Origin of the sequence: Burkholderia paludis, assembly GCF_000732615.1 — a bacterium.
In the GTDB taxonomy this organism is placed as follows: Bacteria; Pseudomonadota; Gammaproteobacteria; order Burkholderiales; family Burkholderiaceae; genus Burkholderia; species Burkholderia paludis.
This window is the reverse complement of the sequence record NZ_JPGL01000018.1, coordinates 55344-113014: the sequence shown is the minus strand read 5'-3', so window position 1 is coordinate 113014 and position 57671 is coordinate 55344. Positions and strand designations below refer to the sequence as shown.

General features: G+C 67.2%; 44 protein-coding genes (3 of these 44 running past the window's edge). 24 read left to right on the top strand and 20 right to left on the bottom strand.

The window, feature by feature from the left end; translation table 11 throughout:
• A protein-coding gene (locus tag GQ56_RS0113585) for a glutathione S-transferase family protein (RefSeq protein WP_031399180.1) crosses the window boundary here: on the top strand, positions 1–390 show its 3' portion. The gene continues 264 nt to the left of window position 1, outside the view; 390 of the gene's 654 nt are visible here — the last part of the coding sequence; the start codon falls outside the window, past its left edge; its stop codon occupies positions 388–390.
• A gap of 203 nt (positions 391–593) precedes the next feature.
• Positions 594–2111 carry a purine-cytosine permease family protein gene (locus GQ56_RS0113580; protein ID WP_031399179.1) on the top strand — a complete coding sequence of 506 codons (1518 nt, stop codon included), beginning with the start codon at positions 594–596 and terminating at the stop codon, positions 2109–2111.
• An 8-nt stretch (positions 2112–2119) separates the two neighbouring features.
• Here GQ56_RS0113580 and GQ56_RS0113575 read toward each other — a convergent pair whose 3' ends face one another.
• The gene (locus GQ56_RS0113575; RefSeq protein WP_031399178.1) at positions 2120–3037 is read right to left on the bottom strand and encodes a LysR family transcriptional regulator; all 918 of its coding nucleotides are present in this window, start codon (positions 3035–3037) and stop codon (positions 2120–2122) included.
• A 329-nt stretch (positions 3038–3366) separates the two neighbouring features.
• Here GQ56_RS0113575 and GQ56_RS0113570 point away from each other — a divergent pair, with 329 nt between their 5' ends.
• The 4 genes from GQ56_RS0113570 to GQ56_RS0113555 all read left to right on the top strand — a co-directional run bounded on the left by GQ56_RS0113570 (position 3367) and on the right by GQ56_RS0113555 (position 7845).
• Complete coding sequence (locus tag GQ56_RS0113570; RefSeq protein ID WP_031399177.1) at positions 3367–4683, top strand: MFS transporter; 1317 nt, start codon at positions 3367–3369, stop codon at positions 4681–4683.
• 148 nt (positions 4684–4831) lie between these two features.
• Complete coding sequence (locus tag GQ56_RS0113565) at positions 4832–5656, top strand: hypothetical protein (protein WP_043301369.1); 825 nt, start codon at positions 4832–4834, stop codon at positions 5654–5656.
• Positions 5657–5799: 143 nt separating this feature from the next.
• Positions 5800–7050 carry an MFS transporter gene (locus GQ56_RS0113560; protein ID WP_031399175.1) on the top strand — a complete coding sequence of 417 codons (1251 nt, stop codon included), beginning with the start codon at positions 5800–5802 and terminating at the stop codon, positions 7048–7050.
• A gap of 183 nt (positions 7051–7233) precedes the next feature.
• Complete coding sequence (locus GQ56_RS0113555; protein WP_031399174.1) at positions 7234–7845, top strand: cysteine hydrolase family protein; 612 nt, start codon at positions 7234–7236, stop codon at positions 7843–7845.
• Between the two features lie 19 nt (positions 7846–7864).
• On the opposite strand, the gene GQ56_RS0113550 is transcribed toward GQ56_RS0113555, so the two are convergent.
• The 3 genes from GQ56_RS0113550 to GQ56_RS0113540 form a co-directional block, all read right to left on the bottom strand.
• Positions 7865–9490 carry an amidohydrolase gene (locus tag GQ56_RS0113550; protein WP_031399173.1) on the bottom strand — a complete coding sequence of 542 codons (1626 nt, stop codon included), beginning with the start codon at positions 9488–9490 and terminating at the stop codon, positions 7865–7867.
• Between the two features lie 406 nt (positions 9491–9896).
• Positions 9897–10712, bottom strand: coding sequence for a helix-turn-helix transcriptional regulator (locus GQ56_RS0113545; protein WP_031399172.1), 816 nt, complete (start codon positions 10710–10712; stop codon positions 9897–9899).
• Between the two features lie 226 nt (positions 10713–10938).
• On the bottom strand, positions 10939–11415 hold the full coding sequence (locus GQ56_RS0113540; protein WP_031399171.1) for a nuclear transport factor 2 family protein: 477 nt from the start codon (positions 11413–11415) through the stop codon (positions 10939–10941).
• Between the two features lie 319 nt (positions 11416–11734).
• Between GQ56_RS0113540 and GQ56_RS0113535 the strand changes: the two genes are divergently transcribed.
• Positions 11735–12121, top strand: a complete 387-nt coding sequence (locus GQ56_RS0113535) for a winged helix-turn-helix transcriptional regulator (protein ID WP_031399170.1) — start codon at positions 11735–11737, stop codon at positions 12119–12121.
• A gap of 483 nt (positions 12122–12604) precedes the next feature.
• On the opposite strand, the gene GQ56_RS0113530 is transcribed toward GQ56_RS0113535, so the two are convergent.
• Positions 12605–12976 (bottom strand): YXWGXW repeat-containing protein, encoded by a 372-nt coding sequence (locus tag GQ56_RS0113530; RefSeq protein WP_031399169.1) that lies wholly within the window; start codon positions 12974–12976, stop codon positions 12605–12607.
• A 608-nt stretch (positions 12977–13584) separates the two neighbouring features.
• On the opposite strand from GQ56_RS0113530, the gene GQ56_RS0113525 reads away from it, so the two are divergent.
• On the top strand, positions 13585–14697 hold the full coding sequence (locus GQ56_RS0113525) for a porin (protein WP_031399168.1): 1113 nt from the start codon (positions 13585–13587) through the stop codon (positions 14695–14697).
• Between the two features lie 177 nt (positions 14698–14874).
• Here the strand turns inward: GQ56_RS0113525 and GQ56_RS0113520 are convergent, their stop codons facing one another.
• Complete coding sequence (locus GQ56_RS0113520; protein WP_031399167.1) at positions 14875–15273, bottom strand: GreA/GreB family elongation factor; 399 nt, start codon at positions 15271–15273, stop codon at positions 14875–14877.
• A 512-nt stretch (positions 15274–15785) separates the two neighbouring features.
• Here GQ56_RS0113520 and GQ56_RS0113515 point away from each other — a divergent pair.
• The gene (locus GQ56_RS0113515) at positions 15786–16115 is read left to right on the top strand and encodes a DUF4148 domain-containing protein (RefSeq protein ID WP_031399166.1); all 330 of its coding nucleotides are present in this window, start codon (positions 15786–15788) and stop codon (positions 16113–16115) included.
• 162 nt (positions 16116–16277) lie between these two features.
• Here GQ56_RS0113515 and GQ56_RS0113510 read toward each other — a convergent pair whose 3' ends face one another.
• Positions 16278–16739, bottom strand: a complete 462-nt coding sequence (locus tag GQ56_RS0113510; RefSeq protein ID WP_031399165.1) for a CBS domain-containing protein — start codon at positions 16737–16739, stop codon at positions 16278–16280.
• Positions 16740–16916: 177 nt separating this feature from the next.
• Between GQ56_RS0113510 and ribA the strand changes: the two genes are divergently transcribed.
• Entirely contained in the window at positions 16917–17567 is a 651-nt protein-coding gene (ribA, locus tag GQ56_RS0113505; protein WP_031399164.1) for a GTP cyclohydrolase II, read from the top strand.
• Between the two features lie 152 nt (positions 17568–17719).
• The gene (locus GQ56_RS0113500; protein ID WP_031399163.1) at positions 17720–18286 is read left to right on the top strand and encodes a GNAT family N-acetyltransferase; all 567 of its coding nucleotides are present in this window, start codon (positions 17720–17722) and stop codon (positions 18284–18286) included.
• A 28-nt stretch (positions 18287–18314) separates the two neighbouring features.
• Here GQ56_RS0113500 and GQ56_RS0113495 read toward each other — a convergent pair whose 3' ends face one another.
• The 4 genes from GQ56_RS0113495 to GQ56_RS0113480 all read right to left on the bottom strand — a co-directional run bounded on the left by GQ56_RS0113495 (position 18315) and on the right by GQ56_RS0113480 (position 21042).
• The gene (locus GQ56_RS0113495; RefSeq protein ID WP_031399162.1) at positions 18315–18701 is read right to left on the bottom strand and encodes a VOC family protein; all 387 of its coding nucleotides are present in this window, start codon (positions 18699–18701) and stop codon (positions 18315–18317) included.
• A 261-nt stretch (positions 18702–18962) separates the two neighbouring features.
• Complete coding sequence (locus tag GQ56_RS0113490; protein ID WP_031399161.1) at positions 18963–19727, bottom strand: hypothetical protein; 765 nt, start codon at positions 19725–19727, stop codon at positions 18963–18965.
• A gap of 51 nt (positions 19728–19778) precedes the next feature.
• Entirely contained in the window at positions 19779–20387 is a 609-nt protein-coding gene (locus GQ56_RS0113485; protein ID WP_031399160.1) for an acyl-homoserine-lactone synthase, read from the bottom strand.
• Between the two features lie 211 nt (positions 20388–20598).
• Entirely contained in the window at positions 20599–21042 is a 444-nt protein-coding gene (locus tag GQ56_RS0113480) for a DUF4902 domain-containing protein (protein WP_031399159.1), read from the bottom strand.
• Between the two features lie 73 nt (positions 21043–21115).
• Between GQ56_RS0113480 and GQ56_RS0113475 the strand changes: the two genes are divergently transcribed.
• Positions 21116–21835: an autoinducer binding domain-containing protein gene (locus tag GQ56_RS0113475; RefSeq protein WP_031399158.1), complete on the top strand. Its 720-nt coding sequence runs from the start codon at positions 21116–21118 to the stop codon at positions 21833–21835.
• 14 nt (positions 21836–21849) lie between these two features.
• On the opposite strand, the gene GQ56_RS0113470 is transcribed toward GQ56_RS0113475, so the two are convergent.
• The 5 genes from GQ56_RS0113470 to GQ56_RS0113450 form a co-directional block, all read right to left on the bottom strand.
• A complete protein-coding gene (locus GQ56_RS0113470; RefSeq protein WP_031399157.1) occupies positions 21850–22557 on the bottom strand; it encodes an MgtC/SapB family protein in 708 nt (235 codons plus the stop codon).
• Between the two features lie 306 nt (positions 22558–22863).
• Entirely contained in the window at positions 22864–24405 is a 1542-nt protein-coding gene (locus GQ56_RS0113465; RefSeq protein ID WP_031399156.1) for a TolC family protein, read from the bottom strand.
• On the bottom strand, positions 24392–26407 hold the full coding sequence (locus tag GQ56_RS0113460) for an FUSC family protein (protein WP_031399155.1): 2016 nt from the start codon (positions 26405–26407) through the stop codon (positions 24392–24394). The genes GQ56_RS0113465 and GQ56_RS0113460 overlap by 14 nt, the downstream gene beginning before the upstream one ends.
• On the bottom strand, positions 26388–27437 hold the full coding sequence (mdtN, locus tag GQ56_RS0113455; RefSeq protein WP_031399154.1) for a multidrug transporter subunit MdtN: 1050 nt from the start codon (positions 27435–27437) through the stop codon (positions 26388–26390). The genes GQ56_RS0113460 and mdtN overlap by 20 nt, the downstream gene beginning before the upstream one ends.
• Positions 27434–27727, bottom strand: a complete 294-nt coding sequence (locus GQ56_RS0113450) for a hypothetical protein (RefSeq protein ID WP_011547413.1) — start codon at positions 27725–27727, stop codon at positions 27434–27436. The genes mdtN and GQ56_RS0113450 overlap by 4 nt, the downstream gene beginning before the upstream one ends.
• Positions 27728–28376: 649 nt before the next feature.
• On the opposite strand from GQ56_RS0113450, the gene GQ56_RS0113445 reads away from it, so the two are divergent.
• On the top strand, positions 28377–29525 hold the full coding sequence (locus GQ56_RS0113445) for a metallophosphoesterase (RefSeq protein WP_031399153.1): 1149 nt from the start codon (positions 28377–28379) through the stop codon (positions 29523–29525).
• A 92-nt stretch (positions 29526–29617) separates the two neighbouring features.
• On the opposite strand, the gene GQ56_RS0113440 is transcribed toward GQ56_RS0113445, so the two are convergent.
• Entirely contained in the window at positions 29618–30205 is a 588-nt protein-coding gene (locus GQ56_RS0113440) for a malonic semialdehyde reductase (protein ID WP_031399152.1), read from the bottom strand.
• Between the two features lie 234 nt (positions 30206–30439).
• Between GQ56_RS0113440 and GQ56_RS0113435 the strand changes: the two genes are divergently transcribed.
• The 8 genes from GQ56_RS0113435 (at position 30440) to GQ56_RS0113400 (ending at position 52915) form a co-directional block, all read left to right on the top strand.
• A complete protein-coding gene (locus GQ56_RS0113435; RefSeq protein ID WP_031399151.1) occupies positions 30440–31045 on the top strand; it encodes an alpha-ketoglutarate-dependent dioxygenase AlkB family protein in 606 nt (201 codons plus the stop codon).
• Positions 31046–31419: 374 nt separating this feature from the next.
• Positions 31420–31626 carry a hypothetical protein gene (locus tag GQ56_RS0113430; protein ID WP_031399150.1) on the top strand — a complete coding sequence of 69 codons (207 nt, stop codon included), beginning with the start codon at positions 31420–31422 and terminating at the stop codon, positions 31624–31626.
• A 306-nt stretch (positions 31627–31932) separates the two neighbouring features.
• Positions 31933–32364, top strand: a complete 432-nt coding sequence (gspI, locus tag GQ56_RS0113425) for a type II secretion system minor pseudopilin GspI (protein ID WP_031399149.1) — start codon at positions 31933–31935, stop codon at positions 32362–32364.
• Positions 32348–33010: a PulJ/GspJ family protein gene (locus tag GQ56_RS0113420; protein ID WP_031399148.1), complete on the top strand. Its 663-nt coding sequence runs from the start codon at positions 32348–32350 to the stop codon at positions 33008–33010. Before gspI ends, GQ56_RS0113420 begins: the two co-directional genes overlap by 17 nt.
• A gap of 176 nt (positions 33011–33186) precedes the next feature.
• A complete protein-coding gene (locus tag GQ56_RS0113415; RefSeq protein WP_031399147.1) occupies positions 33187–35409 on the top strand; it encodes a tetratricopeptide repeat protein in 2223 nt (740 codons plus the stop codon).
• A 42-nt stretch (positions 35410–35451) separates the two neighbouring features.
• Positions 35452–37695, top strand: a complete 2244-nt coding sequence (locus GQ56_RS0113410) for a tetratricopeptide repeat protein (RefSeq protein WP_031399146.1) — start codon at positions 35452–35454, stop codon at positions 37693–37695.
• A complete protein-coding gene (locus GQ56_RS0113405) occupies positions 37692–39959 on the top strand; it encodes a tetratricopeptide repeat protein (protein ID WP_052007255.1) in 2268 nt (755 codons plus the stop codon). The genes GQ56_RS0113410 and GQ56_RS0113405 overlap by 4 nt, the downstream gene beginning before the upstream one ends.
• A gap of 65 nt (positions 39960–40024) precedes the next feature.
• Entirely contained in the window at positions 40025–52915 is a 12891-nt protein-coding gene (locus GQ56_RS0113400; protein ID WP_407638588.1) for a filamentous haemagglutinin family protein, read from the top strand.
• Between the two features lie 574 nt (positions 52916–53489).
• Here GQ56_RS0113400 and GQ56_RS0113390 read toward each other — a convergent pair.
• Both GQ56_RS0113390 and GQ56_RS44250 read right to left on the bottom strand, forming a co-directional pair.
• On the bottom strand, positions 53490–54794 hold the full coding sequence (locus tag GQ56_RS0113390) for a substrate-binding domain-containing protein (protein ID WP_031399142.1): 1305 nt from the start codon (positions 54792–54794) through the stop codon (positions 53490–53492).
• A gap of 313 nt (positions 54795–55107) precedes the next feature.
• Positions 55108–55461, bottom strand: coding sequence for a hypothetical protein (locus GQ56_RS44250; protein ID WP_152601748.1), 354 nt, complete (start codon positions 55459–55461; stop codon positions 55108–55110).
• Between GQ56_RS44250 and gspF the strand changes: the two genes are divergently transcribed.
• Positions 55460–56677 carry a type II secretion system inner membrane protein GspF gene (gspF, locus tag GQ56_RS0113385; protein WP_031399141.1) on the top strand — a complete coding sequence of 406 codons (1218 nt, stop codon included), beginning with the start codon at positions 55460–55462 and terminating at the stop codon, positions 56675–56677. The genes GQ56_RS44250 and gspF overlap by 2 nt on opposite strands.
• 13 nt (positions 56678–56690) lie before the next feature.
• Here the strand turns inward: gspF and GQ56_RS0113380 are convergent, their stop codons facing one another.
• Positions 56691–57137, bottom strand: coding sequence for a type II secretion system protein N (locus GQ56_RS0113380; RefSeq protein WP_052007254.1), 447 nt, complete (start codon positions 57135–57137; stop codon positions 56691–56693).
• 64 nt (positions 57138–57201) lie between these two features.
• On the opposite strand from GQ56_RS0113380, the gene gspG reads away from it, so the two are divergent.
• Positions 57202–57671, top strand: the 5' portion of a protein-coding gene (gspG, locus tag GQ56_RS0113375) for a type II secretion system major pseudopilin GspG (RefSeq protein ID WP_265183112.1). It continues 10 nt past the right edge of the window; the window shows 470 of its 480 coding nt (coding positions 1–470); it begins with the start codon at positions 57202–57204; its stop codon lies beyond the right edge, outside the window.
• Positions 57656–57671: the 5' portion of a GspH/FimT family pseudopilin gene (locus GQ56_RS0113370; RefSeq protein ID WP_081894903.1), read on the top strand. 527 nt of this gene lie beyond the right edge of the window; 16 of the gene's 543 nt are visible here — the first part of the coding sequence; the start codon lies at positions 57656–57658; its stop codon lies beyond the right edge, outside the window. Before gspG ends, GQ56_RS0113370 begins: the two co-directional genes overlap by 26 nt.

The following is a 57671-nucleotide window of genomic DNA, read 5'->3' as shown; positions in this document are numbered from 1 at the left end:
GCCACGCTCGCCGAGCGCACGGCGGTCCAGCAATGGCTGCACTTCCAGGTCGGCGGGATCGGGCCGATGCTCGGGCAGCTCTGGTGGTTCCTGCATGCATCGAAGACGGTCAATGCGGAAGCGATCGACCGCTACCGGAAGGAGGCCATGCGTCTCTACGGGGTCGTGAACGGCCGCCTGTCGGAATCGGCCTATCTCGCCTCGTCGCGGTATTCGATCGCCGACATCGCCGCGTTTCCGTGGCTGCGCACGGCGGACGAGCTCGATCTCGACGTGTCCGGCTTCCCGTACGTCGAGCGCTGGCTCGCCGACGTGGCCGCCCGGCCGGCCGTTCAGCGGGGCCTGAGCGCGTGCCGCGCGCCGGCGGCCGAGGCGGTGCGGGCGCCCTGACGTTGCGTCGCCCGCGCCGCGCCGGGCGGCGCGGCAACCGGCCGCCTGCCGGCCGGGAAACATTGCTCTCCTTCGTCGTAAACGTCTCGAATGCGTGATATTTGCGCCGCGCGATCCGGTTTAGAGTGGCCGCGAATCGATGACGATGCGTCGCACGGCCGCAGCTCCGGGCCGTACAGGCGCACCAGAGGAGCTGGAGACAAATGGGTGAAGGCAGGATTACGCAGGTCGAGTCGTTCGGTTTCGAGCGCATTCCCGATGCATCGCGCCATGCGCGGCCGATCGATCTGTTCCGGTTGCTGTTCGGCGGTTGCAATACGTTTTCCACGTCGGTGCTCGGCAGCTTCCCCGTGCTGGTCGGGCTGTCGTTCAAGGCGGGTGTCTGCGCGATCGTGCTCGGCGTGCTCGCCGGCACCTGCATCCTCGCGCCGATGAGCCTGTTCGGTCCGCGCAACGGCACGAGCGACCCCGTGTCGTCCGGCGCGCATTTCGGTATCCACGGCCGGATCGTCGGCTCGTTTCTCGCGCTGCTCACGTCGATCGCGTTCTTCTCGCTGGCCGTGTGGAGTTCGGGCGACGCGCTCGTCGGCGGCGCGCACAACATGGTCGGCGTGCCCGTCAACGGCTTCACGCTCGGCGCGGCGTACCTGGTGTTCGCCGTGCTCGTGCTGGTCGTGTGCATCTACGGTTTTCGCTTCATGCTGTGGGTCAACCGGATCGCCGTATGGGCCGCGAGCGTGCTGTTCGTCGCGGGCCTGTTCGCGTTTTTCGGGCCGTTCGACATGAATTACGCGGGCACGCTGCAGCCCGGCAATGCGGGCTTCTGGGCCGCGTTCGTCGGTGCGGTGCTGGTCGCGCTGAGCAACCCGGTCTCGTTCGCGTCGACGCTCGGCGACTGGGCGCGCTACATCCCGCAGCACACGCCGAAATATCGCGTGATGGGCGCCGTGTTCGCCGCGCAGGTCGCGACCTTCGTACCGTTCTTCTTCGGCCTCGCGACGGCGACGATCATCGCGACGAAGGCGCCCGCGTTCATCGCGTCGAACGACTACGTCGGCGGCCTGCTGGCGATCTCGCCGCGCTGGTTCCTGCTGCCGATGTGCCTGATCGCGATCATCGGCGGGATGTCGACCGGCACGACCGCGCTGTACGGCACCGGCCTGGACGTATCGAGCATGTTTCCGCGCTGCCTGAACCGCGTCCGCGCGACGCTGCTGATCGGCACGATCGCGATCGCGTTCATCTTCGTCGGCCGCTTCTGGTTCAATCTCGTCGAAAGCGTGGCGACGTTCTCGACGCTGATCGATACGTTCAGCTGTCCGTGGATGGCGATCATGGTGATCGGCTACGTGACGCGTCGCGGCTACTATCTCGCCGACGACCTGCAGGTGTTCAACCGCGGATTACGCGGCGGCCACTACTGGTTCACGCACGGCTGGAACGCGCGGGCGATGGGGGCGTGGCTGCCGGCCGCGTTCGCCGGGCTGTCGTGCGTGAACCTGCCGGGCCAGTTCGTCGGGCCGCTCGGCAACCTCGCGGGCGGGCTCGACCTGAGCGTGCCGGTGTCGCTGGCGGTCGGCGGGGTGCTGTATTTCGTGCTGCTGATGTTGTATCCGGAACCGGACGGCGTGTACGGCCCGCACGGACGGCGCTTCGTGCGCGGCAGCGGGCGGGCCGCGCGCGCCGCCGGCGCGCCGGCGATCCAGCCGAAGGGGTATTGAGGCGCGCGCTACCGTGCGTTCGGTCCCTTGACCGTCAGCCGGCACACGGTCGCGAGGGCGAGCAGGTTCGGGTCGCGTTCGCGGCGGTGCAGGAAGCTCAGGCCGATCGTCTGGCGGATCGTGGGCCCGGCGAGCGGGACGAGCGCGATCTTGTGCGCGAACAGGTCGCGCACGCGGCCGGGCAGCAGCGAGCAGCCGACGCCGCCCGACACGAGGTTGATCAACGAGAAGATGTCGCCCACCCGCATCACGACGTTCGGCGCGACGCCGGCCGCGCGGAACGCCTCGGTAAAGCCCTGATGGGTCGCGAAGCCGTCGCCGAGCGAGATGAACGGTTCGTGGCCGCACGCGTGGAGGTCGATCGCGCCGTGTCGCGCATAGGGCGAATCGATCGGCGCCGCGAAAAACATCTCGTCCTCGAACAGCGCGATCGATTCGATCTCGGCGTCCGGCTCGGGCAGCGCCATCAGCGTCGCGTCGATCGCGCCCTGCCTGAGCTTGTCGAGCAGGTCGGCGTTGGAGCCGAGCACGAGTTCGGCCTGCAGCTCGGGGCGGCGCTCCTTCAGCGCGATCACGACCTCGGGCACGGTGCGGATCGTCAGCGAGTACAGCGAACCGATTTTCAACTGGCCGGCGCCGTAGCCGGCCGCTTCGCGCGTCGAACGGATCCCGTCCGCCATCGTCTTGAGCACTTCGCCCGCGACTTCGGCGAGCACCTGCGCGGCGTCGGTCGGAATCAGGTTGCGCCCCTCGTGGCGGAACAGCGCGCAGTGCATGCCTTCCTCGAGCGTATGCAGCGCGCGGTGCACGCTGACCGTGCTCACGCCCAGCGCGTCGGCCGCTTTCGCGAGGCTGCCGGCCTCCATGAAGGCGAGCAGCACCTCGAGCTTGCGGAACGTGATCTCTTCGTTGATGCGGTTGCGCATGATCCGGACGACGGGAAGGACGACCGACGATTCTGCCGCAGAACAGGGAGCGCAACAATGCGCGCATTTCCGGGCATTCCCGGGCATTTCGCAGGGTCGGGCACGACGCGGCAACATTTAATCTCCGGCTAAGTTTCTTCCGCGGGCGTTAATTGATGCGTTTTTTTGGCATCCCTATGATCGTTTCACACCGGTCATGCCCGGGACGAGCAGGGTGCCCGCCCGTCTCGCGCGGGCCGGCGATGCGAACAGCCGATTCGTCCATGCCCGCGATGCGGGGCGGCAGGCATGCGGCGCGACGCCACGACACCACACTGCGGGAGAACAGCATGCGCGACTCACGACGGAACGCGCGACGGCGGCAGGTGATTGCCGCCGTCGTCGGCAATACCCTCGAGTGGTACGACTTCATCGTCTACGGTTTCTTCTCCGGCATCATCGCGCGGCTGTTCTTTCCGGCCGACAGCCAGTACGCGTCGCTGCTGATGTCGCTCGCGACGTTCGGCGTCGGCTTCTTCATGCGTCCGGTGGGCGGCATCCTGCTCGGGCTCTATTCGGACCGCAAGGGGCGCAAGGCCGCGATGCAGCTCATCATCTTCCTGATGACGCTGTCGATCGCGCTGATCACGTTCGCGCCGTCGTACGCGACGATCGGCCCGGCGGCGCCGGGCCTGATCGTCGTCGCGCGGCTGCTGCAGGGTTTCGCGACCGGCGGCGAATATGCGAGCGCGACCGCGTTCCTGGTCGAAAGCGCGCCCGAGAACCGGCGCGGCCTCTACGGATCGTGGCAGCTGATCGGCCAGTGTCTCGCGGTGTTCTCGGGCGCCGCGATGGGCGCGTGGGCCACGCAGTCGCTGTCGGATGCGGCGCTGCACAGCTGGGGCTGGCGCGTGCCGTTCGCGCTCGGGCTGCTGATCGGGCCGGTCGGCCTGTGGATCCGCCGGCACATGGAGGAGACCGAGGCGTTTCTCGACGCGAGCCGCTCGGCCGCCGAGCCGCCGGCGAGCGTGTCGCGCGTGCTGCGCGACAACCTGCGCGGCGTGCTGGTGTCGATGGGGCAGACGATCACCGGCACGGCGGTGTTCTACGTGATGCTCGTCAACATGCCGACGTTCGTGCACAAGACCTTCGGGCTGCCGCTCGACCAGGTGTTCAAGGTGCAGATGGCGGCGGTTGCGCTGCTGACGGTGACGATTCCGGTCGCGGCGATCGTATCCGACCGCATCGGCCGGCGGCCCGTGCTGATCGCCGGCACGCTGGCGCTGCTGACGGTCACGTATCCGCTGTTCTCGTGGCTGGCCGCGGCGCCGGGCATCGGGCGCCTGCTCGTGATGCAGTTCGCGATCTGCGCGATCATCGGCGTCTGCTACGGACCCGCGCCCACCACGCTCGCCGAGCAGTTCGCGACACGCTCGCGCTCGACAGGCGTCGCGCTCGCCTACAACGTCGCGGTGATGGTGTTCGGCGGCTTCGCGCCGTTCATCGTCACGTGGCTGACGCGCGCGAGCGGCTCGCCCGTCGCGCCCGCGTGGTACGTGCTGTTCGCGGCGTCGTTCGGGCTGCTCGCGAGCGTGTTCATGCACGACGGCGCGCCGTGCGTGGTCGCGCGCCGGCAATTCCGCGGCGAGCAGCTGAGCGTCGAGTAGTCGCGCACACGCCGCCTGCCGCCGGGTTCCGGCGCGCAGGCGCGCTGCCCGGTCCGGATGCCGTCGCCGGGCGCGTCGATGCGTTCGCTTCCGCGCCGTCGCGGGCCGCTATGATGGCGGTTCGCAAGGTCAGCGTGGGGAGTGGCGAATGTTTTCAAGGTTGAAGAAACGGTTCGTTGGCGGCGCGGCACGCACGGCCGCTTCGCCGCATCCCGACCGACGGGCCGCGTGGTCGGGCGAATCGCCGGTGCAGCCGCGTCACGTGCTGTGTTTTCTCGGCGGGGATCGCGACCTGCGATGCCTGCGCGATGCGGCAAACGAGGCGATTGCGGAATTCGCGACGGGCTTCGGCGTCGACGATGCGTATTCCGCCGCCGAGCCCGACGCGCGGATGAGCCGTTCGTTCGAGGTCTGTCGCGACCGCGTTGCAGCGGATGCCTGGACGCCGGCAGACGACGAAGCCGTCGCCGCGCACGGGTCGGTGCTGTACGTGCTCGGCCCGCGCATGACGCGGGAGAATGCCGTGCGTGCGTCGATCGGCGCGCTGTTCCTGGTCGACCGGCTGATCCGCGCCGGCGCGGTGGCGGTCAAGGGCGAGAGCGCGGGCGTGGCGCACGGGCTGCACCGCTGGCGGGAGCTGATCCGGATGGGCGCGGTCGCGACCGACGCCGACGACGCACGCGCGCAGAGCCGCGTGTGCCGGCTGGCGTTCGCGTTGCGCCCGCTGGCGTCGGGCGACTACTTCGAAAGCGTGGGTTTTCATCTGGCCGGCCTGCCGGACGTGCAGGTGCCGCGCCTGCGCGGAAGCGATCGCGACGCGGTGGCCGTCATCGACGGCGTGGCCGACGAGATCGTGCGGTACGGGATCGATGCGACGTTGCAGGCGCACGACGCATCGCTGATCGACGACGGTGCCCACGACGAAGACGACTTCAAGTTCAATCCGTACGGGATCGTCCGGCTGGCGACGTGAAGGGCGGCGCGCGCCGACCGATCGGCGGCGCGTCGGGTCGGGTATCGGGCGGGCCGATGATCAGCATCGCGGGCGGCGGCCTACCGCGGCGGCCGCCCGGTCGTTACGCTGGGGCGATCATCCACTCTGTCCTGAAGGTCGCCATGTCCCGGCTCGATTACACGTTGCTCGGCCCCTGCCTGCTCGCCATCGCGATCGACGCGATGGGATTCGGGCTCGTCTATCCGATGATGTCCGCGATTTTCAGCGATCCGCACGCGGGCATCCTGCCGGCCGGCGCCGGCGCGCACGCGCGCAATTTCTACCTCGGTCTCGGCTACGGGATCTACCCGCTCGGCATGTTCTTCGGCTCGTCGCTGATGGGCGACCTGTCCGATCGCTACGGCCGCCGCAGGATCCTGATGCTGTGCGTGCTCGGCCTCGCGGCCGGCTACGCGATGATGGCGGCCGGCGCGTGGCAGGCGAGCGTCGCGCTGCTGCTGGCCGGCCGCGGGCTCACCGGGCTGATGGCCGGTTGCCAGGGCATCGCGCAGGCCGCCATCACCGACCTGAGCACGCCGGAGAACAAGGCCTACAACATGAGCATCATGTCGCTCGCATTCAGCGCGGGCGTGATCGTCGGCCCGGTGCTCGGCGGCGTCACGTCCGACCGCACGATTTCGCCGCTGTTCGGCTACGGCACGCCGTTCCTGCTGGTCGCCGCGCTGTCGCTGGCCTGCGCGTGCTGGACCCGGGCGGCGTATCGCGACTCGGCCGCACCGCGCGGCGATACGCGCATCGATCCGCTGCTGCCGCTGCGGATCATCGGGGAAGCCGCGCGCCAGCGCGACGTCGCGTTCCTGTCGGTGGTGTTCTTCCTGATGCAGGTCGGCTACGGGCTCTACCTGCAGACCATCATGCTGTTGCTGCAGGCGAAGTTCGGTTACACGAGCGCGCGGCTCGGGCTGTTCAGCGGCGTGATCGGCCTCTGCTTCGTGTTCGGCCTGCTGGTTGTCGTGCGGTCGATGCTGCGCGTGTGGCGCGTGGTCGACATCGCGAAGACGGGCCTGCTCGTCGCGGGCGCGGGCCAGGTCCTGTCCGCGCTGTTTCCGCACGAGCCCGTGCTGTGGGCGCTCGCGATGGTGGTCGGCTGCTTCGACATGGTTGCGTATACGACGATGTACACGGCGTTCTCGGACGCCGTCAGCGAAGACCGGCAGGGCTGGGCGCTCGGCGTCGCGGGCTCGGTGATGGCCGTTGCGTGGGTCGTGACGGGCGCGCTCACGAACCTGCTGCCGCTGTTCGGCGAGACCGGCCTGCTGCTGGTCGGCGGCGCGGGGTTCCTGCTCGGCTTCGCGATGATGGTCGCGTACGGCCGCACGCGGCCGGGTGCGCGAACGGCCCTGCTGTCGTAGGGGCGCAGGCGGCCGCGGAGGTTGGCCCGATCCTGTCGGACGTTGTCCCGGGCGCGGCTGTCGCGCAAGGCCGCGCGGCCCGACACTGGCGCCTCGCGGCCGGGGAGGCCCCAGGCCGCGTCAGGCGGCGCCGGCAGGGCCGGCGCGCCGTTCCGTCCGACGTGCCAACCGAGGGAGCAACCCATGCAACATCCGACCATCCGGACCCTGGCCGGCGCCACCGCGCCGACGTCGGTCGCCGCCGCGCGCACCGCGCTGCTGGTGATCGATTTCCAGAACGAGTACTTCAGCGGCCGCCTGCCGATTCCGCACGGGCCGCAAGCGCTCGGCAACGCGCGGCGCGTGATCGCGTTCGCCGATCGCGCCGGCATCCCGGTCTTTCATGTCCAGCACGTCGATGCGGCCAGCAGCCCGATCTTCGCGGACGGCAGCGACGGCTTCCGTTTCCACGCGGACCTGCAGCCGGCGCCGCATCATGCGGTCGTGAGGAAGACCTCGGTGAGCGTGTTTCCGACGACGGACCTCGACGCGCGCCTGAAGGCGGCCGGTATCGACACGCTGATCGTCACCGGCCTGATGACGCATGCGTGCGTCGCCGGCGCGGCGCGCGATGCGGTGCCGCTCGGCTATGCGGTGATCGTCGTCGACGACGCGTGCGCGACGCGCGACCTCGAACTCGCGGGAGGCGCGACGGTGTCGCACCGCGACCTCCATCGCGCGACGCTGGCCGCGCTGTCGGACACGTTCGGCGACGTGCTGACGACCGAGCAGGTGCTGGCGCTCGGCGTCGCCTGACGGCTGCGCGGTTCGCGCGTCAGTCGGCCCAGCCCGGCGCGGCGTGCACGACTTCGCCGCGGAAGCACGTCTCGATCACGCGGGTCTGCGCGAACGTCTCGACCGGGTGTGCGAACGGATTGCGATCGAAGATCGCGAAGCTCGCATCCTTGCCGGCCTCGAGCGAGCCCGTGCAGTCGTCGAAGCGCAGCGCATACGCGGTGTTCACCGTATAGGCCTCGAGCATCGTGAGCAGGTCGAGGCGTTCGTGCGGATTCCATGGCGGGCTGTCGGGCTGGTCGATCAGCAGGTGCGTGACACCCGTCTGGATGATCTGCATCGGGTCCATCGTGCTGACCGACCAGTCGGAGCCGGCCGCGAGCATCGCCCCCGCGTTGCGCAGGCTGCGGAACGGATAGTTGCGCGCGGTACGTTCGGCGCCGAGCAGGTCGCGATAGAGCTGTTGCTGCTCCTCGCGGGCGGCCGTCCACAGCGTCTGCACGCTCGCGATCGCACCGAGCCGGTTGAAGCGGCTCATGTCGGCCGGATCGACGAGCTGCAGGTGGGCGAGCTGCGCGCGCCGGTCGCGCATGCCGTTGCGGCGCTGCACGTATTCGAGCGCGTCGAGCGTCATGCGCACCGCGCGGTCGGCGAGCGTGTGGAAGTGCAGGTCGAAGCCGGCCGTATCGGCGAGCAGGCAGATCTCGTTCAGCGCGTCCTGGCTCCACAGCGCGAGGCCGCAATCGTCGGTTCCGGCGTACGGCTCGAGCAGCGCGGCGGTTTTCGATTCCGGCACGCCGTCGACGAAGATCTTCACCGTATGCAGGCGCAGGTTGTCGCGTTCGTACTCGCGGCGCCATCCGGCGAAGCGTGCGATCTGTTCGCGCGGATCGCGGCGCGGGTTCGCATAGAGGCCCGCGCTCATGTACGCCTTCAGCGTGCCGACGCGCTGTGCGTCGGCGTAGGCCTTGAGTTCGGCTTCCTCGACGCGGGCGTCGAACCAGCCCGTGATGCCGAATCCGTGCGCCATCGCGTGCGCTTTCGCGAGCGACTTCGGGTAGCCGGCCGGGCTCAGTTGCGGAATGATCGGGCAGACGCGATAGAACGCCGCTTCATGGACGACGCCGTTCGGCGCGCCGGATGCATCGCGCTCGTAGACGCCGCCGGCCGGGTCGGGCGTATCGGCCTGGATGCCGGCTGCTTCGAGCCCCTTCGTGTTCAGGCAGCCGCTGTGCACGTCGAAGCCGACCACGAGCAGCGGGCGGTCGGGCACGATCCGGTCGAGCAGTTCGCGGGTCGGATACGCGCCGAACGCGGCGAGGTTGGCGCCGCCGAGATAGACCCACGGTTCGTGCGGCGTCGCATCGGCGCATGCGCGGATGCGCTGCAGGATCGCGTCGGGATCGTTGATGCCGGACAGGTCGAAATCGCCGAGGATCTGGTGGCCTTCGAGCGGGTGCACGTGGCCGTCGATGAGGCCCGGCAGCATCAGGCGGCCGGCCAGGTCGACCGTGCGTGTCGCGGGGCCGGCGAGCGGGCGGATGTCGTCGTCGCGGCCGACGGCGACGATCCTGCCGTCCTTCGTGGCGAGTGCCTGCGCGAAGCGGCGTTGCGCATCGCCCGTGTAAAGCAGGCCGTTCAGATAGACGGTATCGGCGTGTTGCATGTGTCTCCTCCGGATAAGGGGGGCGACGGGCGCACGCGTCCCGCGGGCGGGCCGAGCGGCTCGTCCGGTCGCGTGAACCCGGTCGGGTTGGAATGGGATGGGTGGCGGTTACGGGCCGGTGCGGCGCGGCGGGAGCGGCAATGCGCGGCGGCGCAGGCCGGCCGCCGCCGGAGTGCCGGGCCGGTTTCGCTGCCCGGTTCGTGGCGGCAAAGCAGGGGGCGGCGTGCGCGCGGCCGCGCGGGCCGGCGTCCATCCGGTAGTCGGCATTTCGTGTCTCCGTGGCATCCGACGTGTGCCTGTCGTCGGGTGAGTCAGATACTAGGAGCGGGGCGGCCGGCTGTCTGTCGTCGTTTTGAGGACAACGCGCGACAAAAGCCGTGCGGGCGGCGGTGCGAGGCGACGGTGTCTAGCGGTCGTGGCGTTCCGGTGATTCCGTTTCGGTCACGCACCAGGCGAACAGCCCGGCCCGGTTCGCGACGCCGAGCTTCGCGAGCGCGCGCCCGAGATAGGTGCGTACGCTGCTGGGCTTGAGCGCGAGCGTGTCGGCGATCCGCGGGACGGGCTGGCCCAGCAGCACGGCGCGGCACACGAGCCGTTCGCGCTGCGACAGCGCCGCGCTGCCGGCCGACAGCCGCTGTTCGAACCGCTGCAGCAGCGCGCTGTCGTCCGGGCGCGGCGTCAGGCGGGCGAGCCGCGCATGCTGGATCAGCAGCGGCAGCACGAAATCGCCGAGCTGCCGCAGCAGCGCCAGTTCGGTCAGCGTATAGGACGGCTGGCCGCGCCGGCGGAACAGCGAGAACGCATAGACATAGTCGCGTTCGCTGCCGAGCAGCGTGCAGTCCTCGCCGAGTTCGCCGAGCGCGAACTGGCGGCCGTATTCGGTCGCCGTGTCGACTTCCTCGTTGCACGAGAACACGAGCTGCGAATCGGTGGCGCGCTCGATATGCGGCAGCAGCGTGTCGGAGCGCCAGTCGCCCTGTGTATACAGATCGAGCGCGTGGCGTGTGCCGTCGGGATCGTCGCCGCCGGCGAAGAACAGCACGTCGACGCTGTCGACCGATTGCGACGGCGCGTCGCGACGGTAGCGCGTCGCGACGCTGTAATGGGAGTGCGGATCGACGGTTTCGCGCAGCCACGCCCAAAGCCGGGCGGGAAACTGCGGGCTGCCGAGGCTGGCGATCAGGTCGCCTGCGTTGCTCAGGGAAATATGGGCGGGGCTCATGGTTGACACCGTCTGCGCGAACGGCCGCCCGCGCGGGCCGTGCCGCGCATGTGACGGCGTGCCGGCGGGGCGACGGCCGGCGGCGAGGTCATGCGGGACGGCGGCCGGTGCGGCGGCGAAGCTCGATTGTAGGGGACTTCGCCGCCACGGGGCAGGCGCGCTTGCCCGGCGGCCGATCGTTCGTCGACGGGCGGCCGGCGACGCTGCGCGCCGAGTGTCAGAACAGTCAGAACATCGTGTTCCCGTTCGCGGACGTTTCGGGCACGGGCTGGATCACGTCCCAGTGCTCGACGATCTTGCCGGCCTTCACGCGGAAGATGTCGACGACCGCTTCGCCGCGGTCGCCCGGGCGCTCGGTCGCATGGACGTGCAGATAGACGAGGTCGCCGTCGGTCGCGCTGCGCACGATGCGTGCGCGCGAAGCCGGGTTCTTCTGGAAGGCGCCGACGAAGTACGACACGAACGGCTTCTTGCCGTCCGGCACGTGCGGGTTGTGCTGCCTGTAGTCGTCCGCGACGACGGCGGCGGCCTCGACGGCCTCGTGCTTGTTGAAGAAGCGGTCGTAGAACGTCAGCACGAGCTGGCGGTTGGCTTCTTCGGCGGCCAGGTCGCGCGTGACCGGGCCGGCGGCCAGAGCGGCCGTCGACGCGGCCAGCAGGACCAGCGCGGCAACGGCGCGAACGGGGGAGCTAAGCGATGACATGTGGCGTGTTCCTTGTCTGACGATGCATGGATTGGCGCGCGCTGCGCGCAGGCGGGTGGCGCCGGGCAGGGCGGCCGGGGGAACCGCGGTGGCGATGCGTGCCGTCTTCACGCACGGGATCCGCCGCGCGGTCCGGACCGTCACGGCGCCGATCGTGCGGGCCGCGCGGCAGCGTCATGCTTCGTTGAACTGGCGAATCCGCGCGGCTGCCGGGCCGCCCGAATGGTACAGTTGCCGCGAACCCGTCACAAGAAGTCAGCGCCGTGTGAGCAGGTCACACCGCGCTGACCGTGCGTTGCCCGTGAAAGAGAATCCCGTCATGCCGTTCCCGCCCGCCGACGAAGCCGTCGAACTCGACCAGCCATGCCCGATCCGCGATGTCCTCGACCGGATCGGCGACCAGTGGAGCCTGCTCGTGCTCGAGGCGCTGTCCGGCGGGACGATGCGTTTCAACGAACTCGGCCGCGCGATCGGCGACGTGTCGAAGCAGATGCTGTCGCGGACGCTCAAGCGGCTGGAGCAGGACGGCTTCGTCAGCCGCACGCTGTTCGCCGAGGTGCCGCCGCGCGTCGAATATGCGTTGACCGACCTCGGGCGCTCGTTCCAGACGCCGATGCAGGCGATGATCCGGTGGGCCGACGAACATCATCGCGCGATCTGCGCCGCGCGAGTTCGTGCGCGGGAGTCCGACGGCGGTGGGTGCTGAGCGGGGCGCCCGAGTCGTTCTGCCGTCGGCGTCGTGCCGCGAGCCGGGCGCGATGCGACGAGACATGGCCCGGTGCAGGCACGTCGCCATTGCGTGATTTCGTCATCCGAACGATTGCGCCGGGATGGACGGCGTCGCCGATGCTTCGGCGCGCTCCGCTCGTCCCGAATGCGGCTATGCGCCAGGGCCGCCCGGATGGCGAGCCCGGCGACGGTCGTTCGTTCGTTGAGGCGCATACGACAGACGGGCGGCAGGGGTGGGTCGAAGCGGGCGCGCTCGCCGGAGACCGGCAGGCATGTCGATCGTCGAGACGGCCCAGCGGGATGCACGGGATGCATGGGCGCCGGTTTGGACGGTCGCCATCGTTGCCGGATAACGACGTTGGCCACACCTGCCGGGCGTGAAGGTTGACGCGCCCGACGACGCAAGGGCGCGGGTCTCGTCCGGTTCCGTGCGCTCCACCGCCTGCATCCGGGCGGCGGCCTAGCGCCACGTACCGTCGATGTAGATCCAGACCTGTCCCTGGCGGCGCCAGTAGCCGGGCACCCACCGACGCCCGGGGCGCAGCGCGATCCAGCGGCCGGGCACCCAGATATAGCGGCCCTGCTGCCAGCGCCAGTAGCCGGCCGTCCATGTATAGCCGTGCGGCCGGGGCGGCGGCGGGCGGCGCTCGTGCCGCATTGCCGGCGGGGCGAAGCCCGGGCGGTCCGGGTAGGGCGGACCGCCCGGCATGCGGTTCGGGCCGGACGGCCGGTACACCGGCGGGGCGGGCTGGGCCGAGGCGGCGCGGAGCCAGCCGGTGCCGGCTAGGGCGGCGGTCAATCCGATGGCGCGCAGCAGCGAGCGTCGATTCATGGCGTGTCCTGTTCTGTCTACGAGGCTGCCTTACATTAGCCTGCCGGTACGCGGGCCGGGTTACGCGAGCGGTTAAGGCTGTTACGGTGCGTCACGGCGGGCGGCAGGCGCGTCGGCGGCACGCACCGTCCTTTCCGTTTCAACCGGCTGATGCCTGGACGCCGCTCGCTGCCGGGTCGTCAGCCCTGTTTGCCGGCCGCGCGGTGTGTTTCAGGCGGCCAGGGGCCGGTATTTGAGACTAAAACATGTAAAAATTGCCGGTTTCGGGGTGTCGGGACGAATCCGTTTGTTGTTTCTATGCAACCGTCAAGACGATGACATGAAAGAATGGTGCGATGGGAGGGGTCAAAAAGCCGTCGTCAAGAAGTCAAAAACAAACATCAAAACAAATACTTATAACTCGGCCCCACTTTCATTATTTCTAGTTCTGGAAAAGCTTATTTCTTTATTTGCGGATCGCTCCCCTAGGGTACACCCCTAAACTCACGGTTCCCAAACGGGCAACTATCCGGGCGCCGCCAGCAGGACCGATGGCGCTCCCGGGCGGTTGCAGACCGTTTATGAACAAGGTCGCGAGACCTGCCTCTTTTTAGAAGGGAGCTCCACGAATGAACAAGACTCTGATCGTTGCAGCAGCTGCAGCATCGTTCGCAACCGTCGCTCACGCGCAAAGCAGCGTCACGCTGTACGGCGTGCTGGACGCAGGCATCACCTACCAAAGCAACGTCCAGAACGCAGCCGGCCAAGGCAAGTCGCTGTGGTCGATGGGTTCGGGCATTGACCAGAGCCGTTTCGGCCTGCGTGGCTCGGAAGACCTGGGTGGCGGCCTGAAGGCAATCTTCACGTTGGAAAGCGGCTTCGGTATCGGTAACGGCAAGTTCGCGAACGGCGGCAACAACACGATTTTCAACCGTCAAGCGTTTGTCGGTCTGTCGAGCCAGTACGGCACGGTCACGCTGGGCAAGCAGTATGACTCCGTTCAAGACTACCTGGCTCCGCTGACCGCAACGGGCACGTGGGGTGGTACGTACTTCGCTCACCCGTTCAACAACGACAACCTGAGCACGAACGGCGGCTACTCGAACAACAACTCGGTCAAGTTCACGAGCGCGAACTACGCTGGCCTGCAATTCGGCGGCACGTACTCGTTCTCGAACGACACGAACTTCGGCAACAACCGTGCATACAGCGGCGGTGTGGCTTACCAGTACCAAGGCCTGAAGCTGGGTGCAGCGTACTCGCAAGCTAACAACCCGAACGCGAACAGCACGGGCGCAGTTGTTTCGAGCAACGCACTGTTCAACGGCCAAGGCCGCCTGCGCACGTACGGTGCAGCAGCTGGCTACGCATTCGGCCCGGCGCAAGTTGGCGCAGCGTGGACGCAATCGCGTGTTGACAACCAAGCTAACGGCGCTGGCACGTTCCGCGCTGACAACTACGAAGTCAACGCAAAGTACAACCTGACGCCGGCTCTCGGCCTGGGTGCTGCTTACACGTACACGAACGCGAAGGTTGACGGCAGCAGCGCGCACTGGAACCAGTTCGGTCTGCAAGCTGACTACTCTCTGTCGAAGCGCACGGACGTGTACGCACAAGCTGTGTACCAACGCGCATCGAAGAACGCAGGCGGCGCGTCGATCTACAACGGCGACCCGACGACGGCAACGAGCTCGTCGATCAACCAAACCGCAGCAACGGTTGGTCTGCGTCACCGCTTCTAAGCGTGACGGCGGGGTAACCCGCTACGCAGCTTCAAAAAAAGGCGCCTTCGGGCGCCTTTTTTTCGTGCGCGAAACGCCATGACAACGATTCGCATGGCCGGAATGAAAAAAGCGAGGCACAGGCCTCGCTTTTTTCATTCCGGGCGATGCCCGCAGCAGCGCCGGTCGTCCGGCGGTTCAGCGCGTGTACTCGCCATTCGCTTCCGGCTGGAACACGATCGCGGCGACCTTCATCAGCTTTTCGGCGCCGTTCGGCTGCATCACCTTGACCATCTGGCCGCGCTGCGTACCCAGCAGTGCCATGCCGACGGGCGAGAAGACGTTCAGGCGGCCTAGCTCGAGATTGGCGGCATCCGGATAAACAATCGTCCAGGTGGCTTGTTCCTGGGTCGCTTCGTCGAGCAGCGTGATCTGCGAATTCATCGTGACGACGTTTGCCTTGATGGCGTCGGGTTGCACGATGTCGGCGCGCTCGAGCAGCGTATCGAGCATTGCCTGGAAGCGCGGGTTGTGCTCGGCGTGCTTCTCGAGACGAGCAACGTCGAGTTCGGTCAACTGGTAAAGGCGTTGTTTCATGGCAGTTCTCCAAATGATCGGCAGGGGCAGGCGTGGCGTGCCTATGAGGATCGCCCGGAGCCTGTCTGACCTGGCTCCGGGAGGAGACCGAGCCGTCAGATCAGGCGCCGGGCAGGGGCGAGCGGCGTCTGGGCCGTGCGTCGAGCGAGGGGATGCGCCGGATGGCCGGCGCGCGCGCGCACGCCGGACGGGCCGGACGGCGAAACCGAGAGGGGCGTGAGCGCGGACATGGTGAATGGATTATCGACTGGCGAATAAAACCTTACGATTCTACAACACAACCTTCGGTATATGTGATTTGGCTGTAGGCATTTCGTTAGTGATTGTTGTGCCAGTGAAGCAAGTGGCGGCGGTTGATTCGCGAAAAGTGGTGGGATTTTTGTCAAAATCGCAACGCTGTATGTTCAAACTAAGGGTTTCCCCTTGGAGTGGCGAGAACTACACTGCATTCAATCGCTTCAGACAGTCCTGCCGAGGCGACGTCAAAAGAGAACATATTCCGGAGGTAAATCATGAAGTCGATCATCTACGCAGCCATCGCCGCATCCGTACTTGCCGCCCCGGTCGCATCGTTTGCCCAGTCCGAGCAGGGGTTGACCCGCGACCAGGTCAAGGCCGAACTCGTGCAACTCGAACAGAACGGCTACAAGCCGCTGGCAACCGATTCGCAGTATCCGGACAACATCCAGGCCGCCGAGCAGCGCATCCAGCCGAACCAGCCGATGCTTGCGCACGCAGATACGAGCGGCTACGGCGCCGTAGCGACCGGCGCCGGACAGGCCGGCCGTCGCATGACGCGCGAAGCGCCGAATCCCGTGAACTCGGTCTATTTCGGTAACTGAACGTCCGCGGGTCTGCCCGAGCGCACCGCCAAATCGACGAGACGCGTGCCATGTGCGCGCGTCGTTCGCCCGCAGGAGCAGAACCTCCGTCGCCGCATTCCGGCGGCTTTCAGCCCAGACGCTTGTGCGTTTGGGCCTTTTTCGCTGGATCGCTGGAGCGGGTCAGGCGGACGTGACCGCGGGAGTGCCGTGGATGTAGTGTTCGAGCTGGCTGATCGTGAACTGCTGATCGGCAATCACGCTCTTCACGAGGTCGCCGATCGAGATGAGGCCGACCAGCTTGCCGCCGTCGAGCACGGGCAGGTGGCGCATCCGGTGCTCGGTCATCAGTGCCATGCACTCGTCGGTGGATTGGGTCGGCTCGACGTAGCGCACCTTCGCCGTCATGATTTCCTCGACGCGGGTGGCTTTCGACGAGCGATCCTGCAGGACGACCTTGCGCGCGTAGTCGCGCTCGGTGACGATGCCCGCGATGTCGTCGCCGTCCACGACCAGCAGCGCGCCGATGCCTTTTTCCGCCATCAGCTTGATGGCGTCGTAGACGAGATCGGTCTTGGTGACGGTGTAGATCGTGCGGCCCGAATCCGGCTTGGCCTTGAGAATCTGCGCGACAGTCGTGCTCATTCGCTTTCTCCGTGTGCAGGTCGATGCTGGGCAGGCAGGGCATGATGCGTGTCACCCGACGGGCCCAGTATAGCCCCGCAGGGGGCGGCAGTCGCGTGACGTTTCCAGATTAGCGGTAAACTCCCGTCACGCACTATCCACACTATTCCTACATTCCAGAACGTTTCAATTGAATTCATGATGTCTTCGCGTCCTCAATCGCCCACGCCGGGCAATGGCCAGGCCGACGAGTGCGTGACGCTCGTCGCCACCGCGTCGCTGCCCACGCGCTACGGTACGTTCACGTCATACGCGTTCCGCGTATCGGGCAGCGATGCCGAACATCTCGCGCTCGTGATGGGCGACGTTGGCGGCGAGCAGTCCGTGCTGACGCGGCTGCATTCCGAATGCCTGACCGGCGACGTGTTCGGCTCGTACCGCTGCGATTGCGGCGAGCAACTCGATCTCGCGTTGCGCTATATCGCGGCCGAGGACCGCGGCGTGCTGCTGTACCTGCGCGGTCACGAAGGGCGCGGGATCGGCCTGAGCAACAAGATCCGCGCATACGCGCTGCAGGAGCAGGGGCGCGACACGGTCGAGGCGAACCTCGACCTTGGCTTGCCCGACGATGCGCGCGAATACGACTCGGCCGCCGCGATTCTCAGGATCCTCGGCGTGACGTCGGTGCGACTGATGAGCAACAATCCGGCGAAGTTCGATACGCTCGCGAAGCACGGCATTCCGGTTTGCGAGCGCGTGGCGCTCGCGGTGCCCGTGCGGGAAGAGAATGAGCGTTATATCCGCACGAAGCAGACGAAATTCGGTCATTACTTCGAGGAAAACGAGTAATCGCCACAGGCGTGCCGGCGCCCATTTATCTTCGACTACTCCCCGATCGTCGCCGGCCGACACGACGATCGCGATTCCCCCTTCATCCACGCCGTCCTCGGGTTGGCGACGCTATCCGCGTCGCGTCGCCGTCCTCACGATCCGGACCATCCATGACCCCGCCAGCGACGATCGAAACCGAACGCCTGACGCTACGCCGCTGGCGGCCGACGGATGCGGACGCGCTGTCGGCGCTGCATGCGCATCCGGATGTGACCGCGTGGCTTGCGCGCGGCCCGATGGCTGTCGAGGAAGCGCGCGACCTCATCGGACGCTTCGACGCGCATTTCGATTTGCACGGTTTCGGTACGTGGGCGGTCGAGCGCCGCGCGGACGCGACGCTGATCGGGTTATGCGGACTGTCGCAGGAAGCGCGCGCCACGCATCCGATGGCGCCGTGCATCGAGATCGCGTGGCGGCAGGCCCGCCACGCATGGGGGCACGGCTACATGGCTGAAGCGGCCGCCGCGGCGTTGGTCGACGGATTCTCCCGGCTCGGGCGCCGCGAGATCTTCGCGTGGACGGCCGGCACCAACCTGCGATCGCAGCACTTGATGCAGCGGCTCGGCATGCAGCACCTGCCGGCGCGCGATTTCGACCATCCCGCGTTGCCGGCGGGGCATTCGTTGCGGCGGCACGTCGTGTACGTCGCGCGTCCGGACGGCAACGCCGCCGCGTAGAGGTTTGGCCGAGGGGCGAGGCCGCCCGTCAGCGCCACGCGGCGTTCTGCAGAACGATCCGGTAGCCGTCGGCATCCTCGAACGTCTGGCCCGATATCTCCCAGTACGGATTGAATGACGTCACGGGCATGAAGCCTTGTGCGGTCGCGCGCTCGCATGCGGCTTCCCATTCCGGACGATCGGGCAGGTAGAAGACGATCAGGTCCTCGGGTGTCGGGGAGGGTGCGATCGGATGGTTGGGGCAATGCGTGAATTCGAAGTGGTAGTCGAGCCCTTCGCGTCCGAGCATCACGCCGGCAAAGCCGTCGTGATCGTCGAAGCGGGCGAGAACCGACAGGCCGAAGGCGTCGCGATACATGCGCTCGGTCCTGGCGAGGTTGCCAACCGGGCGGGCAATGCGCAGATGGGCGTGCAAGATGGCCTCGGGGAAGCGTGGGGACCCGCTGATGATAATCCGTCCGATGCGGATCGTGGCGATGCCGGAATGCCCGGGACGCCAGCCGTTGGCGCGAAGCGGCCGTGGCCTCGCGGTTCGCGCAGGCAATAAAAAAGCCCGCTGCTTGAGCGGGCTGAATCCATGTTTGGAGACATGGAGGAGACAAGCGCTAATTTAAGGGAAAACCCGAAGGTTGGCAAGCCCTTGTTGCATCGATGCAACTCGCTGCCGTGGCTGCATTCAGGCGCCGCCGCTCCGCGCATGGGCCGCGAACGCGCCGAACCGTTCCTGCGCGACCGGCAACGCGTACTTGTCGCGCATCTCCGTCTCGATCCACGCACAGGCCTCGCGTGCGCAGTCGGTCAGCGCGTGCCGCGTCGCGTGCCCGTCGATGTCGTAGACGAAGCGCACGCCGACTTCGTCGTCGGCAACCTGTCGCTCGAGCTGGTTGAGCTGAAGTTGCGGCCCGTGCAGCTGCGACAGCGCGCGCAGCTCGTCGAAGTGATATTCGAGCCAGTCGGCAAAGAACAGGGCGTCGCTATGGCACGGCAGGCGGAACGCCGCGGTGCGCGACGGGCGCGGCCCGGCTTCGCCGGCCGTCGCATGCGGCTCGGTGTCGGGCGCGACGGACGCGTCGACGGGGGCGAGCGGGTGCTGAATCCGGCGATAGGGCTCATGGTCGCGCAGCGCGTGCCACAGTAACTCGTCGCCCGCGGCGCCGGACGGCTGCATCGTCAGGTCGTGACGGCCGTCGCCGGCCGGGGCGATGTCGCGGATCACGAGGCGCAGCGAGCAGAGCGGTTCGTCGGCAACCAGCAGGGTCGCCGCCCGCGGCAGCCCGCAAACCAGCGGCGCAGTGCCGGCGGCGCGAAACACCAGCCCGCGGCGGTCGAGCCGCACGAGCGGCAGCGGCCGGGGAAACGACGGGTAGGCGACTGCGATGCGGGCGCCGTTGGCGCTCGTCAGCCCGGGCATCATCGCGCGAAAGACCTGGGATTGGTCCACGTGGGTTCTCCTTCGTTACGATGCCGCCAGGACGGAAACGCGCGTTCCGGCTCAGGCGGCGATAGCTTGCCGGGCAACTTGCCCCGGCGTGATTCCTAGTGCTGCAAACGTTTGCGGATCGATGTCGATCCAGCACGCGACCACCAGACGCCCGTCCACCTGCCGGGGCGGGCCTGCGCGGTGCGCGTGTATGCCGATCCGGCGGAACAGCCGCTCCATGCTCGCGAACGTCACGCCGATCAGCTGCCGTGCGCCAAGCTGCGCCGCGCATTCGACGACGGCGGCGAGCATCGGGCGTACGGCCCACTCGGCATTGCCCGGCCCGCCTTCGTCGTCGGTCGCCGCGAACCGGGACAACTCCCAGACGGCGGCCGATTGCGGCAGCGGCATGTCCTCGGCGATCAGGTCGGCGAACAGCGACTCCAGCAGATACGGGCGCGTCGTCGGCAGCAGGCGCGCACATCCGCACATGTCGCCGCTGGCGTTCCGCGCGAACACGTACACGGTATCGTCGCGATCGAACTGGTCGCGCTCGAAACTTTCATTCGCCGACGGGAGCGCCCAACCAAGCTGCTCGATGAACACGCGGCGCCGGTAGCGCCCGAGATCCGCTGCAAGTTCGTGTGGTAACCGCCCTTCTTCGTGAACGAAGGTCCGCATGGTGTCCTCGGATCTGTGCTTTTGTATGCATGCATTACAGCGCGCAGCACGAGGGGGGTGTAACTGGTAACTCTTACAGGGTGGCGGCGGGGAGCGGGTATTCAGGACGCGGTAACGCTTTCTTGATCAACGGGATTGAAAAATGGGCCGCTTTTGCTTATAAAGAGCGCCAGCTTTGCGGAAATGATCTGATGAATAGCTCTGCCAGTTGTCACTGGAGCGTCGGACCGGCATGATAGGCGTCGTTGTGCCCGCGCAGGGCGGACGCGACCGCGGCGGGCCAGTCGATGCAGGCGAGTCGCGCGGCGAGCGCGGCGGCCGTGCGGAACATGCCGATGTCGGCGCCGGCGGCGTCGACGGCCATCACGTTGCTGCGGACGTCGCCGCCTGCGATCACGAACGTACCCGTCGCGCGTTCGAGATACCAGTCCCAGCCGACCGTCACGTAGGCGACGCCGGCACGGGCGGCGCGATGCCATTCGGTATAGCCGGCGATGCGCGCATCGATTGCGTTGTCGCGGAGTTCTGCAAGCAGCGAGGCGTCGAGGCCGCTCGCGACATGGTCGAGCGCAAGCGCGGCCAGTGCGCTTTCGGACAGGCGTACGTAGCCGTCCGGGGACGGGCCGGGGACCGGGTGCAGCAAAGGTGAAGTCATGCGCGGAATGTATCAGCCCCGAACGGGCGCTGAAACCTGACAAGTATGACAGCGTGACGTTGTCGGAGAAAGAATGGAACTGCGCTGGCAGGATGCCTATCAACAATTCAGCGCCGCGGAAGACGAGCAGCAGCTCTTCCAGCGGATTGCCGCCTATTCCAAACGGCTGGGATTCGAATACTGCTGTTACGGCATTCGGGTGCCGCTGCCCGTATCGAAGCCGGCGGTGGCGATCTTCGACACCTATCCGGACGGCTGGATGGCGCACTACCAGGCGAAGAACTACATCGAGATCGATTCGACGGTTCGCGACGGCACGCTCAGCCCCAACATGATCGTCTGGCCGGACGTCGACCGGATCGATCCCTGCCCGTTGTGGTCGGATGCGCGCGAATTCGGGCTGTCGGTGGGCGTCGCGCAATCGAGCTGGGCGGCCCGCGGTGCGTTCGGCCTGCTGAGCATCGCGCGCCATGCCGACCGGCTGACGCCGGCCGAGATCAACATGCTGACGCTGCAGACGAACTGGCTCGCGAACCTGTCGCATTCGCTGATGAGCCGCTTCATGGTGCCGAAGCTGTCGCCGGCGGCGGGCGTCACGCTGACCGCGCGCGAGCGCGAGGTGCTGTGCTGGACGGCCGAGGGCAAGACCGCGTGCGAGATCGGCCAGATCCTCAGCATCTCGGAGCGGACGGTCAACTTCCACGTCAACAACATCCTCGAGAAGCTGGGCGCGACGAACAAGGTCCAGGCGGTCGTGAAGGCCATCTCGGCCGGGCTGATCGAAACCCCCTGACAAAAGCGGGCCGCTCACTCCATCATCGGCTCCGCTTCCTTCGCGGTCCAGCTCACGCTGGAAATGCTCTTCTCCATGCTCATCCGGCTCGCGATCTGCTCGAGCTTCTGCTGATCCTTCGGATGCAGCTTCAGTGTCGCGGTGACCTTCAGCCGGTCCGGCTGGTCGGGCACGTCCTCGCTCGTGAGGCTCTGGAACGACAGCGGCTTCGCGTACATCGAGTTCGACAGCAGCGTGCGGATGTGCACTTCGTCGGAGGCCAGGCAGATCACGGTGATCTGGTATTCGCGCACGAGATCGGCGTTCGATACGGGCGTCGCGTTGATCGCCTGGCTGACGCCGCGCAGCACCGTATTGGTAAGCAGCACGACGCCCGTGCCGGCGAGCGCGGGCACGTAGTGGCCCGAGCCGGACAGCACGCCGACGGCGGCCGAGCACCACAGCGTCGCGGCCGTGTTGATGCCCTGGATCGAGCCCTTGTCGCGCATGATCACGCCGCCGCCGAGAAAGCCGACGCCCGACACGACGTACGCGGCGATCTGCGTGACGCCCGCCACGCCGTTGCCGGTGAGCACGCCGAGCGTGACGAACAGGCAGGCGCCGCTCGCGACGAGCGTGATCGTGCGCAGGCCGGCCGTGCGCTGCCGCATCTGGCGCTCGACGCCGATGGCGACGCCGCAGGCGAACGCGGTGAAAAGACGGAGTGCGAAATCGAAAGTCATGGTTGTCCTGCCGTGCAAGGTGCGCATGCCGGCTCGCGTCGCCGCGGCGCAAGGCCGCTGGCGACGCGAAGATAGCCGTCAACGCGCGGTACTGTACCGCGCGAATGCGTCATTCAGTGTGAAACGGTAGGCGTGCGGCTCGCGGAACGCGAGCCGGGGCAGGAGAACTGCGGCGGACAGGCGTTCAGGCGGCAAGCGGCGCACGCAACGGAGTGCTGCAACTGTCCACGATGTTTCCTGAAGGAAGAATGGGCGGCATTCTAGTGGGCGGCAAGCGCTTGCGTCAACCGTCTCGCGGCCGCCGCGCTACTGCGCCGAGCCGATCGTCCCCGTCGCGAGCGCGAGCGCGGCGGCGGCCGACAGCGCGCCGGCATAGCTGTCGACCTCGGCGTTGCGCGCCGCCAGCAACTGGCTTTGCGCGATCGTCGCGTCGGTGACCGAGCCGACGCCGTTCCGGTACGCGGTCAGCGCGGCGTCGTAGCTCGTCTGCGCGGCATCGACGAGCGCCTGCGCGGCGTCGTGCGACGCGAGGCTCGTCTGCACCGCGTTCTGCGCCGCAACCACCTGGCGGACGGCTTCCTCCTTGGTCCGCGTGAGGCGCGCGGAGGCGCTCTCCGCATCGTTGCGCGCCTGCATCAGCACGGCCGAGCGCAGGCCGCCGTCGTACAGCGGAATCGTCACGCCGAGGAACACGCCGCCGCCGTAGCGGCTGCCGTTCAGGTTGACGGTCGGAGACTGGTCGCCGATCGCGGGCAGCGCGGAGATGGACGTGCCGCCGCTCGCGTACGAGGTCGACGCGGACAGGAAGATCTTCGGCATGAACGCGGCCTCCGCGGCCTTGATCTTCGCGCGATTGGCCTTCTCGATCGCGAACGCGCCCTGCAGGTCGGGGCGGCGCGCGATCGCGTCCGACACGATCGCGTCGACCGACGTGCCGAGCGCGGCGGGCAGCGGCCGCTTCGGCAGCGCGGCGATCGTCGGCTTCGACAGCGGCGAGATGCCGAGCGCGGAGACGAGGGCGAGGTAGCCGTCGCTTTCCGCGCCGTTCGCCTGCACGAGCGCGAGGTTCGCCTGCGCGCGGTTCTGCGTTGCCTGCGCAAGCTCGACGACCGTGCCGACGCCGTGCCGGAGTCGCGCGCGCGATGCCGCGAGGATCGCGTCCGCGTTCGCGAGGCCCTGTCGTGCGCTGAGCGCGCGCGAGCGTGCGGCTTCGTAGCGGTAATACGCGACGGTCACGTCGTGGATCACCTGCTGGTGCACGGCCGTGAACGCGACGTTCGACGCGATCGAGGCCTGTTCGGCCGCTTCGACGCGCGCCGCGCGGCCGCCGAAATCGAACAGCAGCCATTGCAGCGACAGCGCCGAAATGGTGCCGTGCACGGTGGTGTCGCTCGACGCATCGCCGAGGACCGTCGACGTCGAGCCGTGGTTCGCCTGGTACGCGCCCATGGCCGTCGCGGACAGCCGCGGCAGGTAGGCGGCCTTGGCCAGGCCGACCGTGAGCGCCGCGTTGCGCGCGTCGTTCCAGGCGATGCGAGTCAGCGGGTTCGCCGATTCGGCGAGATCGATCAGCTCGGGCAGCGTGTACGCATGCGCGGCGTCGAGCGCGGCCGGCGGCGATACCGATGCGAGCGCGGGCGACGCGGGCAGCGTGTAGTCGCGCGCGCCTTGCGCGGATGCGCGCGGCGGGCCCGGCACGATGTCGCCCGCGGCCGACGTCTGCGGCTGCCACGGGCGGTCGGGCGCCTCCGGCGCCAGATCGATCGACGACGTCGCGCAGCCGGCCAGCGCGACGGCGGTCGCGAGGGCGGCGGCGATCGAGGCGGCCGGCGGTTCAGGTACGCGCATGGGGGGCAGGCTCCTTCGGTGTGGCTTGATGCGCGGCGTCGGCGATGTGTGCGAGCCGCGTGTCGATCAGGTTCAGCAGCGCGTCGCGTGCGGGGTCCGTCGGGGTTGCGCCCGGCGGCGGCACCGGCGGCGCGGGGGAGTCCGTGCGGGGTGCGGTTTCGTCGTCGCGCGGTTCGGTCACGCGTGCGAGCTGCGCACCGATCGACGTGTCGCCGGGGGTGCGTTCGGCGAGCAGGAACAGCGGGCCTTCGAGTGCGCCGAGCTCGGCGAGCGCGCGTCGCCGCGCGGCGAGCCAGGCGGCGGCCGGCCGCACCCATGACGGTTCGTAGTGGACCAGCCCCAGCTCCTGCGCGATCGCACCGTGGCGCGCGAACGCCTCGGCCGCGAGCGCGCGCCGCTCGGCCGGCTGCGCGACCTGCACGAGCCGCCGCCACTGGTCGATCAGCGCCGTCAGCCCGACGTCGATCTGCTTGCCGACGCTGACGGGCCAGATGCGCGTGAACACGAGATACACGACGACGTTGCCGAGCAGGATGCCGATCGTACGGTCGCGCGCGATCGTCAGGTCGAAGCCGGGGCCCGCGCCCTGGATCACGCACAGGAAAAACGCGAACGCGACCTGGAAGCCCGCATAGGCGATGCGCGGCGAGCCGAACGCGACCCACGCGGCGAGCCACGCGCCGGCGAACACCAGCGCCATCAGGTGGCCGACCGACGACAGCGACGGCACGACGAACACGAGCGCCGCGGTGCCGAGCAGCGCGCCGACGATGCAGCCGACGATCCGCAGCGTGAGCTTCTCGACCGTCTCGGCGGTCGAGCCGAGCGACACGATGTAGCAGGTGACGACGCACGTATGGATGCCCGACCAGTCGAGCTGCGAGTACAGCAGGTAGCAGAAGATCGCCGCGGCGGTCGTCTTCAGCGCGTAACGGACGTGGTCGGGATTGGTGCGCGCGTCCGGCAGGAAGAAGCCGCCGCGCGGCGCGGGGGCGGCGGCCGGCGCCGGGGATGCGCCGCCGGGCGTTGCGGCCGGCTCCGCGAAGCGCGTGATCGCTGCGTCGAGATTCGTCGCGGCCACGCGTGCGAGCGGCGGCAGCGCGTCGGCCGGCGGCAGCGCGAGCGTCACGTCGACCGGGTAGCCGCCCCGGTCGAGGATGCCGGCCATTTCGTCGAGCGTCGCGGCGATCGGCGCGGCGTACGCGTCGGGCAGCCGCGCGTCCGGTTCGCGATCGGCCAGCGCGACGCCGACGAGCAGCGCGGTGCTCGACGCAACGGCCTGCCGCAGGGCCGCGAAGTCGGCGGCGGACGACGTGCCTTCGAGTTTCGACAGCTTGAGCCACGTGAGCAACTGCTTGTCGCCCTCGCGCAGGCAGGTGTCGAACGCGTCGCGCGCCGTGTCGTCGCCACGCAGCCGCCGTGCGGCGAGCCGCAACCGCTTCGCCAGCTGCGCATGCACGAGCTTGCGCGGCGACGGCGCGATCAGCAGGTTGACGACGATCGCGACGCCGACCGGAATCGCGATCGTCAGCCAGATGTACAGCAGCGCGCGCGTCGCGGCCTCGCCGAACGGCGCGAGGCCGAGCTGGTCGAGCCCGAAGCCGATGATCATCGCGAGGATCGCGCCGACCGGGCGCAGCTTGCTGGCCGAAGTCAGGTAGAGGAGGCCGACCGACAGCACGGCCATGCACGCGACCCGCAGGATCGAATAGTCGATGCTGAAGATCGCGATGCCGAGCACGAGCCCGATCACGATCGTGACGAGCAGCAGCAGCGCGGCCGCGAGCACGATGCTCGTCACGCGGTCGGCGCGGATCAGGAAGAACACGACGTACGCGGACAACGCGGCTTCCGGCGTGCCGTACGCGCTCGTGACGAGCGCGGTGAACGCGCAGATCAGCGCGACCCGGACGGCGGTCGTCGCACGCCCCGGGAACGGCGCGAGCAGCCGCAGGATTTCGCGCGGGCCCGGCGCGCGAACCTCAGCGGCAGGCAGTGCCATGCCGGACCTCGACGATCGCGCTGGCGCCGACGCGCACGAGCTTGCCGTCGGGTTCGTCGAGCTTCACGCGCACGGGAAAGCGCTGCGCGACGTGCACCCAGTTCACCGAGCGCTGCACGATCGGCAGCGTGCGCGGCAGGTTGATGCGGTCGCTGTCCGCGATGCCCGCGCCGATGCCGACGACCTTGCCCGTCATCGGGCGGCTGCGGTCGATCATCGAATACACGGTCGCGCAGTCGCCGACCTCGATGCGATTCAGCGACGTCTCGCGGAAGTTGCCGACGGCGAACCATTCGCTCGCGTCGATCAGCGTGAAGATCGACTGATTCGGCGCAAGGGTTTCGCCGGCGAGCACGGTGAGGCCCGTCACGAGGCCGTCGTGCGGCGCGCGCACGACCGTATCGTCGAGCGCATGCTGCGCCCGGGCCAGCGCGGCCTCGCGCGCATGCAGCGTCGCGATCGCATCGGCCTCGTCGCCGATCGTCTGCGCGGTTGCGCGCTGCTGCTCCCGAGCCTGTGCGAGCGACACGGCCGCATCGCGCTGGCGGACCTTCGCCTGGTCGAACTGTTGCGCGCTGACGTAGCCCTGCGCGGCGAGCGGCGCGAGCCGGTTCACGTCGCGCATCGCGAGATCGGCGTTCTGCGTCGCGCGCTTGACCTGCTCGACGGCGACGGCCGCGTTCGAGCGTTCGCCGATCAGCGAACGGCGCCGCGTGTCGAGCGACGCGCGCGCCAGCTCGAGGTCGGCCTGTGCCTGCGCAACCGTCAGCCGGTATGGCACGGGGTCGATTTCATACAGCAGGTCGCCTTTCGCGACGCGCTGGTTTTCATACACCGCGAGCCGCACGATGCGACCGCCGACGGGCGACGCGACGTGGACGACGTCGGCGTCGATCGATGCGTCGTCGGTGGACGGGTAGGCCGTCGTGCGGAGGTAGGCGTAGGCGAGCGCCGCGATGCCGAGCGCGACGATCGCCAGCGCGATCACGCGGCCTTTCACGGAGGGGCGGGCGATGCCGGCGGCCTTCATGCGAACGGCCCCGTGCCCGTGAGCCAGACGATCACGGCGACCACCAGCCCGATCGCCGTGCAGACGGCGAGCTGGTAAGGCACCGTGGCAGCCCAGCCGGTCGCGACGAAGACGCGGTGCGCGACGATCGCGCCGACGACGCCGACGATCGCACTGACGAGCCAAAGCGGGAAATATGCGCCGAACAGGACGTACGACGGTGCGCCGCGCGATGCGCAGCCCGCGAGCGGCAGGGCTGGCGCCAGGACGGCGGCGACGCGCAGGGGCGCGCGCGGCGTTGTTTTTCTCATGGTGTGACGAGCTCGACGATGAGGGTGGATGCCGGGCGCGGCGCAATGCGGTTCGTCGCCGCGACGACGATTCCGCGATACGGACCCGATCATAAATCAGCACGATACGGATCGCCAGCCGTCCGCCCCGCGCGCCGCGCGGGGCGTTGCCGGGCGGGCGCGTCCGCGTGCATGGCCCCGCGTTTCGGCGGCGGCGGCAGGATCGGCGCGATTCTGCCAGTGCGTGCTCGTGGCGAATAGTCAGGCAATTGTAAATAATAGTCAGGCGAACGACGGGTGGCGGAATTTGTGATTCATATCGGGAGGAATTGGGTGGAGTGGTGATGAATTACCTCTCGAATGTGCGTGAATCGGAGCGGATCGGCAGGACGCGCCGGACGAGTCCTGCGCAGTCTGCGTTGCAGGTCGACAGCCGCGTGCGTCGGTCGGGAGGGCGCATCGATCGCGCCGGCGTCGGGTCGGCCGGCGAGGTCGCGACGAACGGCGTCGGAGCAGGAGCCCGGGAGGACCCGGCCGCGTCCGGTCGTCGCGACCGCGATCTGTGTACCATCGTCCGTACGGCGCGACGCGCGGCACGGGGCCTCACGGCGTCGTGCGACGTGCGTCGCGGAAGCGACAAGGCGGTATCGCAACGAAGGGTGAGCGTTCCATGCGAAGTTTCTTTGTCCGGTTCATTGCAATCGGCGTGCTGTTCCATCTGTATGTCGGGATACGGATCATTCCCGACGCATTCGCGTCGCCGGTCGCGCGCACGATCGCGGCGCTCGTGCTGGCGAGCTTCGTCGTGCTGATTCCGGTCGGCATGTTCTCGCGCCGCTTCGACGAAGGCTGGGGCGCGACGCTGGCCGGCTGGGCCGGCTCGCTCGTGATGGGTTTCTTCTCTTCGCTGCTCCTGCTGACGCTGCTGCGCGAAGTCGTGCTGCTCGGCGTATCCGCATGGCGGCATGCCGGACACGACGGCGCGTGGAGCGGCGCCGCGGCCGACACGGCGCTCGGCGTGCTGGCGGGCGCGTTGCTCGTCACCGCGATCGGATTCGTCGGCGCGCGCCGCACGGCGGCGGTGAAGCGCGTGTCGATTCCGGTCGCGGAGCTGCCGGCCGCGCTCGACGGGCTGACGATCGTGCAACTGTCGGACATCCACGTCGGGCCGACGATCAAGCGGCCCTATGTCGAACGGATCGTGCGTGCGGTCAATGCGCTCGACGCCGACCTCGTCGTCGTGACGGGCGACGTGGTGGACGGCTCGGTCAAGCGCCTGCGCGAGCACACGGCGCCGCTCGGCCGCATGCGGTCGCGGCACGGCAGCTTCCTCGTGACCGGCAACCATGAGTATTACGCGGGCGCCCACGCCTGGATCGACGAATTCCGCCGCATCGGGCTGACGGTGCTGCTGAACGAACACGTGCTGATCGAGCACGACGGCGCGCACGCGGTGCTCGCGGGTGTGACCGACTTCACCGCGGGCGGGTTCGATCCCGCCCATCGCAGCGACCCCGAGCGGGCGCTGGCGGGCGCGCCGCACGACGTCGCCACGAAGATCCTGCTCGCGCACCAGCCGCGCAGCGCGGAAGCGGCGAACCGCGCAGGTTTTACCGTGCAGTTGTCGGGGCATACGCACGGCGGCCAGTTTCTGCCGTGGCCGCCGTTCGTGCGGCTGCAGCAGCCGGTGATCGGCGGGCTGAGCCGCTTCGGCCGTCTGTGGCTCTATACGAGCCGCGGGACCGGTTACTGGGGGCCGCCGAATCGTTTCGGCGTGCCGTCCGAGATCACCCTGATCCGGCTGACGCGCGGCGGGTAGCGCACGTTCGCCCGTTTGAAAAAATCATGCGCGGGGCCGGTGCCAGCCCGTTACCCGCGAGATCGGCGGGAATGTGTCCTGGCCGGCGGCCGTCACGCGATGCGGGCGATGTCGTCGAAGTCGAAGCGCGGGCTGCGCGGGAACAGGCCCGCCGGATCGCCGTAGCCGAGATTCACGAGGAAGTTGCTCCTGATCGCGGTGCCCGCGAAGAACGCGGCATCGACCTTTGCGCCGTCGAAGCCGGACATCGGGCCCGCGTCGAGGCCGAGCGCACGCGCGGCCAGGATCAGGTAGGCGCCCTGCAGCGACGAATTGCGGAACGCGGTGGCCTCGATCAGCGCATCGTTGCCGGCAAACCAGCTGCGTGCGTCGGCGTGCGGGAACAGGCGCGGCAGATGCTCGTGAAACGCCATGTCCATGCCGACGATCACGGTGACGGGCGCGGCCATCGTCTTCGCGAGATTGCCCTCGGACAGCGCGGGCTTCAGGCGCGCCTTCGCTTCGGGCGACTTGACGAACACGAAGCGCGCGGGGCTCGCGTTCGCCGACGTCGGGCCGAATTTCGCCAGGTCGACCAGCCGGTGCAGGAGAGCGTCGTCGACGGGCTTGTCCTGCCACGCGTTGTGCGTGCGCGCGGTGAGGAACAGTTGATCGAGGGCGGCGTCGGAGAGTGTCGTCATGATGGAATCCGGAAAGAAAGCGGCCGGATCGCGCCGGCCGGCATGGCGGAAGCACGCCGCGCGCCACGACGTGACGCGTGGCGATGCTCGCACGATGCGCGAGTGCGCGTCGCGGAGCGCCGGGCGCGGCGGTTTCCGGCGGGCGCGAATGATAGCGCATGGCGGCGCGCCGCGCCGTTGGCTAGTATGCAGGCATGTACTGCCGCGCAACGTTCATCCCCCGTTTCTTTCGCCATGTCGACGCCCGATCTCTTCGCTGACACGCCCGCGCCCGACGTGGACTGGTATCCGGACTGGCTCGCGCCGCCCGATGCCGATCGCGCGCTCGCCGCGCTGATCGACGAGGTCGCGTGGCGGCAGGACACGATCCGCACGCCGCGCGGACGCATTCCGTTGCCGAGGCTCACCGCATGGCAGGGCGAGCCGGACGCCGTGTACGTGTATTCGGGGATCCGCAACGTGCCGGCGCCGTGGACGCCGGCCGTGCTCGACCTGAAGCATGCGGTCGAGGCGACATGCGGCACGCATTTCAACAGCGTGCTGCTCAATCGCTACCGCAACGGGCAGGACAGCCTTGGCTGGCACGCGGACAACGAACCCGAACTGGGCGCCGCGCCGGTGATCGCATCGGTGAGCCTCGGCGCCACGCGCGTGTTCGATCTTCGTCATCGCGCGACCGGCGCCACGCAGGCGTATCGCCTCGCGCACGGCAGCCTGATCGTGATGCGCGGGCGCACGCAAACGGAATGGCAGCATCGCGTGCCGAAGGCGCCGGGCGTGCAGGGCGAGCGCGTGAACCTGACGTTCCGGCGCGTGATGCCGGCCGGTGTGGCCCGATAGCGACCCGCATCGTTGGCCGGATGCCCGGAGGCCGGGCAGTTTGGCCGCCCGGCAGTTCCGCGCGACGGTTGGTTCGCGCCCCGTTTTACGACACGAGACGGGCCGAGGCTGGCAAGCGGCCAAATGTGCGGCACGTTGCCGCACGCGCGCCGATCCTGATCTCCGGAAACGGCGCTGAGACTTGTCCCATATGGGTTTCAGGCAAATTCGATCGACCGCCCGGTTCCGATAGATGAGTGAAACCTCTGATGGTGCGTCGCAACAATCATTGACTAGACTGTCGAATGGCAGAAACGCGTCGTATCCCGGCGCGACCCTTTCGACATGCCTCAAGCGTTGCCGATGCGGCGCGCAAGGGGGCAGGAGCAAAACGCGTGACCGTACTCGACTCTTCCTTCGAACCCTCGCTGCACGTCTTTGAACAAGACGGTGGATGGCAATGGGCGCTGACGGTGAAGCGGGCGAGCGGCGTCGGCGTCAAAGTCGTTGCGTTCAGCCAGGAGGGCTTCCGTGGGGAAGCCGAGGCTTACGCCGCCGGCCAGCTTGCCCGTGCCGAATATGACGATGCCGTGACGGCCTGACGCCGTCGCGTCGATCGCGCCCGAGGATCGCCAGCAACGTTCGCCGCCCGCCGTCGCCGGGCGGCGCTTCGCAATCGCCGCCGGTTTTCCGTCTTCCAAGCTCACCCGCACGTCACGCAGCGCGCAACCGCGCATGCGGCGCGCTCGTGCGCCTGCGTGCCCGCGACGGTCGCGCCAAATGGTCCGTACCATTCGACACGTGCGTGCCATACGCCGCGCTTAACGTCCCTGCACGGCGTCCGTTGCGCCGGCGATGCGGCTGCGCGCCGCGGCCCGGACGCCGACCCATCGACAAGAATGCAGGTCATGTGCGACGACAGAACCGACCATTACCGCCATGCGCGCGGCGGATCGCGTACGGCGCGGGCGCCGGAACGGGGATTCACGCTGATCGAGGTGCTGATCGCGCTGGCGATCGTCGCGGTGGCGCTGGGCGCCGTGATGCGCGCGATCGGCGCGCTCGCGTCGGATACCGATACGGCGCGCATGCGCCTGCTCGCGTTGTGGAGCGCCGACAACGCGCTCGGCGAGATCCGCATCGCGTCGACCTGGCCGTCCGTCGGCTCGAACACGTTCGCGTGTCCGCAGGGGCGCTACCGGTTCGTGTGCCGCCAGTCGGTGGCCGCGCTGCCGAGCCCGCTCGTGCGGCGCGTGACGGTGAGCGTGTATCCGTCCGCGTCGAGCCGCAACGTGCTCGCCGAAGTCGTCACGGTGATCCAGAATGAAGCGCGCCGCTGAATCGCGCGCGGTGGCCCGCGCACGCGGCTTCACGCTGATCGAGATGCTGGTCGCGATCGCGCTGCTCGCCGTGATCGCGCTGCTGTCGTGGCGCGGCCTCGACGCGACGATCCGCGGTCGCGACGATATCGCGTCGAATCTGGCGCAAACGCGTCTGCTCGGCCGTTACTTCTCGCAACTGCAGTTCGACCTGACCAACCTCGTGACGGCCGACGAAGTGTTCGGGCCGCCGCTGCGCATTCGCCCGGACGAACTCGTGATGGTGCGCCATCTCGGGGTCGGCGGCGGGCCGACGCAGATGCAGGTCGTACGCTACCAGCGCAAGGGGCGCGAACTCGTGCGCAGTGCGTCGCAGCCGCTCGCGTCGCTCGCCGAAGTCGACGACGCGCTGCATCACATGGATGCGTTCGCGCGCGTGGTGGTCAGCAACGACGCGCGCTCGATGCAGCTTTCCGTGTGGATTCCGCCCGACGGATGGACGACGAGCCAGGCCGCCATCGAACAGTCCTACGCGCAGTTTCTCGCGCAGCACGGCATCAGCAGCTTCACGTCGATCGGCGTGCCGGTGCCGCGCGGGGTTCGTTTCTCGGTCACGATGGGCGCGCCTGCGGTCGAATACGTGCGGACGATCCCGATCGGCCAGTGACGGCCCTGCACATCCTGGCCCGTCCGCACCCCGTTCCGCCCCCGGACAAAAAGGTCCGTAGCTTTCGTCATACATCTGTTATTGCCTGCCCGTTAATCTCGTCACGAGCATGACCGCCGCGACCGGTTCCATCGGCCGGTTCAGCGGCGGCATCGGCAAACGGGAAGGGGGCGAACGTGACGGTCGAGCACCGGCATGATGCACACGCGGACGCGTCGGGACTCGACGCGCGCGGACAACGGCAATCGGCGGGAATCCTGAGCCGCGCACAAACCTGGCATGGCGCAGGACGATTCGACGACGCGGCGCGCGAATATCTCGCCGTGCTCGAGAAGGAACCGGACAATCCCCAGGCATTGCACCTGTACGGCATCCTGCAGTTCCAGCGCGGTGCGGCCGATGACGCCGAAGCGTTGCTGCGCCAGTCGATCGCGATCGCACCCGGTACGCGCGTGCTGTCGGATCTCGGCGCGATCGCCGGCGAGCGCGGCCGCATCGGCGAGGCGCTCGAGCATTTCGCGGCCGCGCTGCGAGCGACGCCCGACGACGTGCAGACGCTCGTGCGCCGCGGTAATACGCTGCTCGGGCTCCGGCGCCATGAGGACGCGCTGGCGTCATTCGACCGCGCGCTCGCGGTGTCGCCGCTGGTGCTCGATGCGCTTTGCAATCGCGGTAGCGCGTTGCGTGCGCTCAGTCGCTTCGACGAGGCGCTCGATACCTACGATCGCGCGCTGATGGTCGACCCGCGTTCGTTCGAATCGTGGTTCAACCGCGGTCTCGTACTACGCGAACTGCAGCGGCCGGCCGATGCGCTGCACTGCTTCGAGCGTGCCAACGCGATCCGGCCCGGCATGTCCGCGATCATGGCCGAACGCGGCCGTACGCTGATCGAGCTCGATCGGCCAGGCGAGGCGCTCGACGCATTCAACGAAGCAATCGCTGCCGATCCCGCGCGGATCGACGTGCTTTACAACAGCGCGGTGGCGCTCGAGCGACTGGGCCGCGCGGACGAAGCGCTCGCCCGCTGCGAGCGCGTTCTGAGCGTCGATCCGGATCATGTCCGCGCCCATGCGAGCCGCGGCAACGTATTGCTGCGGCTCAAGCGACACGATGACGCGCTGGCTGCCTATGCGCGTGCGCTGGCGCTCGATCCGCACTCGGCGGAGACGTTGTGCAACCGGGGCACCGCGTTGCGTTACCTGAAGCGTTTCGACGACGCGCTGGCCAGCTACGACGCCGCGCTTGCCCGAGACGCGCGATTCGCCGAGGCGTGGACCAACCGCAGCAGCGTGCTGCAGGACCTGCATCGCTACGACGAAGCGCTGGCGTCGCTCGACCGTGCGCTCGCGCTGCGTCCCGATCACGCGACGAACTGGCTCAACCGCGGCAACCTGCATTTCGAAACGGCGCGCACGGACGATGCGCTCGCCGCATACGATCGCGCGATCGCGCTGCGACCCGACTACGCCGAAGCGCATTTCGCACGTTCGTCGTTGTATCTGATCGAAGGCGATTTCGCGCACGGCTGGCCCGAGTACGAATGGCGGCTGCGCGATGCACAGCTTGCGCGGCACTACCGGCCGTTCACGCAGCCGGCGTGGCAGGGCGACACGCCGCTCGACGGCCGGACCGTGCTGATTCATGCGGAACAAGGGTTCGGCGACACGCTGCATTTCTGCCGCTATGTGCCGCTGGTGGCCGCGTGTGGCGCGCGGGTCGTGTTCGAGGTGCAGCCGCAGTTGCGCGCGCTGATGGCGTCGCTGTCCGGCGCGGCCCACGTGATCGCGCGCGGCGAACCGTTACCGGCGTTCGACTGCCAGGCCCCGTTGTTGAGCCTGCCGCATGCGTTTCACACCGAAGAAGCCACGATTCCGCGTGCCGGCGCCTATCTGCATGCCGACCCGCAGCGCACGCGCGAGTGGGACGCGCTGCTCGGCGAGCGGCGCCGGCCACGGATCGGGATCGCCTGGGCCGGCAATCCGGAGCACCGGAACGATCACAACCGGTCGATCGATTTCTCGCGGCTCGCGTCGCTGTTCGATCTAGACGTCGACTGGATCAGTCTGCAAAAGCCCGTGCGCGAACGCGACGAGGCGCTGCTCGCGGCTGCGCCGGTGCTTCGCGTCGACGACGAACTCGGCGACTTCGCGGATACGGCCGCACTGATCGGCGCGCTGGATCTCGTGATTGCGGTCGATTCCGCCGTCGCGCATCTGGCGGGTGCGCTGGGCCGCGCGGTCTGGGTGCTGCTGCCCGATCCGGCGGAGTGGCGCTGGATGCGCACACGCGGCGACAGTCCCTGGTATCCGTCCGCGCGGTTGTTCCGGCAGGCAGTGCCGGGTGACTGGACGGGCGCGATCGACGCGGTGCGTGCCGCGATCGGATCGATGACACGTTAGACACGACACGCGATACCAACAGCGACAAGTGGGGGCCACACGATGACACTGAACGGGGAAGGGACGATACTCGCGAGCGCGCCGGCCGCGCCGGATCGCCGTCCGCCCGACACCGCGCAACTCGAACGGCTGCTCTTGCGCGCGCGCAAGGCACACCACGAGGGCGCGCTGCAGCATGCGGAACATGCGTATACCGAATTGCTGACGCTCGCTCCCGAGCATCCGGAGGCGCTGCACCTGCTCGGCGCGGTACGTTTCCAGCAGGGGCGGCTCATCGATGCGGAGCCGCTGATGCGGCGCTCGATCGAGCACCGGCCGGTGCCGCTCGCGCTCGCGAATTACGCGGCGGTGCTGACCGGGCTCGGGCGGGAGCACGACGCACTCGCCCGCCTCGACGAAGCACTCGCGATCAACCCGGTTCATCAGCGCGTGCTGTTTCAGCGCGCGGGCCTGCTCGGGCAGCTCGCCCGGTACGACGACGCATGCAAGGTCTACGGTCGGCTGCTCGAGCTGACGCCCGGTTTTGCCGACGGCTACGTGAAGCGCAGCGACATGCTGCGCGCGCTCGGCCGTCACGACGAAGCGCTTGCCGATTGCGATCGATCCATCGCGCTGGCCGGGCGTTCGTTCGATGCGATGCGCGGACGCGGTCTCGCGCTGCGTGAACTCGGCCGTTTCCGCGATGCGGTCGACAGCTATGGCTACGCGCTCGCGCAGACGCCCGGCAGCGCCGAAGTGCTGTTCCTGCGCGGTGTCGCGTATCTCGATCTGCACGATCACGAGCACGCGCTCACGGATTTCAATGCGGCGATCGCGGCGAGTCCGACCTTCATCGACGCGATCTTCAACAGCTCGATTGCGCTCGAGCTGCTCGGCCGGCATGACGAAGCGCTCGTGCGCTGCGACCGCGTGCTCGCGCTCGAGCCGCGCCACGCACGGGCACTGGCGAACCGCGGCAACGCGGCCAGCCACCTGGAGCGCCATCGCGACGCGGCCGACAGCTATGCGCGTGCGCTCGACGCCGAACCGCGCAGTACCGGCGTGTTGTGCAACTACGCGAGCACGCTGATGCGCATCGAACGTCACGACGATGCACGCGACATGTGCGACCGTGCGCTCGCACTCGATGCAGGCTACGTGCCGGCCTGGTTCACGCGCGGCCGCGTGCAGCTCGAGACGCACCGCTACGAGGCCGCGCTCGACGATTTCGCGCGCGTGATCGATGCGACGCCGCGCGACAAGCTTGCCCATTTTCACAAAGGCAACGCACTGCGTGCGCTGCGGCAGCACGCCGCCGCGCGGCAGGCCTATGCGGACGCGATCGAGATCGATCCCGACTACGTGCTCGCGCACTGCATGCGTGCGTTCCTGTGCCTGTCGATCGGCGATTTCGAAGCCGGATGGGCCGAGTACGAATGGCGCTGGCGCGATACGCAGCTCGATGCGAGCCGGCGCACGTTCGCGCAGCCGCGCTGGACATACGGGATGCCGCTCGACGGCAAGACGATCCTGCTGTACCCGGAACAGGGGCTCGGCGACACGCTGCAGTTCTGCCGCTATGTCCCGCTCGTGAAAGCGCTCGGCGCACGCGTCGTGCTCGAAGCGCCGGTCGAACTGAAGGCGCTGTTTGCGACGCTCGACGGCGTCGATACGCTCGTCGCGCGCGGCGAGCCGCTGCCGCCGTTCGACCTGCATTGCCCGCTGCTGAGCCTGCCGCTCGAATTCCGCACGGACCTGGCGTCGATTCCCGCCGGCGTACCGTATCTCGCTGCCGACTCCGTGCGTGTCGCGCAATGGCGCGAACGGCTCGGCGCGGCGACGCGGCCGCGGATCGGCCTCGTGTGGTCCGGCAATCCGCTGCACCTGAACGACCGCAACCGCTCGATGACGCTCGCGGATCTGCTGCCGCTGTTCGACGACCGCTACGAGTGGATCAGCCTGCAGAAGGTGGTTCGCGACGAGGATCGCGCGGTACTCGACGCGAGCGCGGTCCGCTTCGTCGGCGACGATCTCGTGGACTTCGCCGATACGGCGGCGCTGACTGCGCTGATGGACGGCGTCGTCAGCGTCGATACGTCCGTCGCGCACCTCGCCGGAGCGTTGGGCCGGCCGCTTGCACTGATGATTCCGCATACGCCCGATTTCCGCTGGCTGCTCGAACGGGACGACAGCCCGTGGTATCCGTCCGCGCGACTCTTCCGCCAGCCCGAGGGCGGGCAGTGGGCGCCCGTCGTCGAGCGGATCGCGGCCGGGTTGCCGACGCTCGTCGGCAGCGGCGCGCGATGAGTGCGCGCCGCGAGGTTGCACCGTTGACCGGCGTCGGACCCGGCGCAACCGCCGCGCCATTGCGCGCCGTGCTCGACGATGCGCTGCGCAATGCGCGCGCACGGCTCGAACTGCGCGACTTCGCCGGGGCGCGGCGGTTCTACGAAGGCGTGCTGACGATGGCGCCCGACCACGTCGAGGCACTGCACCTGCTGGGTCTCGTGTATCTGCAGCTCGGCGATCCTGCACGGGCGGAGCCGCTGATCGCGCGGTCGATGAGGTTCGGGCTGAACCAGCCGTGGAATCTGGCGAACCATGCGGCCGCGCTGACGGGCGTCGGTCGTCATCGCGATGCGCTCGCGATGGCCGATCGCGCCCTCGCGGCCGATCCGGAACATGCGCCGTCGCATGCGGCGCGCGGCGACGCGTTGCTCGCGCTCGGGCAATACGACGCGGCGCTGACGGCCTACGATCGCGTACTCGTGCCGGAACCGGCCCATGTCGCGGCGTGGCGCAAGCGCGGTGAGACGTTGCGCCGGCTCGAACGGCCCGCCGATGCGCTGATCAGCGTCGAGCGCGCGTTGCGGCTCGACCCGAGCGATGCGGCTGCGAACATCGAACGCGGGCATGCGTTGCGCGCACTCGGCCATTGCGAGCAGGCGCTGCACAGCTATCAGCTCGCGATGGTCGTGCGCGGCAAGACGCCCGAGCTCGTTTACGCGTGCGGTGTCGTGATGACCGAACTCGGTCGTCCGGACGACGCGCTCGCGTGTCTCGACGAAGGGCTCGCACGACAGCCGAAAGACGAGCAGTTGCTGTACGCGAGTTGCGTCGCGCTGGATCTGCTGCACGCCCGCGACGAATTGCTGAAGCGCTGCGACCGGCTGCTCGCGCTGAATCGCGGCAATGTCGCTGCGTGGGTCGGGCGCGGCAATGCGCTGCTCGGGCTCGAACGCCATGCGGAAGCTGCCGAGGCCTATGCGGAAGCGCTGGCGCGTAATCCCGACGATATCGACGCGCGCCGCAACAGCGCGGCCGCGCTGCGCGCGCTCGGCCGGTTCGACGACGCGCTCGCCGATTACGACGCGGCGCTGGCGCAGACAGGCCCCCATGCGGAGCTGCATTACAACCGCGCACTCGCGCTGCAGCAGCTCGGCCGTTACGACGAGGCGCTCGCGAGCCATGCGGCCGCCGCCGGCGCACCGGCGGAAACCGCGCAGGCATTGTTCACGCGTGCGCTCGCGCGCCAGCATCTCGGTGACGACGACGCGGCGCTGGGCGATTACGTCGATGCATGCCGGCGCGATCCGAACCACGGCGCCGCGCGCCGTTCGGAGGCGTTCTGCCGGCTGCTTGCAGGCGATTTCGACACGGGCTGGCGGCAGCACGAGGCGCGCTGGAGTGCGGCCGACGCGATGCTGCACCGGCGTCATGCGGATCGGCCGCTGTGGACCGGTGACGAACCGCTCGCCGGCCGCACGCTGCTGCTGCATGCCGAGCAGGGTTACGGCGACACGCTGCAGTTCTGTCGCTACGCGAACCTGGCGCACGACGCGGGCGCGACCGTGATCGTCGAGGCGCCGGCCGCGCTCGGCGAACTGCTCGGTACGCTGCGCGGCGTGAGCCGGGTCGTCACGGAGGGGCAGCCGATGCCGGCGTTCGACCTGCAGTGTCCGCTGATGAGCCTGCCGTATGCGTTTCGCACGACGCTCGATACGGTGCCGGCCGACGTGCCGTACCTGCGCGCCGATGCGTCGCGGCGCGCCGCGTGGGCGCAGCGCATCGACGCGATATCGCCGCCGGGCCGGCTGCGGGTCGGGCTGGCGTGGTCCGGCAATCCGCGCCATGCGAACGACGAGAGCCGCTCGATACGGTTCGCCGCGCTCGCGCCGCTCGTCGGATGCGATGTGTTCGACGCGACGTTCGTGAGCCTGCAACCTCAGACACGCGCACGCGACGACGACGCGTTTGCCGCGAGCGGCGTGCTGTCGTTCACGGACACGCTCACGGATTTCGCCGAAACGGCTGCGCTGGTCGACACGCTGGATCTCGTGATCAGCGTCGACACGTCGGTTGCACACCTGGCCGGCGCGCTCGGGCGGCCCGTCTGGATGCTGCTGCCGCGCGTACCGGATTGGCGCTGGTTGCTCGAGCGCGACGACTGTCCGTGGTATCCGTCCGCGCGGCTGTTCCGGCAAGCGCGGCCCGGAGATTGGCCGGCAGTGATCGGCCGGGTGGCCGACGCGCTCCGTACGGTGCGCCGCATGTCCTCTGTGGCGGCGTGACCAGTCTTCCATGACAAAAGCTACGGACCTTTTCACCGCGGCCGGAATGGTCCGTAGCAGTCGCCATGTCGCTGCCATTCGCGCTTCGTATGGTCTTCGGATTCCAGCGGCCTGTTTCAGGCGCAACGACATGTGCGGTGCCGGACCGGCGCCGCGCGCAAATTCCTAGCATCGGGGTGGCAAGAATGGCAGCACGCGCACGTACGGAACGGCAACTTCGCGCAACGGCCTCGCGGTCGGTCCTGAAATCGGAGCTGAGCCCGCTTTACCGCGCGGTCGTGCTGATGCTCGCGGCGGGCGTGTCCGCCCATGCGCATGCGGCGGGCATCACGAACCTCGGTCACGTGGCCGCAAGCCCGGCGGGCGGCGGTGCGGGCGGTGCCGGCGGCGTGCCGGGCATACCGAATCTCGGCGTGTCGCCGCAGCAGGCGCTGCAGGCGAGCCAGCCATCGATCCGCAACCTCGGCTATGCGGCGCACGCGATCGCCGCGCAGATCGCCGCGCAGCAGAATGCGGCGGCGGCCGCGGCGAAGCTGCCGTCGACCGTGCCGAACGGGCTGGCGCCGGGCGGGTTGCAGGTGGCGGCGGGCGCGTCGGGCGATACGAACAATCCGGTGCTGTGGGTCAACGCGAACGCGCCGACGCAGAACGTCGACGCGAGCGGCCACGTGAACGTCGACGTGAAGCAGACCGGGCAGAACGCGGTGCTGACGTGGGAGACGATGAACGTCGGCCGGCAGACGACGTTGAACTTCGACCAGTCGGGCGGCACGCAGACGAATGGCGCGAACAACTGGGCCGTGTTGAACCGGATCAACGATCCGAGCGGCAGGCCGAGCCAGATTCTGGGGAACATCACCGCGCAGGGAGCGGTGTACGTGATCAACCGGAACGGGGTGCTGTTTGGTGCCGGGTCGCAGGTGAATGTGCATTCGCTGGTGGCGTCGTCGCTCGACGTGCTGAACATGAACAACTACAACCAGACCCTGCAGAACCGGGTGCCGGTTGTGACGGATAGCAGTCTCGCGCAGGATGCGGCGGGGATCGTCGCGAGCAACAAGCAGTTCCTGAGCCTGCCGGCGGGGACGACGGGCGGGCTTGCGTATCCGGAGTCGGGCAGTTCGGGCGGGTTGAACGGCAACAGCCGGCTTCCGAACGAGGTCCTCGGTCTGGGCAACCAGGTCAATCTTACGACCGCGAGCCAGTATCAACCGTGGGGCGACGTCACCATCGAACAGGGCGCGTCGATTACCACGCACGCGAACGGCAACGCGAGCGATGGCGGCTTCGTGATGATCGCCGCACCGAACGTGACGAATGCGGGGCATATCAAGGCGACGGACGGGCAGGTGGTGCTGGCAGCCGGCGTCGGGGTAAGCCTGCGGCCCAACAGCGGCGCCACGAAGAATCCGCAGGTGCTGCTGCCGGAGCTGAGCGGAAAGATCACGCTGCTCGGCCCGAACGGTCAGATGACCGACATCACGCCGGCCGGTACGCTGACCAATACCGGCATCGTCGAGGCCGCGCGCGGCAACGTGAACCTGCTCGGCAGCCGCGTCGCGCAGAACGGCGTGGTCGGCGTGACGACGAGCGTCAATTCGCCCGGCGCGATCACGATCTCCACGGTCGACGAATATTTTTCCAACAATCCAACCGGGGCGGCCTATTTCGGTCAGTCGCTTCAGACGACGGACGGCACCGGTGGCGCCAACGACACGCACCGTGCAGGCCTGCTGAGCTTCGGCCCCGATTCGGTGACAACAGTGATGCCGGACGGCAACGGCCAGACGACGCCATCGACGCCCGGAGCGACCTTCACGCCGGGCAGCATCGGCATGACGGCCGGTTCGGTCTGGTTCCAGGGCGGCTCGCTGATCGAGGCACCCGGTTCGAAAGTATCGGTTGCAGCGCTGACGCCTTCGGCATCGGGCGCGCAAGCGCCGGCCGGCCAGACCGCCGTGCCGGGCCGGATTTATGTCGACAGCGGCGCGACGATCGACGTGTCGGGCCTCGCGAACGTCGAGGTGCCGATCGGGCAGACGCTTGTGACGGTCGACCGTATCGGCCAGAACGAACTCGCCGATTCGCCGCTGCTGCGCAACGGGTTCTTGCTTGGGTACAAGAATCTCGTGTTCGACAGCACGCTGACTGGCACGCGCAGTGATGGCGTGCAATGGGTGGGCAGTCCGATCCTGAACCTTTCGGGATATGTGAACCTGATTCCGCGCACGGTCGACCAGTTGTTGACCAATGGCGGCTCGATCACGCTGTCGGGCAACGAGGTGATGACCGCGACCGGTTCGTCGATGAACCTGAACGGCGGCTATGTGCATTACGACGGCGGGATCGTCAACACGACGCGGCTGGTCGACGCCAATGGCGCGCTCGTGCCAATCGGACAGGCAAGCCCGTATGACACCTACGTCGGCATCGCGGGGCAATTCGTCGAATCGCATCCGCGCTGGGGCGTGACGAAGACGTGGTACAACCCGCTGCTGACGATGGGCGGCTATCAGGGCGACTACATCGTCGGCGGCAACGCGGGCACGCTCGACATCTACGCGCTGCAATCGACGGTGCTCGACGGCGACATCAGCGCGCAGGCGTTCGGCGGCGCGAAGCAGATGCAGGGCAACAGCCTGCCGAGCGGCGGGACGTTCAACCTCGGCGCAGATCCGAAACTCGACAGTGCCGCGCTGGTGCACCTGACGTCGAACAACAATGACGTCGCGTCGGGTGCCGCGGGCCTGGTCGTGCTGCAGGACAATGCGCCGCAGCTCGCCGACATTGCGCCGGGTTTCTCCATCGATACGCCGCTCGACAAGACGGCGCTGCAGGCGCTGCCCGCGAACGATCCGCGCAACGTGCTGACGACGACCGTGGTACCGGTCGCAACGCTGAACAACGGCGGCTTCGCGAACCTGAACGTGACCGAGGACAAGGTCGGCGGCAAGGGCATCGTCGTGCCGCAAGGCACGCAATTGAGCTTGCAGCCGGGCGGTTCCATCACCCTCTACAGCCCGGTACCCGGTACCGACGTCAACGTGGCCGGCCGCCTGTCCGCACCGTCGGGGGCGATTTCGATTACCAGCGGCGGCAATGTGATCGTCGGCCCGCAGGGCGTGATCAGTGCCGCAGGGCAGTGGGTGAACAACGATGTGCAGGCGGCGCCGGGCACGACGCCCGGCAACAGCCAGTTCATCAACGGCGGCAGCATTACGCTCTCCGCGCTGCTCGGATCAAACGTCGTCGGCGGCGGGCTGTTCGGCGATACCTCGGGTTCGGTGCTGCTGCAGCCCGGTAGCATACTGGACGTGTCGAGCGGCGGCGAGTTGCTGTCGACAGGCCAGATGCTGATGCAGAACGGCGTGCCTGCCGGACGCGGCGGAAATGTGACGTTGCAAGCGTATGCCGCGACGCCATTGAAACAGTTTGGCGCGTCGGACGGCGCGCCAACCCTGCCGACTGCACAGCCGACAGCAGGCACGATCGCACTGGGCGGCACGATCCTGAGCGAAGGGTTTTCGGGCGGAGGAACGCTGACGCTGCAGGCGCTCGGATTCCGGATCGGCGGTGCCGAGGCCGCGGCGTCGCCATGGGATATCTATCTCCCGGAAACCTTCTTCGCGCGGCAGGGCTTCGGCAAGTACGTGCTGAATGCGTTCTACGACACGACGGTCGCACCCGGCGCGTCGGTTGCCGTCACGCAATTGAACCGTATTCCGGATATGTTCGCGCTTCAACAGGCAGCCACGGGCGCGAACCTGTCGGCGGGCGGCCTGACCACGATCGACCAGCTCGATGCCTATCACCGGCAGGCAACGAATCTCGTCCTGACCGGCGGCAACGCTACGTCGTGGCGAAGCCCGGTCGGCGCGACGCCGTTTTATCCGGGCGTCACCGGCGCAGTCACGCTGTCGGAAGGTACGTCGATTCACGCGGATGCCGGCGCGAGCATCGGCCTCGGCTCGCCGGCGCAGGTCACGGTACTCGGCTCGATCGTTGCGCCGGGCGGGTCGATCACGCTGAGCGCGGACGGCAACGGCACGTATGCGCAGGCGGGGCAGTTCAATACCGGCTTCCGGAGTGCGAGCCAGTCGGTCTGGCTCGGTGCGGATGCGTCACTCGACGTATCGGGCACGGCATTGGCCAATCCGCTTGCGGCTCCGGTCAAGATTGGCGGGACGACAGTCGTGCCGAACGCGGGAAAGGTGCTGCCGGGCGGTTCGGTGACGATGTCGAGCGATACGGGCTACGTGGTCGCGCAGGCAGGCTCGACCATCGATGTGTCCGGCACGTCGGCGAATTTTGACCGGTTGCAGGCGAACGGCGGATACGCGTCGCAACCGGTATGGAGCGAGGCGGGATCGATCACGCTGTCGGCGGCGAACGGGCTGTTCGCGGACGCGACGCTGGTGGGGCGGCCGGGCGCCACGCAGGCACGCGGCGGGACGCTGACGATCCTGCCGAGCCAGACCGATGGTTCGACCGGCACAGCACTGGTCGTCCGACAAGACGCTACGCTCGTGCCCGCGGGCCTGTTGCCGGGGCAGAGTTTCGCGACGGCGATCGACCCGACGACGGGCTTGCCGATCGGACAAACCAGTGGCCTCATTCAGTTCGCGGTTGATCGGCTCGACGGATCCGGGATCGCGAATCTTGTGCTCGGAAACACGACGTCGCCCAATCTCGCCGGCGTAAAGGTTCCCTCGATTCTTTTTGCGGGAGACGTTGCGCTTTCGTTGCCGGAATCCGTGATCCTGAACACGGGGCGTGTCGCCGCCATCGGCATGGGGCAACTGTCATCGCTATTGTCGACCCCTGCGCGCAAGGCGGACGGGACGCTCGCGGCCGCCGTCGATGGCCTGTTCGCTCAGCCGCAGCCGTCGCTCGGCACGACGGTCGGGATCGATGCGCCATACGTTGCGTTGTCGGGGCCGCTCATCCAGTCGCAGTCACCCCAGTTCAAACCGGTCGCGGCACTGTCCGATGCGACGCTGAACGTGAATGCATCGTTCATCGATCTGAAGAACCAGTTCCAGCTCAACAATTTTGCTCGTGCGAACTTCACGAGCAGCGGCGATATCCGCCTGAGCTCGACGAACGCGAGTCAGTCCCAGACGCAGGGGCTGGCGCCGGGGATTCTCCATACGCCTGGCGACCTGACCTTCAGGGCCGCGGACCTGTATCCGTCGACCGGCACCACGTTCGTCGTCGCTGCGGTTGGCCCGACCGATGCGTCGACCGGCAAACCGGCGCCGACGACGGTGACGTTCGCATCGAACGGCGCGTCCGGCGCGCCGCTTTCCGCCGGCGGCACGCTGCTCGTGGACGCGACGAACATCGTGCAGGGCGGCACGGTGCGCGCGCCGTCCGGCACGATCGTGTTCGGCGTAGGCGATCAGTCAAACGCGGCGACGCAAGCGCAGTTCGCGGGTCTTTCGCTCGTTGCAACGGATTCGGTGAAGCTGGCGAATGGCAGTGTGACGTCGGTCTCGAATGGCGGTGCGGTGATTCCGTACGGCGCGACGATCGATGGGGTCGAGTGGCAGTTCAATCCGCTTGCCGGCAACACGACGCCCGACCTGACCGCGCCGCCCGCGAAATACGTGGGCGTGAACGGCAGCAATGTCGCGCTCGACAAGGGCGCGACGATCGACTTGTCTGGCGGCGGAGACCTGCAGGCCGCCGAATGGGTGCCTGGCACCGGCGGCACGCGCGACGTGCTGTCGCAATACAACGTGAGCTATGCAAGCGGCAAGGGCGGGACGGCCGTGCCGGTCAATGCCGGGGCCGGCAACGTCTATGCAATCGTGCCGGGCAAGCAATCACCGGTCGCGGCTTACGACCCGACCATCGCGCAGACGGTACAGCCTTCCACCAACGCAAACGGCACGACAACGACCGCGACGGCGACGATGGGCGTCGGACAGGCGAGCCTGACCGACCCGGTCGGCAAGGCCGTGTATCTATCCGGCGTGCCGGGGCTGGCGCCCGGCTATTACACGCTGCTGCCGGGCAAGTACGCGACGCTGCCGGGCGCGTATCGCGTCACGGTATCCAGCACGGCCGGCAATCTCGTCCCGGGCGCGAGCCAGGTGCTGCAGGACGGCACGGTCGTGACGGCCGGCTACTTCGCCGACGCGTTGACGGGCAGCCGCAGCGCGACGCCGACGCTGTTCAACGTGCAGTCGAACAATGTGTGGCAGCAGTACTCGCAATACACGCTGACGGGCGCGAACGCGTATTTCACGAAGCTCGCCGCGACGAAGGGCAACGTGACGCCGCCGCTGCCGGTGGACGGTGGTCAACTGGTGCTGGCGGCGACGAAGGCGCTGACGCTCGGCGCGACGCTGAATGCGGCCGCCGGTACGGGGGGCGCGCCGGCTCAGGTCGACATCGCTTCGCAGGACATCCAGATCACCGGTAACGGCAATGCGGCGCTGCCCGGCTATCTGCAGATTGGCAGCGACGCGCTCGATTCGCTGAACGCGGGCAGCCTGCTGATCGGCGGCACGCGCGCAGCGACCACGAGCGGCGTCACGATCACGCCGATCGCGAACAGTGTCGTCGTGTCGAACGACGGAAACACGGCGCTGAAGGGCCCCGAGATCCTGCTCGTCACGAAGACCGGCGACAGCGGCGCCGATCCCAATGCGGCGAACGGCCTGCGCATCGATGCCGGTGCGTCGATCGCTGCGCAGGGTGACTACCCGGCAGCCAAGGATCAGCCGATTGCGATCGCCGGCGACGGCGCGTTGCTGCGCGTGTCGAATGGCGCGATGGCGCCGTTGTCGCGCACCGGCGGCACGGGCAAGGGCTTGCTGGCGGTCGGCGCGGGCGCAACGCTCGCGGGTGGACAGGCATTGCTGCTCGATTCGTCCGGCGACCTGAGGGTCGATCCGTCCGCCGTGCTGTCGGCCAAGGCGATCACGGTGGACGGTTCCGCGATTACGTTCACCAACGCAAGCGGCGCCTCGGCGGCGAACCTGCCGGGTTTTGTCGTCGATCCGGCCGGACTCGCGCAGTTCGCGAACGCGCAGCAGGTCACGCTGCGCAGCTACGGCGCGATCGGTTTCGTCGGCGATGTGAACGCGACGTTCGGCGACAGCGTCGATTTGAGTGCCGGCACGTTCACGAGCGACGGCGGTCATGTCGTGCTGAATGCCCAGCAAATCGCGTTCACGAACGAATTGGGCGCTACGCCCGGTACGACGACGGCCGGAAACGGCACGCTAACGGTCAACGCGAAAGAGATCGACTTCGGCACGGGCACGAAGGCGGCAAGCGGCTTCGGCTCGGCGACGATGAACGCGACGGGCGGCATCGTCGGCCAGGGTACTGGCACGTTCGACTTCGGCGCATTGCCGGCGACGCTCAATGCGCCGGTCTACCTCGCCGATACGAGCTCGGCCGCCACCGTGAAAACGACGGGTGCATTGACGCTGAACGGGGCGTCGGGCACGGCATTGAAGCGCGATGCGGTCGGCGGTGCATGGACCTTCATCGGCGGCACAGTGAACGACAACGGTGCGACGATCAGCGCGCCGGCCGGCAACGTGACGCTCGAGGCGACGACCGGAAACCTGACGATCGGCGGCGGATCGACGGTCAGCGCGGCGGGCGTGTCGAAACAGTTTTTCGACGTGATGCGCTACGCGCCGGCCGGATCGATTGCGTTGACGGCCGACGCGGGAACCGTCGACGTGCAGGCCGGCTCGACGCTCGATTTCTCCGGGGCCGGCGGCGGTGGCGCGGCAGGCAGCCTTTCGTTGTCGGCGCCGCAACAGGTCGTGAACCTGAACGGCACGATCAAGGGCGGCGCGGCGAGCGGTTACGCGGGCGGGTCGTTCTCGCTCAATACGGGCGGCGCGGCGGATCTGGATGCGCTGTCGAAGACGCTTGCATCGAGCGGCGTGAATCAGGCGATCACCGTCCACACGAAGACGGGCAACCTGACGCTGTCGCAGGGCAACACACTGACCGCGCATTCGGTGCTGCTGACGGCCGACGGCGGTTCGGGAAGCTCGGCCGATACGGCGAACGGCAACGTGAACGTGCTCGGGACGATCGACGCGTCCGGCAAGGCAGGCGGCGAAATCGACCTGTACGGTCGCAACGGCGTGGACATCGAAGGATCGCTGCTGGCACGCGGCTCCGATCCGAACCAGCGCGGCGGCAAGGTCAACATCGGCACGACTGCAATGTTCGACCCGACGATCGTCGACGCGAACGGCAACTCGATCGCGAACAACACGACCTATGGCTACGAGAATTTTCTGCGCGCGAATGCAGGCGCCATCGCGCTCGGTGCGAATGCACTGATCGACGTGTCCGGCGGTACTGCCGGTGGCCTGTCGGGCGGCGTTGTGAGTTTCCGTGCGCCGCTGTTGATCGATAACGGCGTGAAGGTCGATCTGCCTGAAGCGTTCAATGCCGGCAAGGGGATCGTCGGGTCGCGTGCGACCTCGCTCGAGGCCTACGCGGTGTGGAGCACGACGGACGCGACGACGGGGGCGAAGCATTTCGACGGGGTCATCGATCCGGCGGGATGGTACGACAAGAGCGGGCATCTGCTGGCCGGCACGTTTACCGCGCAGGGAACTTCCGGTACGCCGGTGACGTTCGCGTTTGCGCCGGATGGTTCCGGCGGCGGCATGCTGACGAACCAGGCGACCGGCGTCGCGACAAGCATCACGCAGGCACAGCTTCAAAATGGCGACACCACGGTCGGGTTCGGCGGGTTGAACAATATGTACTTTGCGCCGGCGAGTAACGGCGCGAATACGGATCACCAGACATTCTACGGGTATCAAGGCGGCGATGCGTCGACCGCGGCGCCGGGCACGCTGATGGGATTCGTGCAGCACGGGCTCGATACGCTGGTCGATCCCTTCGCAGGAAAGAACATCGCGAATACGCGCATCGTGCCGGGAATCGAGCTTGACAACCCGAGTCCTGCGATCAACGGCGGCGATATCCAGGTGCTGACGAACTGGAACCTCGGGGCGGGCGCATCGCCGACGAATCTCGCATTCCGTTTTGACGGGCAGGCGCCGGTCGTGACGCTGCGCGCCGAGAACAACGTAAAGGTGAATGCGAGCCTGTCGGACGGGTTCTTCCAGATCGCGAACCCGCTGGGTGGTGGTGGGACGATTGCGGTGCCGCCGTTGTCGACGTTGAGCGAGGCAAATGCCATTTTCAAGTTGCCGTCAGGTTACAACGCTTACCCTTACGAGTACGGAATCTGGTTCTACGCGAAGAAAAATGAAGCGTTCGCTCCTGGGCAACCCGTTGGCGGTACTCCGGACGAGATCGCGGAGTACTACGCACTCTATATGGCGTATGCGAACTTCCTGGATCAGACCGCAACGAGTCTCTCGTCAATTCTGAACATAGATCCTCGTTACAACAACATCGGTATCGTCGACGTGCTGCGGTTCAACAGCAGTGGCGTGATTGCCGGGCAACCAAAGGCACCGATTGCTCCCTCTGCTGCCGAGCAAGCCACCAATCCTGGTGCCTACCTGATCTATTTGAGTCAGTATCAAAAATACCTGGCCGACTCGGTGCGATTCAAGGCTCAGATCGGCAGGTATCCTTTGGTGGATATCCCCGCAGCGCCTGTCGTTCAACCGGTTGCGGTGATTGCGACGTCGACGGTCAGCTTGCCTGCCGTGACCGACAATTCACCGTCACCGACGCCGGTCGCGACCAACCCGATTCCTCTGCAGTCAGCGTCGTTGGCGGGCGGAGCGAGCAGTTCGTTCCGGGTAGTAGCAGGGGCCGACCTGAACAGCACGAATCCGCTGGCGCTTCAGCCGTTGACCGTGGGGGGCGCGACGAACGGCAAGAGCGTGACCTTCGATGGCCATGCGACATATGTCGACAGCAACGGATTTGCGGTGCTTGCGCCGACGATGATCCGAACCGGTACGGGCGCGATCGATGTGGCGGCGGGCAACGGTGTTGCCCTGGTCGACACAGGCGCTGCGCAAGCGAACGATACGGACCTGATCGTGCCGGGCGTGATCTATACCGGTGGTGCGCCCGCGGCTTCTGCGCCGACGGGAAGCCCCACGCTGGCAATCTTGCATGCCGGAACCGGCTATCAGGACATTCTGATCACGCCAACCGTCAGTCCCGACTCGGCGGGTGATATCACGATTCACGCGCAAGGCGATATCACGGGTGCGGAATATCTGACCGATACGAACGGCACGGTGACCGGACGGAAGGGCACCAACATCAGCCAGTTCTGGTGGCAGTGGATGCAGATCGGCAATCCGACCGGAACGGTCGGTGCGACCAATCCTGCGACGCAGACCGTCCAGACATCGATCAATTTCGGCGCATTCGATCAAGGCGTGCTGAGCGCGGGCGGAAACGTGTCCGTGTCGGCGGGCGGAAATATCTCCGACCTGTCGGTGTCGCTGCCGACCACGTGGTGGTTGACCGGCGCCAATACGGACACCCCGACCGTCAATACGGTCGGCGGTGGCAACCTGTCGGTGCGGGCCGGCGGGAATATTCTAAGCGGCGGCTATTTCGTCGCGAAGGGAACTGGGGCGATTACGGCGGGCGGCAAGATAGGATCGGACATCGCGGTGCCGTCGGACATTCCGGGCGCCTCCCCGATAACGATGGATACACTGCTGGCGACTCAGGATGGCGTACTCGACGTGAATGCGCGACAAGGCGTCGGCATCGGGCGCGTGTTCGATCCGTCCTATGTGCAGGGCAATGTACTGTTGTCCGCATACAAGCAACAAGTCGACATGCAGGGCTATTCGTCGACGTCCGCCGTCAATATCGCATCGACGACGGGCGATGTCGCGATCGGCACGCTTTCCAATGTCGCGCTGATCGGTGGCGGCAATTTGAATCCGATGATACCGGGCAAGCTCGACCTGTCGTCCATCTTGCCGGCGTCGGTGGATTTGACCGCGTTCACAGGCGGCATCACGGTGGCGGCGAGCGGAGAGCTTTACCCGTCGGCGTCGGGTAATCTCAATCTGATTGCCGACCAGTCGGTCAATCTGTCGAGCATCAACGGAATGGGGCCTCCAGTCGGATCGCCATCATTCGGCATGCTCGATGTCGACCCGTCCGCGATGCCTTCGCCGGCGAGGCCGAATGTTGTCGTCGCAGATCCAACCGTGGCATCGGCGGCGGCACACGATGCCGATACGCTGCATCGCGACGACATCGTGCCGGCAAGAATCTACAGTCTCAATGGCGATATCGTTGACGGCGTGCTGCAAACGACTGGCGCGGCCGCGGGTTTCTACGGCAGTTTGGTGCCTGTAGTGATAGACAAGCCCGCTTTGCTTCAGGCAGGGCGCGACATCGTGAATCTGTCATTCATCGGGCAAAACCTGCGCAAGTCGGACATTACGCGCATTGTCGCAGGGCGGGATATATATGACACGCCTCTTATTCAATCGACGTCCGCTGTGGTGCCGGCGTTGGTGCTCGGCGGCCCAGGCACGTTCGATGTCGAAGCTGGCCGGAATATCGGTCCGATGACGAGTCAATTCACGGCTTATGCAAGCTTGGGCGCCGGCAGCTATGTTTCCGGGATCCAAACGGGGATCGATACGATCGGCAATGCGAACAATCCTTATTTGCCGCACGAAAGCGCGAACGTCAATGTGCTGTTCGGGGTTGGACCGGGTATCGACACTGCTTCGTTTATCTCGACGTACGTCGATCCGACCAAATCGGCGCCAGGCGTTTCCAGTACGACACCTGAGCTGGTCGCGTTCATGGAGCAATACGTGGCGGGTCTTTCGGTCGATACGGGCCTGGTCAAGGATCAGCCGGCAATCAAACCGTTGACCGCTGATGAAGCGTGGGCGCAGTTCAAGGCGCTACCGCAGTATGTCCAGCAACTCTTCGCGGAACAGGTATTGTTCAAGGTTCTGACCAGTGTCGGCGAGGATTACAACAATCCCGCCAGTCCGTACTATCAGAAATATGCACGTGGATACGAGGCGCTCAATACGATGTTCCCGGCCACGCTGGGCTACACGGCGAACAATCTCGGCGGGGGCAGCAACGGGGCGAACAAGCTTGTCGATATGGGTGACCTCGATGTTCGCAGCACCACCATCCAGACCCAGCAGGGCGGCAACGTGTCGATTCTCGGCCCCGGTGGGCAGGCGCTGGTCGGCAGCACATCCGCGCCACCGCAGATCGTCGATGCCACCGGCCGGGTGATTGCCGGGCCCGGGACGATGGGGATCCTCACGCTCGAGAAGGGCGACATCGACATCTTTACGGACCGCAGTGTCCTGCTGGCACAGAGCCGCATCTTCACCGAACAGGGTGGCGACATGACGATCTGGAGTTCGAACGGCGACATTAACGCGGGTAAGGGCGCGAAGTCGTCGGCGGATACGCCGACGCCGCAATACGTGTGCGATGCGAACCACTACTGCACGGTCGACGCGCGCGGCCAGGTCATGGGCGCCGGCATCGCCACGTTGCAAAGCGTGCCGGGCGTGCCGATCGGCACGATCAACCTGATCGCGCCACGCGGCACAGTCGACGCTGGCGATGCAGGGATTCGCGCAGGTAACCTGAACGTCGCCGCGCTGCGTGTCGTGAACGCGGACAATATCCAGGTGACCGGCAAGGCCAGCGGCATCCCGCTTGTGCAAGCGGTAAACACGGGGGCGTTGACGGCGGCGAGTGCGGCCGCATCGGCCGCGACCCAGGTTGCGCAAGACATCGCGAAGAACAACGCGTCAGGTGGGGCGGCACGGCGCTGGACGATCTCGGTGCAGGTCGAGGGGTTTGGCGATGCGAACGGCGACGGCGGGAAGAAGCACAAGCAACAGGTTGGCTACGACCCGTCGAGCGCGGTGTCGATCCTCGGCTTCGGGCAGCCGGGGCCGTCGGAACGGGCGACACTTACACCTGACGAGCGCGCACGGCTGGGCAAGATCTGAGCAAAGTCGATGCGGGTCGCCGGAACGACTGGCAACCCGTATTCGACGATGCCCATGGACGAAGGGCCGCATGGCGAGCACGATCCAATGTGGATCGGCATTGAACGAACGTCCTGTGCTTGGTGGCTCGCGGTGAATTCCGCGCAGGCGCTCGTGTTGCCGATTGTGCAGATCGTCGGCGCGACGTTCGGCGAACCTCTACCCGTCACGGCGAGTACGACCCTCGGGGTCGACCTTCGCGGTCCGGTTGGCCCCGGGTGACGAATCGGCAAAGCTTGCGTTGATGAAGTCCCAGGCGAGTGGGCGTACCACTGCAACGCGGAAGCTGACTATATGATCCGGTTCTGCCGGATTTTTACGCTTTTCTGCAAGATGAATAGGAATGCAAAACGTTATATGCGTGTATGTCGGGTTATGTTGTGCGTCGAGCGGGGTGACGGGTCGTTTGGCGGTTTTGCCGCCTGCATGAGAATCGTCACGCAATACGAATCGATCGCATATATGAAAAAAACCGCGCCCCCGATAAGCGGGGGCGCGGTCGAGTCAACAGCGGACCGCTCGGTCTGCCAGCCGTTTAACGCCCGGTAACCGTGCCCGTGCAGACGCCCGTGTTGCCGATGTCGAGGTTGTAGCCGCTCGTGTTGCTCAGGAAGTCAGCCGAGATTGCCGTCTGGAAGTTCGACGACACGGTGTCGAAACCGTTGCCGTGAACGATCGACGCGAAGCTGGCGTTCGTGAAGTGAGCGTTCAGGAAGTCATGCACGGCGGTCTTGACCGACGAATCCGCATAGCACTGGCTCAGGATGATCTGGCTGGTACCGGAAACCGGATAGCCCGAACCCGGATTGCCGACGTTCGGCACCCAGTTGGCCTGATTGGTGGCGCGAGCCTGGCTGCTCGGCACGGTTGCCGTGCTGAGCGCCGTCGTTGCGTTCGCATACGTCGGTGCGTAGTACGTGCCGTTCGTCGCGTTCACGAGGCTCGCCACCGGCAGCTGGAAGGCGCTGGCCGACGTCACGACCGTGCTTTGCGGAGCCAGGAACGTGTTCGTGTAGTCCGGGCTCAGGTAAGCGACAGCGGCCGTACCGGCCGACTGATAGCTCACCAGTTGCGTACGGACGCCACCGCTACCCGAGGCCGGCGTGAAGTTTGCCGGCACGCCGCCCGGGAACGAAGCCGTGAACGTCAGCGAATCGACGAACGTTACGCCCGTGGCCGTATTGGCGGTCGAGCAGACAGCTGCCAGGTGGCGGGTCAGCAGTTCGGTCGTGCCGCTGCCGTCAGCACGATAGACGACCTTGATCGGCGAGCTGGTCGTCGTGTATGCCGAACCCGTTTGCGGGTTGACGACCTGGTTCCAGTCGGTCAGCTTGCCCGAGAAGATGCCGCACAGGTCGTTGTCGTTCAGCGCGATGCTGTTTGCCTGACCCGGCGTCGTTTGCGGCGTCGTCGTGCTCGTCACCGCAGGGCCGTTGACGACCGGCACCGTGATCGGCGTGACGATGTACGGGATCTGGATCAGCGGGCCGTTGGTCGCGCCGAGGCCGGCCTTGTACGACGTGAGCTGGGCGGTCGACAGGGCCGCATCGCTGTTCGCGAAGTGGACCGTGCCGGAGACCGTCGAGCCGAAGTACGTCGGCTGGTTGTTCAGGAACGCGTTTTGACCGGCACCCGAGCCAACCGAGAAATACGTGAACGAGCCTTGGGACGTGCCGAACAGGCCGATTTCGGTCGCGGTGTTGCCGATCGCGCCGATGGTCGGGGCGACGAGCGACGAGCCGCCGCCTTGTACGTTCGGCGAGGCCATTGCGGCCGTGGCGCCCAGACCGGAAACAACGAGAGCGAGGACTTGACAGATCTTGCGCTTGCTGGATTTCATGAGAAATTTCCTTGGACGAAGATAAACGGAACCCCTGCTACTGCGGTTGGAATACTTGTGGACCGCCGGGTAAATGTAGGGGGAAATCCGTATGACGCGTGTGAATTTTTCGTAACGAATGGTGCTCAACATTTTTATCGAATAGGACGTTGCGTTATTCGAATTGGTAAAGCATCGAATGGAACGTTATTCGGCACCGGCCGGAGCGTCCAGATATTGGGATGTGGCCGGGAGTCGTTCGACGGATTGTGCGCGGGCGCCAGCATCACGCGTGGTGCTGGCCGTTGGCTTCGTATGCGAGCAATGCGCAGTGCTATCCCAACTTCAAGGCGGTTTTGTGGCGGATGTTACGGAACATTCCGCGCGTCGATGAATGCGTTTGTCTTCGATGTATTGCTTCTGTTGGGCGGGCGAATCCGTAAATGGGCGGTCGCCGAAAATCTTGTGTGTTTAATATGAGATGGATTGATTTCTTTGGTGAAAATGAAATCGCTTTTAAGTTATAAGAATAACGATGCAAGGTAATAAAAACCGCCGAAAAAGGTAGCCCAGCATTCGTCATAAATTTGCGCCGGTTCGCTCCGTAGTCTTCCCCGGCGACTGCGTCCGGCATGCTGTGCGACGTCATGGAAAGCAGTCGCACCCGTGACAGGAGAGAACCCAGCATGTCGGCATTCCGCTACGAAGCGATCGATCCCACCGGCCGCACGCTGAAAGGCGTGCTGGAAGCCGATAGCGCACGCGCAGGTCGCAGCCATCTGCGCACACAGGGCCTCACACCGCTCGTCGTCGAACTGGCCGCGCAGCGCCTGCATGGAGAGCGCCATCAACGGCTATCGCTTGGCCGCAAGCTGTCGCAGCGCGAGCAGGCGATCATCACGCGCCAGCTCGCGAGCCTGCTGGTCGCGGGGCTGCCGCTCGACGAATCGCTGTCGGTGTTGAGCGAACAGGCCGAGCGCGACTACGTGCGCGAGCTGATGGCGTCGATCCGCGCGGAAGTCGTCGGCGGCCATTCGTTCGCGAACGCATTGAGCCAGCATCCGCGCGATTTCCCGGAGATCTATCGCGCGCTCGTCGCGGCCGGCGAGCACACCGGCAAGCTCGGCATCGTGCTGTCGCGCCTGGCCGACTACATCGAACAGAGCAACGCACTGAAGCAGAAGATCCTGCTGGCATTCACGTACCCCGGCATCGTCACGCTGATCGCGTTCGGCATCGTCACGTTCCTGCTGAGCTACGTGGTGCCGCAGGTCGCGAACGTGTTCACCAGCACGAAGCAGCAGCTGCCGACGCTGACGGTCGTGATGATGGCGCTGTCCGATTTCGTGCGGCATTGGTGGTGGGCGTCGCTCGCGGCGATGGTTGCGATCGCCTTCGCGATCCGCAAGGTGCTGTCGCAGGACGGGCCGCGGCTGCGGTTCGATCACTGGCTGCTGACCGCGCCGCTCGCCGGCAAGCTCGTGCGCGGCTACAACACGGTGCGTTTCGCGAGCACGCTCGGCATCCTGACGGCCGCCGGCGTGCCGATCCTGCGCGCGTTGCAGGCGGCCGGCGAGACGCTGTCGAACCGCGCGATGAGCGCGAACGTCGACGATGCGATCGTGCGCGTGCGCGAAGGCTCGGCATTGTCGCGCGCGCTGGCCCATACGAAGACGTTCCCGCCGGTGCTCGTGCACCTGATCCGTTCGGGCGAGGCGACTGGCGACGTAACGACGATGCTCGACCGCGCATCCGAAGGCGAATCACGGGAACTGGAGCGCCGCACGATGTTCCTGACGAGCCTGCTGGAACCGCTGCTGATCCTCGCGATGGGCGGCGTGGTGCTCGTGATCGTGCTCGCGGTGATGATGCCGATCATCGAGCTGAACAACATGGTGCAGTGATGCGCGGCTCGGCTCAGCGCACGAACGCGTTGGCTTTCTCCGTGGCGGGCAGCGCGACCTCGCGTTGCGTGCCGTGGCGATCGACGACGATCGAGCGTGCGCGAACCTCGGCGAGCTTCGCGGCTTCGCCGATCGCCGCGCCGAGCGATACGACGCGCGCCGTTTCGCCGCCGACGCTGACGATCGCGGCCGCACGGCGCGCGTCGAACGCGAGCACGCCGAGCAACTGGATCGTGTCGCGCCTGTCGTCGGGTTTCGCGCCGAACAGCTGCGCGCTGGCCGTGACGTCGACCGGTGGGGGCGGTGCGGGGCGGGCAGGTGCCGGCGCATCGGGCGCGTTCAGCACGTGTGCGGCCCATATCGATACGACGACGAACGCCGCGCCGGCTGCAAGCGTTGCGACGAGCGGCAACGGATCGATGCGTGACGGAACGGTGCGAAGCAGGGCGAGCGGTTTCATGGCAACGGATCGGTTCGATGAGCAGGGAACGGTTTCCATTCTTTGACGCAAGGGTGAATGCATGATGACGCACCACGAAGAAGTCGGAACGTTGCGTACCGGCAGCACGCATGAACATGCGTGCCGTCGCACGCAACGCGGCTTCACGCTGATCGAGATCATGGTGGTGGTCGCGATCCTCGGGATTCTCGCGGCGCTGATCGTGCCGAAGATCATGAGCCGGCCCGACGAGGCGCGCCGTATCGCGGCGAAGCAGGACATCGGCACGATGATGCAGTCGCTGAACCTGTATCGACTCGACAACGGCCGTTATCCGTCGCAGGAGCAGGGGCTGACTGCGCTGGTCCAGAAGCCGAGCGTCGACCCGGTGCCGAACAACTGGAAAGACGGCGGCTATCTGGAGCGGTTGCCGAAGGATCCCTGGGGCAACGCATATCAATACCTGAACCCGGGCGCGCACGGCGCGATCGACGTGTTCAGCTACGGCGCGGACGGCAAGCCGGGCGGCGAGGGGAACGATGCGGACATCGGCTC

Excerpts from the sequence above, each read along its gene's own strand:
- GQ56_RS0113440 (WP_031399152.1), bottom strand. The coding sequence starts at position 30,205 with ATGACGACACTCTCCGACGCCGCCCTCGATCAACTGTTCCTCACCGCG.
- GQ56_RS0113400 (WP_407638588.1), top strand. The coding sequence starts at position 40,025 with ATGTCGCTGCCATTCGCGCTTCGTATGGTCTTCGGATTCCAGCGGCCT.
- GQ56_RS0113535 (WP_031399170.1), top strand. The coding sequence starts at position 11,735 with ATGCCGTTCCCGCCCGCCGACGAAGCCGTCGAACTCGACCAGCCATGC.
- GQ56_RS0113575 (WP_031399178.1), bottom strand. The coding sequence starts at position 3,037 with ATGCGCAACCGCATCAACGAAGAGATCACGTTCCGCAAGCTCGAGGTG.
- GQ56_RS0113570 (WP_031399177.1), top strand. The coding sequence starts at position 3,367 with ATGCGCGACTCACGACGGAACGCGCGACGGCGGCAGGTGATTGCCGCC.
- GQ56_RS0113420 (WP_031399148.1), top strand. The coding sequence starts at position 32,348 with ATGAAGCGCGCCGCTGAATCGCGCGCGGTGGCCCGCGCACGCGGCTTC.
- GQ56_RS0113380 (WP_052007254.1), bottom strand. The coding sequence starts at position 57,137 with ATGAAACCGCTCGCCCTGCTTCGCACCGTTCCGTCACGCATCGATCCG.
- ribA (WP_031399164.1), top strand. The coding sequence starts at position 16,917 with ATGATGTCTTCGCGTCCTCAATCGCCCACGCCGGGCAATGGCCAGGCC.
- GQ56_RS0113510 (WP_031399165.1), bottom strand. The coding sequence starts at position 16,739 with ATGAGCACGACTGTCGCGCAGATTCTCAAGGCCAAGCCGGATTCGGGC.
- GQ56_RS0113405 (WP_052007255.1), top strand. The coding sequence starts at position 37,692 with ATGAGTGCGCGCCGCGAGGTTGCACCGTTGACCGGCGTCGGACCCGGC.
- GQ56_RS0113560 (WP_031399175.1), top strand. The coding sequence starts at position 5,800 with ATGTCCCGGCTCGATTACACGTTGCTCGGCCCCTGCCTGCTCGCCATC.
- GQ56_RS0113550 (WP_031399173.1), bottom strand. The coding sequence starts at position 9,490 with ATGCAACACGCCGATACCGTCTATCTGAACGGCCTGCTTTACACGGGC.
- GQ56_RS0113580 (WP_031399179.1), top strand. The coding sequence starts at position 594 with ATGGGTGAAGGCAGGATTACGCAGGTCGAGTCGTTCGGTTTCGAGCGC.
- GQ56_RS0113390 (WP_031399142.1), bottom strand. The coding sequence starts at position 54,794 with ATGAAATCCAGCAAGCGCAAGATCTGTCAAGTCCTCGCTCTCGTTGTT.
- GQ56_RS0113450 (WP_011547413.1), bottom strand. The coding sequence starts at position 27,727 with ATGAGAAAAACAACGCCGCGCGCGCCCCTGCGCGTCGCCGCCGTCCTG.
- GQ56_RS0113480 (WP_031399159.1), bottom strand. The coding sequence starts at position 21,042 with ATGACTTCACCTTTGCTGCACCCGGTCCCCGGCCCGTCCCCGGACGGC.
- GQ56_RS0113540 (WP_031399171.1), bottom strand. The coding sequence starts at position 11,415 with ATGTCATCGCTTAGCTCCCCCGTTCGCGCCGTTGCCGCGCTGGTCCTG.
- GQ56_RS0113470 (WP_031399157.1), bottom strand. The coding sequence starts at position 22,557 with ATGACTTTCGATTTCGCACTCCGTCTTTTCACCGCGTTCGCCTGCGGC.
- GQ56_RS0113515 (WP_031399166.1), top strand. The coding sequence starts at position 15,786 with ATGAAGTCGATCATCTACGCAGCCATCGCCGCATCCGTACTTGCCGCC.
- GQ56_RS0113555 (WP_031399174.1), top strand. The coding sequence starts at position 7,234 with ATGCAACATCCGACCATCCGGACCCTGGCCGGCGCCACCGCGCCGACG.
- GQ56_RS0113485 (WP_031399160.1), bottom strand. The coding sequence starts at position 20,387 with ATGCGGACCTTCGTTCACGAAGAAGGGCGGTTACCACACGAACTTGCA.
- GQ56_RS0113565 (WP_043301369.1), top strand. The coding sequence starts at position 4,832 with ATGTTTTCAAGGTTGAAGAAACGGTTCGTTGGCGGCGCGGCACGCACG.
- GQ56_RS0113465 (WP_031399156.1), bottom strand. The coding sequence starts at position 24,405 with ATGCGCGTACCTGAACCGCCGGCCGCCTCGATCGCCGCCGCCCTCGCG.
- GQ56_RS0113500 (WP_031399163.1), top strand. The coding sequence starts at position 17,720 with ATGACCCCGCCAGCGACGATCGAAACCGAACGCCTGACGCTACGCCGC.
- GQ56_RS0113445 (WP_031399153.1), top strand. The coding sequence starts at position 28,377 with ATGCGAAGTTTCTTTGTCCGGTTCATTGCAATCGGCGTGCTGTTCCAT.
- GQ56_RS0113475 (WP_031399158.1), top strand. The coding sequence starts at position 21,116 with ATGGAACTGCGCTGGCAGGATGCCTATCAACAATTCAGCGCCGCGGAA.
- GQ56_RS0113410 (WP_031399146.1), top strand. The coding sequence starts at position 35,452 with ATGACACTGAACGGGGAAGGGACGATACTCGCGAGCGCGCCGGCCGCG.
- GQ56_RS0113545 (WP_031399172.1), bottom strand. The coding sequence starts at position 10,712 with ATGAGCCCCGCCCATATTTCCCTGAGCAACGCAGGCGACCTGATCGCC.
- gspI (WP_031399149.1), top strand. The coding sequence starts at position 31,933 with ATGTGCGACGACAGAACCGACCATTACCGCCATGCGCGCGGCGGATCG.
- GQ56_RS0113460 (WP_031399155.1), bottom strand. The coding sequence starts at position 26,407 with ATGGCACTGCCTGCCGCTGAGGTTCGCGCGCCGGGCCCGCGCGAAATC.
- GQ56_RS0113435 (WP_031399151.1), top strand. The coding sequence starts at position 30,440 with ATGTCGACGCCCGATCTCTTCGCTGACACGCCCGCGCCCGACGTGGAC.
- GQ56_RS44250 (WP_152601748.1), bottom strand. The coding sequence starts at position 55,461 with ATGCTGGGTTCTCTCCTGTCACGGGTGCGACTGCTTTCCATGACGTCG.
- mdtN (WP_031399154.1), bottom strand. The coding sequence starts at position 27,437 with ATGAAGGCCGCCGGCATCGCCCGCCCCTCCGTGAAAGGCCGCGTGATC.
- GQ56_RS0113530 (WP_031399169.1), bottom strand. The coding sequence starts at position 12,976 with ATGAATCGACGCTCGCTGCTGCGCGCCATCGGATTGACCGCCGCCCTA.
- GQ56_RS0113525 (WP_031399168.1), top strand. The coding sequence starts at position 13,585 with ATGAACAAGACTCTGATCGTTGCAGCAGCTGCAGCATCGTTCGCAACC.
- GQ56_RS0113520 (WP_031399167.1), bottom strand. The coding sequence starts at position 15,273 with ATGAAACAACGCCTTTACCAGTTGACCGAACTCGACGTTGCTCGTCTC.
- gspF (WP_031399141.1), top strand. The coding sequence starts at position 55,460 with ATGTCGGCATTCCGCTACGAAGCGATCGATCCCACCGGCCGCACGCTG.